Genomic DNA, 44293 nt, shown 5'->3' on the forward strand with positions numbered 1-44293 from the left:
TTTTTTTCTAGGATATGAAGGCTTATGAGATTGTAGTCGGTCTCTTGTGTTCGGAGTTGTGTATAAGATACAGGGGTGGGGTATTAATGACGAATCAGTAGGTTGAAGTGTGCTTTGGCATGAGTTTTGTCATTAAAACTCCCTCCCGTCCTCCCCCTTCGCAGGGGGAGGAGCAAACCCTCTCTGATGTAACCGCACGCACTGATTTAAATCACATCCCCTTTTGATCTACTATTCCTTAGTTCGCTCCGGACTCACTCACCTGCGTCTGGCTGAAATTCATAAAAATAAGAGTCTAAGGAAAGCATGGAAATCTTCTTTACCATTCTGATTTTGATTCTGGTGGTGTCGCTCTCCGGTGTCGTCACCAGAATGTTGCCGTTTCAGGTTCCTCTTCCATTAATGCAGATTGCCGTCGGTGCTTTGCTGGCGTGGCCCAATTTTGGCCTGCACGTGGACTTCGATCCGGAACTGTTTCTCGTCCTCTTTATCCCGCCGTTGCTGTTCGCCGATGGCTGGAAAACCCCGACCCGTGAATTCCTCCACCACGGGCGCGAAATTCTCGGGCTGGCGCTGGTGCTGGTGCTGCTCACCGTCGTCGGTATCGGTTATCTGATTTATATGATGGTGCCGGATATTCCGCTGGTGGCCGCGTTCGCGCTGGCTGCGGTGCTGTCGCCGACCGATGCCGTGGCACTGGGCGGCATTGTCGGTAAGGGCCGTATTCCTAAGTCGATCATGAGCGTGCTGGAAGGTGAAGCGCTGATGAATGACGCGTCCGGTCTGGTGTCACTGAAATTCGCTATCGCCGTGGCGATGGGCACGATGATCTTTACCGTCGGTGGTGCCAGTGTAGAGTTCCTGAAAGTCGCGATTGGCGGTCTGATGGCCGGTGTGGCGGTGACGTGGTTGTACAGTAAATCGCTGCGCATTATGAGCCGCTGGAGCGGTGATGATCCGGCGACACAAATCGTGTTCCTGCTGCTGTTGCCGTTCGCGTCTTATCTGATTGCCGAACATATCGGTGTGTCGGGCATTCTGGCCGCTGTGGCTGCAGGGATGACCATCAGCCAGTCCGGCATTATTCGTAATGCACCGCTGGCGATGCGTCTGCGTGCGAACAGCGTCTGGGCGATGCTTGAGTTCGTGTTCAACGGCATGGTGTTCATCATGCTGGGCCTGCAATTGCCGGGCATCCTTGAGAACTCAATTGATCAGGCGACACACGACCCGTCTATCGTGACGTGGCACCTGTTTGCCGATGTCGGGATTATCTACTTTGCGCTGCTGATCCTGCGTTTCGTCTGGCTGTGGGTGATGAAGAATTTCAGCAACCGTTTCCTGAAAAAGAAACCGCTGCTGTTTGGCAGCTACAGTACGCGTGAACTGTGGGTGGCGTCTTTTGCCGGTGTGCGCGGAGCCATTACGCTGGCCGGTGTGTTGTCGATTCCGTTATTCCTCGCCGATGGTGCGGCGTTTCCGTCGCGTTATCAGCTGGTGTTCCTGGCGACCGGCGTCATTCTGTTCTCGCTGATTGCCGGTGTGATTGCCTTGCCGTTCCTGCTCAAAGGCGTGGTAGTGGCGGATGGTACCGCTTATCGCGAAGAAGAGCGCATGGCGAAATCGGTCGCGGCGGAAGTGGCGATTGAAAGCCTGCATAAGATGGAAGAGCGTCTGGCGGCGGATACCGAAGAAAATATTGATGAACAGACGCTGAAGGAAATCAGTTCGCGGGTTATCGGGACGTTACGGCGACGCACGGCCAACCGCGATGATATGGAAACCGCGCTGAAGCTGGAAAATCTCGAGCGTCGCTTCCGTCTGACTGCGCTGCGCGCTGAACGTGGTGAGCTGTATCACCTGCGTGCCACGCAGAAAATCAGTAACGAGACGCTGCAAAAACTGCTGCATGACCTCGATTTACTTGAAGCGCTGCTTGTCGAAAAAGAAGTGTAGTTTCTGTCAGAAATGAAAAAACCGCGTGCGCTGCCAGGTTCACGCGGTTTTTTATTGGCTATTTCCAGTAGTCGCGGCACAACGTGATCCACGCCTGTGCACTGTGCGAGAGATAGCTGCCCTGATGCCAGATCAGCCCGAGCTGCCACGGCATCAGCGGATCCAGTGGCAGCCACATCAGCGCATTCTTATCCAGCCGCTGACAGACAGGTTCCGGCAAAATTGCCACACCCATACCGGTTTGTACCATCGCCGCCAGGAAATCCCACTGCCCGCTGCGCGCCGCAATTTTTGGCGTAAAGCCGTGTGAGGTAAAGGCATCCATCAGCTGGCGGTACAGGGCAAAATCTTCGTTATAAATCAGGATGCTTTCTTCAGCCAGATCACTGAACCCGATGCGCGTGCGGTTCAGCCAGTGCGGCGTGCGCGGCACCACAACGCACAGCGGATGACTGAACAGCAGCAGTGAGGCGATAGAAGGCACGGCGTCAGCGGGCAGGGCAGTCAGCGCCAGATCCAGCTCGCCGGAAATCACAGCCTGTTGCACGGTCAGCCCGCCAAACTCGGAAATAATCAGTTCAATGCCGGGATATTGCTGGCGGAAGCTGCCGATAAGTGGCGCGATTTGCGTCCCGACCATCGGCGGAATACCCAGCCGCAGATGACCGGATTTCAGCGAGTTAATGTCTTCCAGTTCCGCTTCAAGCTGGCGGAATTCCTCAAGGATATTCAGGCCACGCTGATACAACGCCTGACCGCTGTCGGTCAGGTGTAAACGCCGTCCTTCGCGGACAATCAGCGTGCATTCCAGTTCTTCTTCCAGATGACGCAGCATTTTGCTGATCGTTGGCTGGGTGACGAACAACTTTTCCGCCGCGCGGGTAAAGCTCTGCTGGCGAACCACTTCGACAAAATAGCGTAAGGTACGGACGTCCATGGGCTGATGTTTCCCCGGTCAGATCGGCGAGTTACAAAGTATTCCAAACTGGAATCATTTTTATGATTTTAATTCATTTCTTTACCGGTTTCCTGCCAGCGTATACTTCATTTTCACACTTTTCCCTCTTTCGAGGTCGTCCCCATGTTGTTGGCGTTGCGCACTAAAGCGCCGTCCCTGCTGATCCGTTGTCAGATCCCTGTTCAGGTGGTGTTGTACGCGGTGTTATTCGTTATCGCTGATCGTCTGGTCACTGCGTTACATCTGCCGTTACCCGCCAATATTGTCGGGATGCTGATGCTTTTACTGCTGATTATGTTGCGTATTTTGCCTGTGAAATGGGTGAAAGCCGGTTCCCGCTGGTTGCTGGCGGAAATGCTGCTGTTCTTCGTACCAGCCGTGGTGGCTGTGGTGAATTACGCCCAGTTGCTGATGATCGAAGGCTGGAAAATCTTTCTGGTGATTGGGATCAGCACGATGCTGACGCTCGGGGCGACCGCCGTGGTTGTCGATAAAGTGTATCGTCTGGAGCAGCGTCTGGCGGCAAGGAAGGCGAGCCGTGACTGATTTACTGATCAGCATGTTGTGTTTTGTGGTCACCCTCGGGTTGTATTACGGCAACAAAAAACTGTACCGCCAGAAGCGCACACTGCTGCTGATGCCACTGGTGTTCACGCCGATTGTACTGGTGATTTTGCTGGTGGTGACGCACACGTCGTATCAGGATTACCTCGGTGAGACGCACTGGTTGTTATGGCTGCTCGGGCCGTCAACCATCGCGTTTGCGGTGCCGGTTTACGAGAATATGGCGGTGATCCGCCGTCACTGGATGTCGCTGAGTGCGGGCGTGCTGACGGCGATAGTCGTTGCCGTCGGCAGTTCCGTCTGGCTGGCGCGCATGCTGACCCTGCCCGAAGAAATCCAGCGTAGTCTGGCGGTACGCTCTATCACTACGCCGTTTGCGCTGGCAGCCGCGAAACAAATGGGTGGCCAGCCTGATCTGGTCGCGTTGTTTGTGGTGATTACCGGCGTATTCGGCATGGCGGTCGGGGATATGCTGTTTCTGCGTCTGGCGGTAAAAAGCGGCCTCGCAAAAGGTGCCGGTTTCGGTGCGGCGTCGCACGGAGCGGGTACGGCGAGAGCTTATGAACTGGGTGCGGAAGAAGGCGTGGTATCGAGTCTGGTGATGATGCTGGCAGGGGTTGTCACTGTGGTGATTGCGCCGGTGATCGGGGTGCTGATGTGGTGATGATCTTTTGAAAAAGATCTGAAACATTAGGGTCAAGACCTTGGGTTGCCACCCAAACTGGCCTTAAGGGCGGCTTATCGCCGCCGCCCTTAAGAATCCCGGGCTCTTTTACTGCACGCTTCGCTCGCTGGCTATGTTTCAGGTGCCGCAGCGATAGCCGCAAAATTCCGCCGCTGCGCGGTGCCCTCCGTTCGGGTTACAACCCGCGCAAAAAGACGCGCGGTTTTCCACCTCTCCTCCGGCGGTATTTTAGAACCGGCCTCAACGTTAACTTCACAACCTCACCATCCTCTTTTGGGCGGTTTCGGCGCAGCGCGATAAGTGATCACCGCTAATGAGAAACCGAAATTTTCACCATTCCGTCAGATGCCGGTCAAGCTGCGGCCTCAGCTCAGTGAATCACCTGTGACAAGAACTCCCGCGTCCTCGCTGACTTCGGATTGGCAAAGAACTCCAGCGGCGGGGCCTGTTCCACGATCTCCCCGCGATCCATGAAGATCACCCGGTCGGCGACCGTTCTTGCAAAGCCCATTTCATGCGTTACACACAACATGGTCATGCCTTCTTCCGCCAGCGTGATCATGGTGTCCAGCACCTCTTTCACCATTTCCGGATCGAGCGCAGAAGTCGGTTCATCAAACAGCATAATTTTGGGCTTCATACACAGCGAACGGGCGATCGCCACACGCTGTTGCTGACCACCGGAAAGCTGGCCGGGGAATTTATGCGCATGCTCGGCGATACGGACACGTTTCAGGTAATGCATCGCCAGTTCTTCGGCTTCTTTCTTTGGCATCTTACGCACCCAGCAGGGTGCCAGGGTGCAGTTTTGCAACACGGTCAGATGCGGGAACAGGTTGAAATGCTGGAACACCATGCCGACTTCGGTGCGCACGCGTTCGATATTGCGCAAGTCGTCGTTCAGTTCGGTTCCGTCCACCACGATGCGCCCTTGCTGGTGCTCTTCCAGATGGTTAATGCAACGGATGGTCGTTGATTTCCCCGAGCCGGAAGGGCCGCACAACACGATACGTTCACGCGGTTTCACGCTCAGGTTGATGTCTTTCAATACGTGGAACTGTCCGTACCACTTATTCACGTTTTCCAGCGTGATCATCATATTTTGGTTTTCAGTGACTTGATGGTCGCTCATGGTTTACCTCAGTGTGCGGAACGTCCGGTGTGAAAGCGTCTTTCCAAATGCTGGCTATAACGCGACATGCTAAAACAGAAAATCCAGTAGACGGCGGCGGCGAAGACGTAGCCTTCGGTTGACATGCCCAGCCATTCAGGGTCGACGGTGGCTTGCTGGACGCTGCTGAACAAATCAAACAGGCCGATGATGATCACCAGACTGGTGTCCTTAAACAGCGCGATAATAGTGTTGACCAGACCCGGTATCACCATTTTCAGTGCCTGCGGCAGAATGACTAAGCCTTGCGTTTTCCAGTAGCCGAGCGCCAGTGATTCGGCGGCCTCCGTCTGGCCTTTCGGCAGCGCCTGTAACCCGCCGCGCACCACTTCCGCGACATACGCCGACTGGAACAGCACCACACCCACCAGCGCACGCACCAGTTTGTCGATACTCGTCCCTTCGGTCATAAACAGCGGCAGCATCACCGAGGACATGAACAGCACGGTGATAAGCGGCACGCCGCGCCAGAACTCGATGAAAATCACCGACAGAATACGCACGACAGGCAGGCTTGAACGCCGTGCCAGCGCCAGCATAATGCCCAGCGGTAACGCACCGGCAATGCCGACAGCGGCAATGATCAGCGTCAGTGTCAGGCCACCCCACTGACGGGTTTCGACGCGACTCAACCCCAGGAAACCGCCGTACAGCATGATCCAGGTGAAAATCGGGAAGAGCACCATCCAGCAGGCGATATAACGTCCGCGGCGTGGCATGGCTTTAAAGAAGATCGGTGCAAGGGTCAGCAGACCGACGATCAGTGTGACGTTGATGCGCCAGCGTTGATCGAACGGATACAGCCCGTACATGAACTGGCCGAAACGTGCGTGGATAAACACCCAGCACGCGCCAGCTTTGGTGCAGTCAGTGCGCGCCGTGCCAACCCAGTTGGCCTGGAAAATCACCCAGTTCAACAGCGGAGGGATCAGCAGCCACATCAGCCATAAACAGAACAGCGTCAGCAGGCTGTTAAACCAACTGGAGAACAAATTTTTACGCGCCCAGAGCACGGCCGTTCCGAGTGGCGTTCCGGGTTTCACGGCTCTGACTCCCGGAGGAAGTGTTGTCATTGTCATGGGATTCCCTTAACGCTCGACCAGCGCGATACGCCGGTTGTAAATGTTCATCAGGAAGGAAATTGCCAGGCTGATGATCAGGTACACCGACATCGTAATAGCAATGGTTTCAATTGCCTGACCGGTCTGATTGAGCACGGTACCGGCGAACAGCGACACCATATCCGGATAGCCAATTGCAGCCGCCAGAGAGGAGTTTTTCACGATATTGAGATACTGGCTGGTCAGCGGTGGAATGATCACCCGCATGGCCTGCGGCAAAATCACCTGACGCAACGTGACAGGATTCGGCAATCCTAACGAACGGGCGGCTTCATGCTGACCGTGTGAGACAGACTGAATGCCGGATCGGATCACTTCGGCGATAAACGTTGAGGTATAGACCGATAATGCCAGCGTTAACGCCGCCAGTTCCGGGATCAGCACCATGCCGCCACGGAAGTTGAACCCGCGTAGCGCAGGCACGTCCCAGTGCAGCGCAGGCCCGAAAATCAGGTGCGCCAGCGCCGGAAAGACAACCAGCATCACAATCGCCCACGGCCAGATATGCCAGATCCGGCCGGTGTGAATCTGGCGGAAATGGTTGTAGCGTTGCAGCGCGATGATGCCAAAAATCGCCAGCAGCACGGCGATAAAGCCCGCCAGACTACCCGGTGCCAGTTCCGGTGATGGCAGATACAGGCCACGGTTACTGACGAAAGCCAGGTCAAAAGCATTCAGACTCTGACGCGGTCCCGGCAGGTTACGCAGTACGGCGAAATACCAGAAGAAGATTTGCAGCAGCGGGGGAATGTTACGGAACGTCTCGATATATACCGTCGAGACTTTGCGAATCAGCCAGTTATCGGAAAGGCGTCCTAAGCCGATAATGAACCCGAGAATCGAGGCAAAAACGATACACAGCGCGGAAACCAGCAGCGTATTCAGCAGACCGATAACAAATACGCGGGCGTAGGTGTCACCTTCCTGGTAATCAATAAGATGCTGAACAATGCCGAAACCGGCACCTTTTTCAAGAAACGCAAATCCCGAGGTGATCCCTCGTGTAGTCAGATTGGTAATGGTGTTGTGGAGCAGGTAACCCAAACAGGCTACCAGCAACACCACCGCGAAAATTTGGTAAATCCAGGCTCGTACGGCTGGGTTGGTCAGCGATAACGAACCTTTTTCGGTTGGGCGTTGCGACATAGTGAATGGCCTTTAGCAATCTTTCACCGGGAAGTGATGCACCGGGGAACGACCGGTGCATCAACATCCTTAAACACTTTTCAACTTCATGAAGAAAGGATATTTAGCGAACTGGAGGCGCGTATTGGATCCCGCCTTTATTCCACAATGCGTTCTGGCCACGTTTGATTTTCAGCTCGCTGCCCTGACCGACATTGCGTTCAAAGCTTTCGCCGTAGTTGCCGACCTGTTTAACGATTTTTACTACCCAGTCATTAGGCACTTTCAGGTCAGCACCGTAAGTCCCGGTTTTGCCCAGCAGGTTGCTCATATCAGGTGTCGTCGGGTTAGCCGCCAGCTTATCCACGTTCTGAGAGGTTACGCCCATTTCTTCAGCGTTCAGCATCGCGAACAGTGACCAGCGGACGATCGCCAGCCAGTCTTCGTCACCACGACGAACTACCGGACCCAGAGGTTCTTTAGAAATCACTTCCGGCAGAACGATGAATTCGTCTGGTTTGCCGAGTTTGATACGCAGTGCGTACAACTGAGACTGGTCAGAGGCCAGGGTGTCACAACGACCTGAGTCCAGCGCTTTCGCACTTTCGTCCGAGCGGTCGAAGGTGACCGGGGTGTAAGTCATTTTGTTGGCTTTGAAGTAGTCAGCCACGTTCAGCTCGGTATCTGTACCGGCCTGCAGACAGACCGTTGCGCCATCGAGTTCTTTCGCGCTTTTCAGGCCCGCTTTCTGGTGAGTCAGGAAGCCGATACCGTCGTAGTAGTTTACGCCGGCGAAAATCATGCCCATGCCCGCATCGCGGGAAGAGGTCCAGGTCGTGTTACGTGACAGGATGTCCACTTCGCCAGACTGCAGCGCGGTGAAACGCTCTTTGGCAGTCAGCGGGGTATATTTCACTTTCTCAGCATCACCAAACACGGCAGCAGCCACCGCACGGCAGACGTCAACGTCGATACCGGTGAATTTGCCTTTGGAGTCAGCGTAAGAGAAGCCTGGCAGGCCGTCGCTGATACCGCATTGAACAAATCCTTTCTTTTTAACGGCATCCAGAGTGGTACCTGCATGAGCCTGACCAGCCAGTGTCACGAAGCTTGCTGCGGCAATCAGTGTTGAGAGCAATATTTTTTTCATAAAGCGTCCTGTGAGACAAAACTGAAATTATTATTGTGTAAGTGCCGGAGCACCCTGTCTGTTTATGGGGCAACGCCCTCTGCACCTGTCTTTGCAAAGGGAGTGCCAACATGAAAAACGCCCCATCAATCAAGTCATGTAGAGGAATTGCACAGTAACATTGACGAGGCGTATAAAATTTATTGCCCCGTTTCAGTGCGCGGTCAATGTGGCTGCGTTAAATGAGTGCGGAATATTTCAATATTGGAGTGCAGATCGCGCTGTTTGCAGCGAAGTGAAATGTGCATTCATATTTGGAAAAAAAATGAGGCAAAACGATGAGTAAATCTCTCAGACCAGGCGTTCTGAGAGATATGTTGGCATGACGGGATTTAAAACAGGGGACATTATCAGTGCAGCGGAGAAAATAGAGTGACTTATTTGGCCTGATCTTTACTGCCGTTGATCAGTTTACGCGCCGCCGCAATCTGGTCATTGTCCGGCGTTTTAGGTTTGGCTTGGTTGAGCGCAGAACTGAGGCCTGAGCGCCCCCAAAGGTCAAAGCTGTCATCATCTTTGAGATGGTCAAAGATAGAAGGTGTCGCGTCGGGTTTTTTAGCCATAAAGATTACAGATCTCTTATTGGATGCAATGAATGAAAAAAGCCCGACGCGGTGGCATCGGGCTACTGTTTTATGGCCTCTGGCGCTTATCGATAAAGCGAAGGCGCACCCGCCGGGCGGGTTTTAAAGCGGCGATGCAGCCAGAGATACTGATCCGGCGCACGCATAATTTCTTTTTCGATCACGCGATTCATGTAGGCTGCTGCCGCCATTTCATCGTCGATCGGGTAATCCTGCAACTGGGGCTGGATAACCAGTTCATAACCCGTACCGCCTGCTTTACGTACCAGCACAACGGTCACCAGCGCAGGTTTTGCCAGACGCGCCAGCATAAAGGTTCCGCTGGTAGTTGCGGCCTGATCGACAGCAAACAGTGGCGCAAATACGCTGCCACGCGGGCCGTAATCCTGATCCGGCGCAAACCAGACAGCTTCGCCTTTTTTAAGCGCGTGAACCATACCGCGTAAATCTTTGCGATCGAGCATCGCCTTGTTAGACCGCATACGACCCCAGGTCTGCACAAATTCCATCGCTTTATTATTGTGCGGGCGATACATCGCCATCATCGGCTGACATAAGCCCATCGCGCGGCCGCCTAATTCCAGCGACATAAAATGCACGCCAATCACCAGCACGCCCTGTTTGTTTTCCTGCGCCTTTTTCAGGTTGTGCAGGCCGCTGACGTCAAACCAGCGTTTAACACGGGCATCCGACCAGAACCAGGCCATGCCGGTTTCCAGCAGGCCCATGCCAAGGGATTCAAAGTTGCTGATGATGCGCGCTTCGACCTGATCAGCGGGGAGATCCGGGAAGCACAATTGCAGGTTACGGCGCGTTATCGACACACGACGTTTCAGGAAACGCATGGACGTCCGGCCCAGCCAGATGCCGAGACGGTTTAACACCGGATAAGGAAGCTGAACCAGCAGGAACAATACGCCAAGGCCAAACCAGGTCAGCCAGTAACGTGGATGTAAAAATGATGCGCGAAAGCGAGGAGAATTCATAAAAGCCCAATCATCTGCATAAAAAACCGGGGTAACGCGTCAGGGGTTAGCTCAGTCGCGATACGAATTGTCTGTTAAAGAGTGGGACAACATGCGGGTGTAAACGTTTCCGAAAGCACATATATTGACTCACTTTTACTTTATCAAGACACAATTAAAAGGCGGGATCGCGAAGCTGAAGGGCTGTCCGTAGGCGTTGAGCGGGGCGAATTCGACTCTTGCCGTGAGTATAACATGTCGTGTGATCTAACCGCAGAGGGTAATTGTCCGATAAACGCACTCTTTACTGTTTATTTACGTGTGGGTTTAGACAATAAAATGAAAACACTACGGAAAGAAGGCATTAGCATTCAGACGTCGCGATATCCACCACATGATATTTCAGCATGCTCCGCTGGCGAAACATGCTGAAAGGGAATATCAGCGATACAGCGGGTTGCTCATCACAGAGTACCGTCCACTGCCATACAGCGCGATCACGACGGCGGCCATGAAGTAATAGACGATATCTTCAATCGCCCAGGCACCGACCGGGGTGAGTGCAAAGGTGTGATGGATACCGACCATCATCCACGCAACAATCATTGTCGCTGCGGCAGACAGCGCGGCGAGTCGGGTGAAAATCCCCAGCATCATCATAATCGGGGCGATCACTTCGCCGATGATCACGCCGTAGGCGACAAATGCCGGAATACCATAGCCTGCCAGCATGCCCTGAATACCGCCCAGACCGTCATGCAGCTTATGCCAGCCGTGAAAAATCAGCAGTCCATAGGTGATCCGTAACAGCAAAATCGCCAGATCAGGTTTGTTCAGTGCTGCGGTAAAACGAAGATAAAGTTGCTTCATCAGAGTGACTCCCGGAGACGTTTTATTGTCCGTCTAAGGTAGTGCTTAATCGCTGAATGCAGGAGATAATTATTCTCATTTGGGTTGATCTGGGTTAGGTTTTGCGCAGATTTTGGGGTAAAGGTTTACGGGCAAAGCAGAAAACAAAAAGGCGCTCCCCTTGCGGAAAAGCGCCTTTTTAAGACATCGACTGATTAGTATCAGTTCATGCCGTATTTTTTCAATTTCTTACGCAGCGTACCGCGGTTGATACCCATCATCAGGGCCGCACGAGTCTGGTTGCCACGGGTATACTGCATCACCATGTCTAACAGTGGCTGTTCAACTTCAGCCAATACCAACTCATACAGGTCATTCACGTCCTGACCATTCAATTGAGCAAAATAGCCCTTAAGTGCTTGTTTTACCGAGTCACGCAGGGGTTTTTGGGTTACCTGATCCTGAGAATTAACGGTAGAAACGGTCAGTACGTCAGAATTCACGCGTTGTTCGAACATAGTTCTGTCAGCTCTTTTTTGTTACGCAAGATTTTCGAAATATGCTTCCAACGCCTCCAGCTGTTCGCTGGCATCCTCTATGGCGTTGAAGGAGCGCCGAAACTGGTCATTTGGGGCATGCTCCTGGAGATACCAGGAAACGTGCTTACGGGCGATACGGAATCCCTTGCCTTGACCGTAAAAGTCGTGCAATTCCCGTACGTGCCCTATTAACAAGCGCTGAACCTCACCCATAGGAGGTGGAGGTAACAGCTCCCCTGTGTCCAGATAATGCTGGATTTCCCGGAAGATCCAGGGTCTCCCCTGAGCGGCACGTCCTATCATCAGAGCATCAGCTCCGGTGTAGTCGAGCACCGCTCTGGCTTTATGCGGGTCAGTTATGTCGCCATTCGCGATAATCGGAATGGAAACACTCTGCTTAACTGTCCGAATACTGTCGTACTCTGCTTCTCCATTGAAGAGACAGGCACGGGTTCGGCCATGAATAGTCAGGGCCTGAATTCCACAGTCTTCAGCCAATTGGGCAATTTGTACACAGTTACGGTGTTCCGGTGCCCAACCAGTACGAATTTTCAACGTGACTGGCACATCTACCGCCTTAACAACGGCAGTCAGGATTTGTTTCACCAAATCCGGATACTGCAACAATGCAGAACCTGCCAGTTTGCGGTTCACTTTCTTGGCCGGGCAGCCCATATTGATATCAATGATTTGCGCACCGCTTTCCACGTTAATTCGTGCAGCAGCCGCCATATCTTCGGGGTCGCAACCGGCAATTTGCACGGCGCGGATCCCCGGTTCATCGTTATGTACCATGCGCAAACGTGACTTATCCGTCCGCCACACCTCCGGATTGGAGGAGAGCATTTCAGATACTGCCATTCCAGCCCCCATCGCATGACATAAGGCACGAAATGGTCGGTCAGTGATACCGGCCATCGGGGCCGCAATCAGGCAATTTGTAAGCTGGTGGTGTCCGATGCGCATGAACTAGGAATGACCATACTGATGTCCGCAAGGGCGCGTATATTACGCATTTTCGCTGCGATATGAAAGGCCAAACTTTGAGCAATTTGATAAGAAAATGTCTTGTCAGCGCTGAAGTTCATGACGATTTGTTTTTTTATCGTGGTTTTACATTGAGTTATGTGACTTCGGTCAAATTGTGCGCTTGGGCAAATTCCTAATAACTCTCTGAATCATCCGGTTATAACAGTTGATTCTAAGGGGAGATCTGACGTTTTAAGCAGCAACAACCACAAAATTCTGTGATGCAGATCGTCTTTTGGTTAAAAAGTGACTCATTTTCAGAAAGGTGAACAAACAAGACAAATAGATGCAGAAACAGATTCTGCACCTTAATCTGCAGTACGGAATTACTCTGCCACTACCACGCGGCCATGCAGTCCTTGTACCGGGCGATTGTTCGCATGATGCATCGCATGCTGGAATTTCTTCAACTGCGCCTCAGACAGCGTCTGAGGTTGTTTAACGACCAGCCAGCGAACGCCTTCTGTACAAGGTGGCGTAGTCAGCGATCCGCTGAAACGATAATGCGTCAGATCGGTGGGCAGCAGGCCATCAAGACTGACTTTCTCTTTCAGCGTGACAGATTCGCCCGCTTTTTCCGGCATCTGTTGCCAGATTTTTTCCAGCTCGGCATTAGCTTTGCCGGTTTCAAACATTACGGCAATCACCGCAATTTCACCGTCAGCATCCATATGAACAAAATGCGCCTCCATCGGGAAAGATTTACCGTTGAGGGTATTTTCGCTCGGAGAGTGGAAGTGGAATTGCTGGAGGACGAATTTATCCCCGTCCAGCGTGGCAAAATCACCCTGCTGAACATTCACCTGCACGCTGTGGCCGTTATTAATGACATTCACCGGCGGTAACTGATAGCTGAGTTTAAGCGGGCGAGGGTGCACCTCTAACGCCTCTTTGATATCGATAGGCGACTGTGCTTTGCCCTGCTCGCACAGATGGAAGTCAGGGCTGAGTTTTGACCAGTTTTGCGGGGCGGCGTCGCCATCATATGACCAATGTGGCGCTTCGTTTGCGAAGGCGGGTTGTGCAGAAACTGACAGCGTAAGTGCAGCCAGCGCGGCAGACAATATTGTTCCTTTCAAGAGTTATCCCTTTCATTTGCTGAGTAATAAACCTTGCGAAGTGTAAGGGGTTTAGGCGGCAGGAGAAATACGGGAAAAGGCCGGAAAAGGATTTTGGGGGGAAACCCGCTCTTTCTGCACAAACAAACAGAAAAAGCGGGAGGCTGACATCAGGCTTTTTTAACACCGGTTATACGGCACCATTCTTCTTTCTCGGCCACCGGATCCAGTTCGAATTTGTCTTTATAGGCATCCGCTACGCTTTGCGCCTGGCTGGCCAGTACGCCGGAAAGCCCCAGATGGCCACCTGCTACCGGCAGCACGCTGATCAGTGGCGCCAGTTCGCGCAGAGGGCCTGCGAGAATATTGGCGACCACCACGTCGGCTGACAGGTTATCAGGCTGGTCTTTCGGCAGATAAAGCGACAGACGCTCTGATACGCCGTTACGTTCGGCGTTATCGCGGCTGGCCTGAATCGCCTGCGGATCGATGTCGATCCCAACCACGTGTTTTGCACCCAGCTTCAGCGCGGCGATCGCCAGAATGCCGGAACCGCAACCGAAGTCGATCACGGTTTTATCGGTCAGATCCAGACTGTCGAGCCATTGCAGACACATCGCGGTGGTCGGGTGGGTGCCGGTACCAAACGCCAGTCCCGGATCCAGCATCACGTTCACGGCATTCGGATCCGGCACATCGCGCCAGCTCGGGCAAATCCACAGACGTTCGCCAAAACGCATCGGGTGGAAGTTATCCATCCATTCGCGTTCCCAGTCTTTGTCTTCCAGTTGTTCGATTTTGTGCACGAAACCTTTGCCCAGCAGAGGTTCGTTTTCCAGCATGGCGATCACTTCGTCCATGTCGGTTTCCGCATCGTACAGGCCGATGGCGTCGGTATCACCCCACAACAGGGTTTCGCCCGGCAGCGGTTCGAAGACCGGATTATCGTGGGTGTCCTGGAACGTTACGGACACGGCGCCACTTTCGATAAGCGCGTCGCTCAGCGTTTCCGCGTCGTTACCGGTGGTATTAATTTTCAGTTGGATCCAAGGCATAGCCATTCTCTTCTTAACAATCTGTAAAATCAGTGCCGCCCGATCAGGACGGCTTGAGTACGTTTTCGCGTGGCTGTTTACCAAACTTATTGCCGGTATAAAACGCCAGCAGGCTCAGCAACAGCGACGGCACAATCGGATGCAGACCGGCAATATGCAGGTCAATACTGGCGAGCAGGGTATAACAAACCGCGCCAACAATCATTGAGCTCAGTGCGCCCGTGGCGTTCGCCCGCTCCCAGTACAAACCGAGCACCAGCGGCCACAGGAACACCGCTTCCAGCCCGCCAAACGCCAGCAGGTTCAGCCAGATAATCATTTCCGGCGGACGCCATGCGGCCAGTAAGACCAGTAATCCCAGTATAAAGGTGGCCCAGCTTGAGAAGCGTTTTAACTTGCGCTCGTTAGCCAGTTGTTCCGGTTTAATACCGAGGTACAAGTCTTTAACGATAGTCGCAGATGATTGCAAAAGCTGCGCGTTGATGGTCGACATAATGGCGGCCATCGGTGCCGCGAGGAAAATCCCGGCGGCGTAGGGCGGCAGCACGGTGATCATCAGCGTCGGGATCACCTGATCGGGAATTTTCAGATCAGGTAAAATGGCACGCCCCAGCGCACCCGCCAGATGCATACCAAGCATCAAAATGGCGACCACGATAGTGCCGAGCACAATGCCACGGTGTACCGCTTTGCTGTCTTTGTAGGAAATACAGCGCACGGCGGTATGCGGCAGGCCAATCACGCCAAAGCACACCAAAACCCAGAAAGAAGCCATAAACGGCAGTGAAAGGACGTCATCCCCGCCATGCACGGATACCAGTTTCGGGTCGATTTGCTGGAGCTTATCCACCGCACTGTGCAGGCCACCCGCCGCGTGAATGACAGCGATCAGGAGTAAAATGGTGCCGAGCAGCATCACCAGTCCCTGCATGGCGTCATTGAGCACGCTGGCACGAAAGCCGCCAAACGCGGTATACAGCGCGATGCTGATGCCGAAAATCAGCAGTCCGGTGTCGTAAGGAATACCGGCTGCTGTTTCCAGCAGGCGTGCACCACCGATGAACTGAACGGTCATCGCGCCCAGAAATGCCACCAGCAGACTCAGGCTTGCCAGCCAGACCAGCAGACGGCTCTGGTAGCGGGCAAACAGCATGTCGTTCAGCGTGACCGCATTATAGCGGCGCGCCAGAATGGCGAATTTTTTACCCAGTACGCCGAGTGAAAGCCAGACGGCAGGCAACTGAATCATTGCCAGCAATACCCAGCCAAGGCCAAATTTGTAGGCGGCACCGGGGCCGCCGATAAAGGAACTGGCACTGATGTAGGTGGCGGTCAGGGTCATGGCCAGCACGAAGCCGCCCATGGAGCGGTTGCCGAGGAAATATTCAGTCAGGAAGTTGCCCTGCTCGCGGCGGGTATATGCATAAACAGACAACCCGAAAACCAGCAGCAAATAGGCAATCAGTGGCAATAAGACTTCAGTCTGCATGACTGTCCTCCAGCGGAATATCGCGGTAAATCACGCGAACCATCAGCCAGCTTAAAAGAACGAATATCAGCGGTACCAGCAGACAGGCCATTTCGAACCAGTGCGGCAGGCCGGTGATGCCCTGTTTATCGTCAGGAATATAGGCGGCAAAACTCCATGCCAGCAGATAAGCAATCGTCAGCCCAAAAGCCCATCGGGCTTCACGGTTGGCTTGTAAGAAACGTTTGTCCAACGCCATTTACTTGTCTCCCCTCAAAACGTAAAAAAGGCCGGAATATCCGGCCTTGATAAGAGAGTACGCAACGGTACGGTCTTTTTTATTTTTCCTGCAAACCGAGTTTTTTCTCAAGATAGTGGATGTTAGTGCCACCATGCTGGAAATTCTCGTCGTCCATAATGCGCATTTGCAGTTCAATGTTGGTTTTGATGCCGTCGATGATCAGTTCTGCCAGCGCATTTTTCATGCGGGCAATGGCCACTTCACGGGTTTCACCGTAAGTGATCAGTTTACCGATCATGGAATCGTAGTACGGAGGCACTGTGTAGCCTGCGTAAATGTGCGATTCCCAACGAACACCGAAGCCGCCAGGTGCGTGGAAACGGGTGATTTTGCCTGGGCTTGGCAGGAAGGTGTTAGGGTCTTCCGCGTTAATGCGGCATTCCACCGCATGGCCTTTGACTTTCACTTCGCTTTGTTTGATCGACAGTGGCTGGCCGGACGCAATGCGCAGCTGCTCTTTGATCAAATCCACACCGGTGATCATCTCGGTAACCGGATGCTCAACCTGGATACGGGTGTTCATTTCGATGAAGAAGAACTCGCCGTTTTCATACAGGAACTCGAAAGTACCTGCGCCACGGTAGCCAATATCCACACAGGCTTTGGCACAACGTTCGCCGATGAAACGACGAAGATCTTCCGTGATGCCCGGTGCTGGCGCTTCTTCAACGACTTTCTGGTGACGACGCTGCATGGAGCAGTCACGTTCAGCCAGATAAACGGCGTTGCCCTGACCATCAGCCAGTACCTGAATTTCCACGTGACGTGGATTTTCCAGGTATTTTTCCATGTAAACCATGTCGTTGTTGAAAGCTGCTTTAGCTTCCGCACGGGTCATGTTGATGGACTGTTCGAGGTCTTTGTCGCCGCGTACAACACGCATACCACGACCGCCGCCGCCGCCAGAAGCTTTGATGATGACCGGATAGCCGATACGTTTTGCGAAGGCACGGTTTTGATCCATGTCATCGCCCAGCGGGCCGTCAGAGCCAGGTACACAAGGTACGCCAGCCGCTTTCATCGCCTGGATCGCAGAAACTTTGTCACCCATCAGGCGGATAGTTTCAGCTTTCGGGCCGATGAAGATAAAACCAGAACGCTCAACCTGCTCTGCAAAATCAGCATTCTCGGACAGGAAACCGTAGCCCGGGTGGATAGCCACCGCGCCAGTGATTTCCGCCGCAGCGATGATGGCAGGGATGTTCAGATAGCTTTTTACTGAAGGTGCAGGACCGATACAGACGGTTTCGTCTGCCAGCAGCACGTGTTTCAGGTCACGGTCAGCGGTAGAGTGCACAGCAACGGTTTTGATGCCCATTTCTTTACAGGCACGCAAAATACGCAGAGCAATCTCGCCGCGGTTCGCGATAACAATTTTATCTACCATGGTACGCCTCGTTATTCGATGACGACCAGCGGCTCGTCGAATTCAACCGGTTGGCCGCTTTCTACCAGAATTGCTTTAACAACACCGGATTTGTCTGCTTCGATTTGGTTCATCATTTTCATCGCTTCAACGATACACAGGGTATCGCCGGCGTTCACTTTCTGACCCACTTCGATGAAGGCTTTAGCGTCCGGGCTTGGCGTACGGTAGAAGGTGCCTACCATCGGTGAGCGAACGATATGGCCACTGATTGCAGCCGGAGCTGCTTCTGCAGGCGCAGCTGCTGGCGCAACCGCAGCAGCCAGACCTGGCTGTTGTTGTACAGGCATAGCGTAAGCCTGTTGCATCATAGGATAAGCCTGCGCAGGTGCAGCACGGCTGATACGTACTGATTCTTCGCCTTCAGAAATTTCCAGTTCAGAAATGCCTGATTCTTCAACCAGTTCGATCAGTTTTTTAATTTTACGAATATCCATGGGTGTGATTCCGTACTCTTTTTGCGTAGAAATTAGTGGGTTTTTGACAAGCGGTTAACCGCTGCCTGTAATGCAAAGTGGTAGCCATCTGCGCCAAGTCCGCAAATAACGCCCACTGCGATGTCGGAAAGATAGGAATGGTGCCGGAACGCTTCGCGGGCATGTACATTCGACAGATGGATCTCGATAAACGGAATCGACACCCCCAGTAATGCATCGCGCAGCGCCACGCTGGTATGGGTAAAGGCCGCGGGATTGATCAGGATGAAATCGACATTTCCGCGTGCCTGATGAATACGTTCAATCAGGACATGTTCTGCATTGGATTGCAGATGGCTCAGTGCTACATCAGCAGCAGCAGCCTGCACTTCCAAACCCTTAACAATATCGTTGAGCGTGGTGTGTCCGTACGTTTCAGGCTCACGGGTGCCTAACAAATTCAGGTTAGGACCGTTCAGTAGCAAAATGTCAAACTTATGCGCCATTGTGAGCCTATCTCCGGCAATTAGACAAAGATTGTAGAAAATACCCTGATGTCACCGGTTTGTCACCTATTTCGCGGCAAATCGGCCCGTCTCTTCGGCATGAGGTCGGGCATTATAATGATATCGTGGCAATTCGCAGCTAAATACTGGTCTTATCAGCGAAGATAATCAACCCTCGGCCGGTCAACGTGGGTGCAATTGTCGAAATTATGAGGGGCAACCGGGCCAAAAGTTCCACGGCTTATCGCAGCCACTGGCGGAATTTTTTATAACGGAATGCCAGCAAGATGACGGCAAGTATTGCGTAAATCACCGGTTGTGGCGACAGCACTTTTACCGACCAAAGGTAGTGGATCGGCGCAAGTATGGCGATGAGATAAATGAAGTTGTGCAACTTTTGCCAGGTTGATCCCATTTTGCGTTGTGCCCACACGGTGGAGGTGCAGGCCAGTGCCAGCAGCAGGATCCAGCAGATGATACCGAGGGTGAGATACGGGCGCGATATCAGTTCACTTCCCAGCAGGCGGATATTGTTGATCCCAAGCTCCAGGAATGAATAGCTGAGAAGATGCAAGGTTCCCCACGCAAAACACCACAACCCCAGCAAACGGCGCGTGCGGATCAGTAATGGCTGTTTGCCATAGCGTGCGACGGGCGTGACCAGTAATGTCACCAGCAAAAATTTCAGAGTCATCCTACCGGTAAAATGCTGAATATCTTTGGCGGGATCGGCGCTGAACCCGCCCTGATTAATCGAAAGCACAATCCAGAAAAAAGGCAAAATGGCGCAAAGATAGATGATCACTTTCAACCCGGTAATATTGGCAGGGCTTAAACGACGCATAACTGAACCGCCTCTTCCTTAATAGAACTTACGTAAATCCATACCGTGATACATCGATGCTACCTGCCCGGCATAACCATTGAACAGCAATGTCGGCTGGCGTTGCACGTCGAGTAAGCCGCCGGAACCGATAAACCGTTCCGTTGCCTGCGACCAGCGCGGGTGATCCACATGCGGGTTCACGTTGGCGTAAAACCCGTATTCGTTGGAGGCAATCTGGTTCCAGGTTGTCGGCGGCTCATCTTGAGTAAATTTGATGTTCACGATGGATTTGATGCCTTTGAAACCGTACTTCCACGGAATGGTCAGGCGGATAGGCGCGCCGTTTTGTGGCGGAAGTGCTTTGCCATAAACGCCGACCGTCATCATCGCCAGCGGGTTCATCGCTTCATCTATACGCAATCCTTCAACGTACGGGTAATTCAGTCCACCGCCGATAAACCGGTCTTTCTGCCCCGGCATATGTTCCGGGTCATATAAGGTAGTAAACGCGACATAACGCGCTTTGCTGGTCGGTTCGGCAAGTTTGAGAATCGCACTCAGCTGAAAACCGATCCACGGCACCACCATCGACCAGGCTTCGACGCAACGCATCCGGTAAATACGTTGCTCAAGCGGGAAGCGCTTCATGATGTCATCCATATCCAGCGTCATCGGTTTAGCAACTTCGCCTTCTATTGTTAATTTCCACGGCGAGGTAACCAGTTGCCCGGCGTTGGCGGCCGGATCAGCTTTATCCAGCCCGAATTCATAGAAATTGTTGTAGCCGGAAACTTTGTCCTCGGGGGTCAGTGTCAGGTCATTTTGATAAGCAGCGGGTTTGGTGAAATCCAGCGGTTTACCGGCGGGCGCGGCAGGGCGGTCATGGCCTTTGAACCAGGAAAGGATATCTGCGCGTGCATTTTGGGGAACAGCGAGTGCCGCGGCACTGATCCCCAGTGCCTGTAAAACTTTGCGCCGGTCATAAAAAATACTTTCGGGTGTGACGTCTGCTTCGGTTAGTTTGCGGGGTTTGAACATAGCCTTCTCCGGCATTCTCATTTTCGTGATTCATTTTTATGGTTATAAACAAAGCATGGCGTGAAACCGGACGCTTTGCGAGATATCACGCTAAAAAAGCGCATTTTGCCGCAGGCATTGAGGAGGCGTTTACCATTTATATAAGAATTACGAATTGATTGGTTTTTGTATTGCTATGCTATGAATGTATGCGAATGACTCTTTCGAAAATTTCTCCTTTCATCGCATTTTTCTGTTTTATAGTAGCGGCGTTTTTTCGTGGCAAGCTCAGAGAAAGGGTTTGTTTCCCCCTCACCGTAGCGAGTAAGGCACAGGGATGCGATTTACTACCAGACTATCGGCACTGATGACGATGTTAGTTGCGCTGGCAATGTTACTGATGTTGCTTGGCGTCACTTTCAGCTTTATCTATCTGAACAAACAAGATACCGAACAACATCTTCAGGCACTTGCCACGACTTATGATCAGGCATTACTGACGCATCCCCCCGCAGATGCCCAACGCTGGATGCCTCAGGCTATGCGTATGCTTGATGTCACGGATATCGAAGTCAAACTTGATAACACCACCGTTTTTGAATACCACGAGCGTCCGGATGTACACCGCTCGTGGGACAGCGTGATGCCGGAATATGACACTGCCATTATCCCGCTGATGCACAACCACGCCATGTCGCTGCACATTTCCTATGTTGATCCTGTCAGCAGTTACATCCGCTCCCTGCGTTCTACGTTCACGATTGGGATCGCCATTCTGGTCATGCTCGCTATGCTGCTGCTCAGTTTTCGCTGGTTACGTCAGGAAACGGACGGTGTGGAAAAGCTGGAAGACCGCGCGGTCAGAATATTACGCGGTGAACGGGAAGGGCTGTCCGGTCATGTGGGCGAATGGCCGCATTCTGCCAGCAGTGCAATAGATCGTCTGCTGGGGGATCTGAATGAAGCACGTGAGCAGCGCAGCCGCGTGGATACCTTGATCCGTGCTTATGCTCAGCAGGACGCGCAAACCGGCCTCAGTAACCGCTTGTTCTTTGATAATCAGCTTGCGACGCAGCTGGAAGAAAAGGGTGCGCACGGTGTGCTGATGTTACTGCGCTTGCCGGATTTCGACACCATGCGCGAAACGCACGGTCAGGCAGTGGTCGAAGAACTGCGTTCGGCGATGGTGAATTTGTTATCGACGTTCGTGATGCGCCATGTTGATGCGCTGCTGGCACGTTATTTCCACAGTGATTTTGCCGTGCTGTTGCCACACCGCACCTTAAAGGAAGCGGAAGTGATGGCCTCACAATTAGTCAATGCGCTCGGCGTCCTGCCGACCTCGTCGCTAATTGACCGCGATGCGCTGATGTACATCGGTATCAGCGCCTACCGTTTCGGTCAGACGCCGGATCAGGTGATGGACATGGCCGAGCAGGCGACGCGACATGCGGCGTTTCAGGGCAGTAACAGCTGGTTTATCTATGATAAAAATGTGCCGGAAAAAGGTCGCGGCAGCGTGCGCTGGCGGACCCTGCTGGAAAATACGCTGGCGCGCGGCGGCCCGCGTCTTTATCAGAAGCCCGCTTTCACCCGGGACAACAAACCGGATCACCGTGAGGTGCAGCGGCGTGTCTTCGACGGCGAGCAGGAACTGCTGGCTGCGGAGTTTATCCCGCTGGTGGTTCAGTTCGGGTTGTCGCAAAGCTTTGACCGGGTCATGTTAAGTCAGATTATTCCGTTACTTAACCGTTGGCCGGATGAAACGTTAGCATTTCACCTGACGGTTGATTCATTATTGCAGCGCTCATTTGTTCGCTGGCTGCGCGATACCTTGCTGCAGTGCGAAAGAACACAACGAAATCGAATTTTGATTGAACTTGCTGAGGCGGATCTCTGTCAACATACCGACCGCCTGCGTCCTGCGATCAGATTGTTACAGGGTTTGGGCTGTCGTCTGGCCGTTTCGCAAGCCGGACTGACGGTGGTCAGCACCTCCTATCTGAAAACTTTCCCGGTGGAGAGAGTTAAGCTTCACCCGGGGTTAGTGCGTGATATTGATAAAAGGGTTGAAAATCAGCTCTTTGTACAAAGCTTACTCAGTGCATGCGAAGGGACTCAGGCGCTGGTATTTGCCTCTGGCGTGCGCACAAAAGAGGAGTGGGCTGTCCTGCTGAAAAGCGGGATCCACGGCGGGCAGGGCGATTTTTTTGCCGGTCCGGAGCCTGTTGAACCGGTCGGTAAAAAATATTCACACAACCGCGATGTTTAAGTGACCGTTAATGCATTATTTAACGTAGAATGAGCCAGCTTTTGACCTACGCCCTTGTCTGGTTTCCGGTGTTTGTACTCAGACCGCAGATGGATGGAAGATGTTGGTAAAAGTGTAAGAATTTATGTGTGGTGTTGCTACTTCGCCTGGGTGCCTGCCCGAGGTAAACCGAGCCTGCGAGACAGAATTATTTCGCAGTGCCATCAGCCTCAAAAAGTCACCGCAAGTGAATGGCGACATCACGGACAATTTTCACGGAAGCAGGACGTTTTTGCGCCTTGTCGCTGCTTCGCGTGGTTGGTAAAGTAGGCGGATTTTATTTTTCGCCCCCAGCTAGCAGGATTATCCCTTCGTTATGTTTAAGAAATTTCGTGGCATGTTTTCCAACGACTTGTCCATCGACCTGGGTACCGCCAATACCCTCATTTATGTAAAAGGACAAGGCATCGTGCTGAATGAGCCATCAGTTGTGGCTATTCGTCAGGATCGTGCTGGTTCACCTAAAAGCGTTGCTGCTGTTGGTCACGACGCGAAACAGATGCTGGGTCGTACTCCTGGCAATATTGCCGCTATTCGTCCAATGAAAGACGGCGTTATCGCTGACTTTTTCGTGACTGAGAAAATGCTGCAACACTTCATCAAGCAAGTTCACAGCAACAGCTTCATGCGCCCAAGCCCGCGTGTACTGGTGTGTGTGCCAGTCGGCGCAACTCAGGTTGAACGCCGTGCTATCCGTGAATCTGCACAAGGTGCAGGCGCGCGTGAAGTGTTCCTGATTGAAGAACCGATGGCTGCGGCAATCGGTGCAGGCCTGCCGGTATCCGAAGCGACCGGTTCAATGGTGGTGGATATCGGTGGTGGTACCACAGAAGTTGCCGTGATCTCCCTGAACGGCGTGGTGTATTCCTCTTCTGTACGTATCGGTGGCGATCGTTTCGACGAAGCTATCATTAATTACGTACGCCGTAATTATGGTTCACTGATCGGTGAAGCAACGGCTGAGCGTATCAAGCACAGCATCGGTTCTGCCTATCCGGGTGATGAAGTGCACGAAATCGAAGTGCGCGGTCGTAACCTGGCTGAAGGTGTTCCACGTGGTTTCACGCTGAACTCCAACGAAATTCTCGAAGCATTGCAAGAGCCGCTAACCGGTATCGTCAGCGCGGTGATGGTTGCACTGGAACAGTGTCCGCCAGAACTGGCTTCCGACATCTCCGAGCGCGGCATGGTGCTGACCGGCGGTGGCGCATTACTGCGTAACCTTGATCGCCTGCTGATGGAAGAAACGGGTATTCCTGTTGTTGTCGCAGAAGATCCACTGACCTGCGTCGCCCGTGGCGGTGGTAAAGCATTAGAAATGATCGACATGCACGGCGGCGACTTATTCAGCGAAGAGTAATCTCTGCGAAGACTTGCTGATTCAAACAAGTCTTGTTGCAAGCAAGAATAGTCTGCCCGGGAAGGTGGTTGTCCGTCAGGTAAAACCTGCAACGCGAAGTGTGCAGTGTTCAATGTGGATCCGTGCAAACACTGGCTGAGCGATAAAGCTCTGCCAGTGTTTTGGCTATCCCATGAGATTGCCGCCGTTTCTGTCAGGTGAGGTCTTTACTTCGACTGGCTGAAACTTTCTGTTGCCGAGGAACTCGCATATTTTATGAAGCCAATTTTTAGCAGGGGACCTTCCCTGCAACTGCGACTTTTTTTGGCTATTCTCACGGCCATTGTCCTGATTGTTGCCGACAGTAAAATAGGTACGTTTGTTAAAATCCGCACCTATATGGATACTGCCGTCAGTCCCTTCTATTTTTTGTCCAATGCCCCGCGTGAATTCTTAGATCAGGTCTCTTCTACGTTTGCCACCCGTGGCCAGCTGGAACTTGAAAACCGCGCTTTGCGTCAGGAATTGTTGCTGAAAAACAGCGACCTGATGCTGCTTGGCCAATACAAACAAGAAAATGCTCGCTTGCGCGAGCTGCTGGGATCACCGTTGCGTCAGGACGAGCACAAAATGGTGACGCAGGTTCTCTCCACCAGCAATGATCCTTACAGCGATCAGATCGTCATCGACAAAGGCAGCAACAACGGTGTGTATATCGGGCAACCCGTCATCAGCGATAAAGGCGTTGTTGGCCAGGTCATCGCTGTTGCCGCGCTGACCAGCCGTGTGCTGCTGATTTGTGATGCTTCACATGCGTTGCCGATTCAGGTGCTGCGTAATGACATCCGCGTTATCGCTGCCGGTAGCGGCTGTGCTGATGACTTACAACTTGAACACTTACCAAGCAACACCGATATTCGTGTCGGTGATGTGCTGGTCACCTCAGGTCTGGGTGGACGTTTCCCTGAAGGGTATCCGGTCGGCGTTGTATCTTCGGTTAAAGTTGATAATCAGCGTGCGTATACCGTCATTCAGGCGCGTCCGACCGCCGGTCTGCAACGTCTGCGTTACCTGCTGTTACTATGGGGCTCTGACCGTAATGGCGAGCATCCTTTACCGCCGGATGAAGTTCATCGCGTGGCCAATGAACGCCTGATGCAAATGATGCCGCAAGTGTTGCCACCTCCGGGAGATATGGGGCCGCCAGCTCCTGTTCCTCCACCGGCAACGGGTACGGTAACGACACCGGTTAGCACGCCTGCTGTGCAGGGAGCGACGCAATGAACAGCTACCGGAGCCACGGACGCTGGATTATTTGGCTATCCTTCTTAATAGCCATGTTATTGCAGGTGATGCCGTGGCCTGAACAGATTTATATGTTCAGGCCGTCATGGCTGATGCTGATCCTGATTTACTGGGTGATGGCATTACCGCATCGCGTCAACGTGGGTACCGGTTTTGTTGTCGGGTTTATTATGGATCTGATCCTGGGATCGACCCTGGGTATTCGCGCGCTGGCTTTTGCCATTACCGCCTACCTGGTCGCGTTCAAATTCCAGTTATTCCGTAACCTGGCTCTGTGGCAACAAGCGCTGATTGTTATGGTGCTTTCGCTGGCTGTGGACGTCATGGTGTTCTGGGGAGAATTCCTGGTAGTCAATGTGTCGTTCCGGCCTGAAGTTTTCTGGAGCAGTGTGGTCGACGGTGTGCTGTGGCCATGGCTGTTCCTGCTGATGCGTAAAATTCGTCGTCAGTTTGCTGTGCAATGAGGATGTTATGACCGCACTTTATCTGGCTTCCGGGTCACCACGTCGCCGTGAATTACTGGCCTTGCTGGAACTGCCTTTTGAGCGTCTGGTGACTGAGGTTGCAGAAGAGCGTCAGCCTGACGAAGCCCCGCAAGATTATGTTTTACGGCTGGCGAAAGATAAAGCACAGGCCGGTGTGACGGTCGCGGCAGAGGATTTGCCGGTGCTTGGCGCAGATACGATTGTAGTCCTCGACGGTAAAGTGTTGGAAAAGCCACGTGACGAAGCGCAAGCCGCTGTTATGCTTAAGGCATTGTCTGGCAGACAGCATCAGGTGATGACCGCCATTGCGTTTGCCGACAGGCAGGAATGCCTCAATACGTTGGTTGTGACCGATGTCACTTTCCGTTCACTATCCTCCGACGATATTGCACATTATATTCTGAGCGGTGAGCCCATGGATAAAGCGGGCGCTTATGGTATTCAGGGAAAGGGCGGTTGTTTCGTCCGTGAAATTCGCGGCAGTTACTATGCAGTTGTGGGCCTTCCTCTGGTGGAAACTCAGGAACTGCTCAATGAATTTTCTGCCTTACGCGAGCTTAGGAGAAAACATGACAGCTGAATTACTGGTCAATGTCACCCCGTCTGAAACCCGCGTGGCTTACATTGACGGTGGCATTCTGCAGGAGATCCATATTGAGCGCGAGACCAAGCGCGGGATTGCCGGCAATATTTATAAAGGGCGTATCAGCCGTGTTCTGCCGGGTATGCAGGCAGCATTTGTCGATATCGGCCTTGAAAAAGCCGCATTTTTACATGCTTCAGACATCATGCCGCACACCGAATGTGTGGCGCGTGACGAGCAGAAAAATTTCCACGTGCGTGACATCGCAGAACTGGTGCATCAGGGCCAGGATCTGATGGTGCAGGTGGTGAAAGATCCGCTGGGCACCAAAGGTGCGCGTCTGACGACCGACATTACCTTGCCTTCCCGCTATCTGGTGTTCATGCCTGGTGCGTCACACGTTGGCGTGTCGCAGCGTATTGAAAGCGAAGCCGAGCGTGATCGCCTCAAACGTATCGTCTCAGAATATTGTGATGAGCACGGCGGCTATATTATTCGCACCGCAGCCGAAGGGGTGGGTGAAGAAGAACTCAAACAAGATGCGGCCTACCTGAAACGCTTGTGGACCAAGGTGATGGAGCGCAAGCGTCGCAACAAAACCAAATGCAAGCTGTATGGTGAGCTGGCACTGGCGCACCGTGTGCTGCGTGATTTTGCCGGTGAAGCACTGGACCGCATCCGCGTTGACTCCCGCCTGACGTATGAATTGCTGGTCGAATTCACCAGCGAATACATGCCTGAAATGACCAGCAAGCTGGAGCATTACAGCGGCAAGCAGCCTATTTTCGATCTATTCGATGTGGAGAACGAAATCCAGCGTGCGCTCGAGCGCAAGGTGGAACTCAAGTCCGGCGGCTATCTGATTATCGATCAGACCGAAGCCATGACCACCGTGGATATTAATACCGGTGCGTTTGTCGGCCATCGTAATCTGGAAGACACGATATTTAACACTAACACCGAAGCGACGCAGGCCATTGCCCGTCAGCTACGGCTGCGCAATCTCGGCGGCATTATCATTATCGACTTCATTGATATGTCGAATGAAGATCACCGCCGTCGCGTGCTGCACAGCCTCGAGCAGGCGCTGTCGAAAGACCGCGTGAAAACCGGTATTCACGGTTTCTCCGCCCTTGGTTTGGTGGAGATGACCCGCAAACGTACCCGCGAAAGCGTCGAACATGTGCTGTGCAGCGATTGTCCGACCTGTCATGCACGCGGCACGGTGAAAACCGTTGAAACCGTCTGCTATGAAATTCTGCGTGAAATTGTGCGTGTGCATCATGCCTACGATTCTGACCGTTTCCTGGTTTACGCATCTGCCGCAGTAGGGGAAGCGCTCAAGGGAGAAGAATCCCATGCACTGGCCGAAGTAGAAATCTTCGTCGGCAAGCAGGTGAAAGTGCAGATCGAGCCGCTCTACAGTCAGGAACAGTTTGACGTCGTCATGATGTGATCCGATGGCTATTCGTCTGAAGCATCAAGAAGTTAAAGGTTTCCATTGCCGTCTGTGCGGGTGAAAACCAGCATGGAATGGAAAACAAGGAGAGAAGTTTGAGGCGACTGCCCGGTATTTTATTAACCACCAGCGCAACCCTTGTCGTGATAGTGGCTTTGGTGATCAGTGGCTTGCGTCTGGCATTGCCTCAGTTGACCCGCTTCCAGGATCAACTGGTCGGGAAAGTCGAGGCGGTCACGGGCGTACCGATCGAGTTATCGCAAGTCAGCGCCAGCTGGAAAACCTTTGGCCCGATCATGGAGATCCGAGGCCTTCAGGTGACATTACCGGACTCAAAGTGGCAGGTTCAGCGCATTACCCTGGCGCTGGACGTCTGGCAATCCTTGCTGCATTTCCGCTGGCAGTTCCGCGACCTTACTTTTTACAATTTGCAGCTGGATTTAAACAGCACGCTGGGTGGCGAAAGCAATAAAGGCAACGGCATCCAGCCAAACCGCGTCAGTGATATTTTCCTCAGACAGGTCGACCATTTCGATCTGCGCAACAGCCGCATTTCCTTCCTGACGCCTTCCGGTCCACGGGCGGAATTCGACATTCCTCAGATGACCTGGCTGAACAGCCACAACCGCCATCGCGCCGAAGGGCAGCTTAGCCTGTCGAGTTTTAACGGGCAGCACGGCATTGTGCAGTTGCGTATGGATCTGAACGACACCAATGGTTTGCTCAATAACGGGAAAATTTATCTTCAGGCCGATGATATCGACATGAAACCGTGGTTCAGCCGGTGGTTGCGCAATAATACCGGTCTGGAAAGTGCTAACTTCAGCCTCGCGGCGTGGCTGACGGTGCGTAGTGGCGATATTTATGCCGCTGACGCATTGCTGAAAAATGGCTCTGCCACCTGGAAAAATGGCACTGAGGAACACCAGCTCGATGTCGATAATCTGACATTACACGGTAACCGTCAGGGTAATGGCTGGCAGGTTGGCACGAAGCAGCTGAATCTGAAAACCGATGGTGTGGCGTGGCCGAAAGGCCGCCTTGAAGTACTTTATCTGCCGGAAAATAACCAGTTCCTCGGGCCCTCGCAGGGTGAAGAGCTGCGCATCCGTGGCACCAATCTGCAACTGGAACGTTTAGGCCCGGTGATCCCGACTTTCTCATTCCTGACTCCGGCTTTACTGGAGCGCTGGCAGGATTTAAAACCCGCCGGTAACGTTGATCGGCTCGCGCTGGATATCCCGCTAAAGCAGCCTGATCAGACCCGTTTTGATGTGAACTGGCGCGATGTCAGCTGGCAGCGCTGGAAACTGCTGCCGGGTGTCAATCATTTCAGTGGTGGCCTGAAAGGTAGCGTGGCGGGCGGGCAGATGACGGTGAAATTACAAGACAGCCTGCTGCCGTACGGCGAAATGTTCCGCGCACCTCTGGATATCAGTGCGGCGACCGGTACCTTTAACTGGAAGAACGGCAAAGATGGCTGGTCATTGTCGGGTAAAGACGTAGATGTCAAAGCCAACGCGCTGTGGGCGAAGGGCGATTTCCGCTACAACCAGCCTGTCAAAGGTGACCCGTGGCTGAATATCCTGGCCGGTATTCGCCTGTATGACGCCGGTCAGGCCTGGCGCTATTTCCCTGAACCGCTGATGGGCAAACATCTGGTAAATTATCTCAGTGGTGCCATAAAGGCCGGTCAGGTGGATAACGCCACCCTGACCTTCAACGGCAATCCACATCATTTCCCGTTCAAAAAGAACGAAGGGCAGTTTGAAGTGTGGGTTCCGCTACGCCACTCGACCTTTGAGTTCCAGCCAGGTTGGCCAGCGCTGACTGATCTGGATATCGATCTCGATTTCCTTAATGACGGCCTGTTTATGAAAGCCGCGCACACCAAACTGGGCAATGTGGACGGCAACAACGTCGTTGCCAATATTCCTGACTACCTGAAAGAAAAACTGTTTATTGATGCGGACCTGCGCGGGCAGGGGAAAGATATCGGCGATTATTTCATGGATACGCCGTTGCATGACTCGCTGGGCTCGGCGCTACAGGAATTGCAGATTGGCGGCGAAGTGAATGGTCGCTTACATCTGGATATTCCGCTTGATGGCGAACTTGTGCGTGCATCCGGTGGCGTCACGCTCAATAACAACAGTCTGTTTATTAAACCGCTGAACAGCAAAATCAGTCAGCTCAGTGGCCAGTTCAGTTATGACAATGGCAACCTGCAAAGTAACCGGCTTACCGGTAACTGGTTCGGGCAACCGGTCAACGTGATGTTCAGCACGCAGGAACTGCCGGATGATTTCAAGGTTCAGGTCGGGCTGGATGCCAACTGGCAACTGTCTAAAATCCCCGGCTTGCCAGCGGCAGCAGCCAGTAAAATTTCGGGTGGTACACCGTGGAAAGGCGACGTCAATATTACGCTGCCGCACAAAGGTACCCCGACCTATACCGTCGATGTAAACGCCGATCTGAAAGATGTGAGCAGTCACTTACCCGATCCGTTGAGCAAGAAAGCCGGTCATCCGCTGCCGCTGGTGGTGAATGTCAAAGGCGACCTGCACAGTTTTAATCTGCAAGGTGTGCTGGCGGGCAAAGATCATTTCAACAGCCGCTGGCTGCTGGGTAAACAACTGAAACTCGATCGCGCATCGTGGCAGGCAAACAGCAAAAAAACGCCTCCATTGCCGGATGACAGCAGTCTGACGCTCCATCTGCCCGCACTTGATGGTGAAAGCTGGCTGGGTTTGCTGTCACCGGATAAAGCGACGCAGGACACTACTACTAAACTGGCCGGTTTCAGCTTCCCGCACCAGATTATCCTGACAACGCCTGCGCTGACACTGGGCGGACAGGTCTGGAATGACCTGACCCTCACCTCGGTACAAGGGCATCAGGGCATGGAGGTCACTGCCAAAGGTAAGGAAATCGATGGCAGGCTGAACATGAATGACAACGGTCCGTGGCTGGCTAATCTGAAATACGTCTATTTCAATCCGCAATGGACGGTCGCGGATGTGGCCAGCAGCGGTCAGCCGGGCGGTAATCCGTTTGCTACTGAAAAAATTTCGTTTGCCAGCTGGCCGGCATTGCAACTGCGTTGTGAAGCCTGCTGGTTCCTCGGCCAGAACTTCCGCAAAGTGAATGCCGACCTGACACCGCAAGGCGATCAGCTGATGCTGCGTAACGGTCTGATAGATACCGGCGTGGCACGTCTCGACGTGCAGGGCGACTGGAGGCAGAACGGGCAGGGCGAAAACACCGGCCTGAAAGGCAAGCTGACCGGTAAGAATATTGAGCAGGCCATGTCATTCTTTGGCGTGACTACACCACTGAAAGGCGCGCCGTTTGACGTTAACTTTGATTTGCACTGGAAATCCGTGCCGTGGAAGCCAGATATCAGCACACTGAACGGCACCCTGAAAAACACGCTGGGCAAAGGCGAAATTGCGGATGTCGGCACGGGCCGCGCCGGACAATTGCTGCGACTGGTCAGCTTCGATGCGCTGCTGCGCAAACTGCGTCTTGATTTCAGCGATACCTTTGGCCAGGGCTTCTATTTTGACTCCATCAAATCCACGGCCTGGATTAAAGACGGCGTACTTCATACCGACGATCTGCTGGTTGACGGACTGGAAGCAGATATCGCCATCACCGGGAAGGTCAATTTCGTGAATCAGCAATTGGATCTCGAAGCGGTCATTGCGCCGGAAATTTCCGCCACAGTAGGTGTGGCGACGGCGTTCGTCATCAACCCGGTAGTCGGCGTTGCAGTCTTCGCTGCCAGTAAAGTGCTGGCGCCGCTGTGGAATAAAATCTCGCTTATCCGCTATCAGATTGACGGCACTATCGCAGAACCCCGTATCAACGAAATTCTGCGTAAACCGGTTGAACATCCAAAAGCCGCCGCCGCACAGTAACGCCACCGTGAAGGTGGCAGGAAACCTCGTTCATGCTGTGTTAGGCTGTTAATAACCTTGTAACAATGGATTGTTTGGCGTGCAGACTGTGTAGACCACAGTCTGCACGCCGGATTGTCGTCTAAAAGAGAGTGAACATCTATGAGTCTGGCCTTAGTCAGTGAGCAGTTACTAACTGCTAATAATCTGAGTCATCAGGATCTGTTTTCCATTTTGGGCCAGTTGTCTGAACGTCGTCTTGATTATGCCGATCTCTTTTTCCAGTCCAGTTTCCATGAAAGCTGGGTGATCGAAGACAGCATCATCAAAGACGGTTCTTACAATATCGATCAGGGCGTCGGTGTTCGTGCGGTAAGCGGTGAAAAAACCGGTTTTGCTTATGCTGACCAAATCACGCTGAATGCCCTGAACCTGAGTGCAACAGCTGCCCGCAGCATTGTCCGCGACCAGGGCAATGGCAAAGCGCATACGCTGGGCGAAATTGCCTATAAATCTCTTTATTCTCCGCTGGATCCGCTGCAAAGCCTGTCACGCGAAGCAAAAATCGAACTGCTACACCGCGTCGACAAAATTGCCCGTGCGGCCGATAAGCGCGTGCAGGAAGTCAGTGCCAGCATCACCGGCGTGTATGAAAACATCCTGGTGGCAGCCACCGACGGCACGCTGGCGGCAGACATTCGCCCGCTGGTGCGTCTGTCCGTGAGCGTTCTGGTTGAACAGGATGGACGTCGTGAGCGTGGCTCAAGTGGCGGCGGCGGTCGTGTTGGTTATGACTACTTCCTCGAAACCGTTAACGGTGAAGTGCGTGCGGAAGCTTTTGCCCGTGATGCCGTGCGTATGGCGTTGCTGAATCTGACGGCAGTCGCCGCCCCGGCAGGTGGCATGCCGGTGGTGCTGGGCGCAGGCTGGCCGGGTGTGCTGTTACATGAGGCGGTAGGCCACGGTCTGGAAGGTGACTTCAACCGTCGCGGAACCTCTGTATTTAGCGGTCAGATGGGCAAACGGGTGGCTTCTGAACTGTGTACCGTAGTGGACGACGGCACCCTGCCGGGTCTGCGCGGTTCACTGGCGATTGACGACGAAGGTGTGCCGGGGCAGTACAACGTGCTGATCGAAAACGGCGTGCTGAAAGGCTACATGCAAGACAAACTGAATGCGCGCCTGATGGGCGTTGCGCCGACCGGTAACGGCCGCCGCGAATCTTACGCACATCTGCCGATGCCGCGTATGACCAACACCTATATGCTGGCCGGGAAATCAACGCCGGAAGACATTATCAGTAGCGTAGAATTTGGCCTGTATGCGCCAAACTTCGGCGGCGGTCAGGTGGATATTACTTCGGGTAAATTCGTGTTCTCTACCTCCGAAGCTTATCTGATCGAAAAAGGCCGCATCACCAAACCGGTGAAAGGCGCGACGCTGATCGGCTCGGGCATTGAAGCGATGCAACAGATTTCCATGGTCGGCAACGATCTGGCGCTCGATAAAGGCGTCGGTGTGTGTGGTAAAGAAGGCCAGAGCCTGCCGGTCGGGGTCGGTCAGCCTACCCTGAAACTGGATAATCTCACCGTTGGCGGCACTGCGTAGCAGAAGATTATTTCGGTGTTATCCCTCCCCTTTCACAAGGGGAGGTCAGGTGGGTTTTTGGTTTGATACGAACTCAATTCCACTGAGTCACTTTCTTGCCCTGCCGGTATCCCTGATACACCTTGCTTACCCGTTTGAAATAATCCGTCAGATAATCAATACAGACCTGCACTTTCAGCGGCAGTTTGTCCTTTTCAGTATACAGCGCGTAAACCGGGCGCGGATCGGACTGATAGCGCCTGAACAGAATCTCCACCTCACCGGCATTAATCTCCTCAATCACCCACATCAGCGGAACATACGCGATACCGACACCGGCTTTCAGCCAGCGGATCATGGTCTGCGAGTCGTTAGTCACGAAGCGGCCTTGCGGTGTAATACGGGTTGAAACACCTTCGGGGGCGATCAGTTCAAATTCACTGTCCGGGCGGACGCTGTATTCCAGCCAGGAGAAATTCACCATATCGGTGGGTTTCTCCGGCGTGCCGTGTTGTGCCAGATAACTGCGCGCCGCACACACCACCATCGGCATTGAGCCTAAGCGGGTGCAGAACAGGCTGGAATCCTGCAACGCGCCGACGCGGATCACCACGTCCAGTCCGTCAGCGATCAGGTCTGGTGCCGGAATGCCAGTCACCAGATTCACCGTCAGACCGGGGTATTCGGTGAGCATTTCCGCAGTCATCGCGGCAAGAACATTTTGTGCCATCGTTGATGAACTGCCGATGCGTAATGTTCCGGTCGGGGTGTTGTTGAAGGCATACAATTGTTCATGTACTTCACGTACGTCGTGCAACATTTTCCGGCAACCCTGATAATAAAGTTTACCGGCTTCTGTCAGGCCGATGCTGCGGGTGCTACGGTTTAGTAATTTGATTTGTAAGTCATTTTCCAGCTTTGAAATCGTCTGGCTGATGGCGGAAACGCTCATGTCGAGGCGTCGTGCGGCCGCCGTGAAGGAGCCGCTTTCCACGACCTGAGCAAAGATCGACATGCGTTTTAATCGGTCCATTGTTAACTTTGGCTTAAAAGTGATTTAGATCACAGAACGTTGATCTGTTGATAATAAGCACGCTAATATACCCTTCCGGGCGATAAAGCTCAGGTTTCAGTTTTCCTGACATCATGCTTACCTCCGCACACTTCCCTGGCAACTCTGCAGCTTCATTGCTCTGCTCCCGTTGAATTATTTTCTCCGGGGTCGCGTGCCGTTGCCTAAAATAACGAATAATGCGTGCGCGGGACGATATGTGTTTGTCCGTCGTAATAATGTAAGGAATTTTTGATGAGTTTGCTTCCGGTAATGGTGATTTTCGGATTGTCGTTTCCTCCGGTGTTTTTTGAAATATTGTTGGCGCTGGTGGTGTTTTTCCTGCTGCGGCGCATATTGCAACCCACCGGAATTTATGATTTTGTCTGGCACCCGGCATTGTTCAACACAGCGTTGTACTGCTGTCTTTTCTACCTGATCTCCTGCATGTTCGTCTGAGGGCGTTGTGAAAAATTTCTCCATAAAAATAATACGTTACACAATAACGTTGATTCTTGTCGTGCTGGCTGTCATCGCAATCTTCAAAGCCTGGGCGTTCTATACAGAATCTCCATGGACCCGTGATGCCAAGTTTACCGCTGACGTTGTGTCCATCGCGCCCGATGTCACCGGTCTGATTACCGATGTGCCGGTGACGGATAACCAACTGGTGAAAAAAGGCCAGGTACTGTTCAAAATTGACCAGCCGCGTTACCAGCAGGCGCTGGACGAAGCGAGTGCTGACGTCGCGTATTACCAGGCGCTGGCTTCTGAGAAAAAGCGCGAGGCCGGACGTCGTGTGAAACTGGGCGTACAGGCCATGTCGCAGGAAGAAATCGATCAGGCCAATAACGTGCTGCAAACCGCTGAACATCAGCTGGCGAAAGCGCAGGCTGCACGGGATCTGGCGGTGCTGGATCTGGAACGTACCGTGGTTGTCGCACCTGCTGATGGCTGGGTGACTAACCTGACCGTTCATCCGGGCAACTACATTAACCGGGGTTCGACTGCCGTGGCGCTGGTGAAGAAAAATTCCTTCTACATTCTGGCGTATCTGGAAGAAACCAAACTGCCGGGGCTGAAAAAAGGGGATCGTGCGGAAATCACGCCGCTCGGCAGCAACCGTATTATGCACGGTACGGTCGACAGCGTAGCGGCGGCGGTGACGAACAGCTCCTCTTCTGCGGCGACCAACGGTCTGGCGACCATCGACAGCAACCTTGAATGGGTGCGTCTGGCACAGCGTGTGCCAGTGAAAATCCTGCTTGATGACAAAGACCAGCAACATCCTTATCCGGCAGGTACCACGGCGACGGTCGTGATTACCGGCAGCCATGACCGTAAACAAGATGAAGGATCCCCGTTCCTTCGCCTCCTGCACCGTCTGAGAGAGTTTGGTTAAGGCCGGAAAGATGAATAGCGTACTTATCCCGCGCGTACGTTTTGCCTGCAAGCTGACGTTCGCGATCCTCGGCGCACTGGTTCTCGGGTTCTATCTGCAACTCGAAACCCCGCGCTGGTCGGCCATGACTGCCGCGATCGTAACGTCGGGACCTGCGCTGGCGGCGGGTGGCGAACCCTTTGCCGGTGCTATTCGTCATCGTGGTTTTCTGCGGGTTATCGGCACCTTTATCGGCTGTATCGCGGCGCTGGTGATCGTGATTGCTACCGCCCGCGCACCGGTCGTTATGCTGCTGTTATGCTGCATCTGGGCGGGCGTGTGCACCTGGTGGTCGTCGCTGGTTCGTATCGAGAACTCGTATGCGCTGGGTCTGGCTGGTTATACCGCGCTGATTATCGTAGTGACTTCCGCCAGCTCGCCTTTGCAAACTCCGCAGTTTGCGGTTGAGCGTTGCAGTGAAATCGTTATCGGGATTTGCTGCGCTATCGTCGCTGACCTGTTGTTCTCTCCCCGTTCCATCAAAAAAGATATTGACCGTGCCGTCAGTCAGCTGATGTTGGATCAGTTTGCGCTGATGCGGATTTGCGTGAATAGCGGGACGAAGGAAGACATCGATAAGTCCTGGAACAACCTGGTGAAAAGCACGACCGCGCTGAACGGGATGCGCGGCAGTCTGATGATGGAGTCGTCGCGCTGGCAGCGGTGTAATCGGCGCCTGAAAGCGCTGCACAGCACCTCGCTGAGCATGATCACCCAGGCGTGCGAAACCTATCTGATTATGCAAAGCTCTCCGGAACGGGTCTCGCCTGAACTGAAAGCATTGTTTGCTGAACCCGCTGAAAACGTGGCGGATGTGCATCGCAGACTGAAACAATTACGCCAGATGATTACCGGCATGCACAGCGACAACGTACTGATGACGGTCAGCGCCTGGACCGGCGCCGGAACCCGTGCGCTGTTGCTGATGAAAGGCATCCAGACCAACAGCAGTATCAGCACCATTGAAAGCGGGGTGCTCGATGGCGAAGTGGTGGTGCGGCCTGTTTCAGCAGAACGTCACCATGCGCTGGTCAACGGCCTGAGAACCTTCACGGCGACAACCATCGGCTGCCTGATGTGGCTGTGGACCGGCTGGACGTCAGCCAGCGGCTGCGTGATTATCATCGCAGTGGTGACTTCGCTGGCGATGCGTACGCCGAACCCGAAAGGCATGGCGATGGATTTCATTATCGGCATGTTGCTGGCGATTCCGGTCGGCTCGATGATGTTTATGCTGATCATGCCCGCAACGCAGCAGAGCCTGTTCCTGCTGTGTCTGATGCTGGGGATCTTCACCTTCTTTATCGGTATCGAAGTGACCAAGCGTCGTCTCGGTATGCTCGGGTTGCTGGCGGGCACCATTAATATTCTGGTGCTCAGCAATCCGATGGTTTTTAACGTCACGTCGTTTCTGGATAACGCGATGGGGCAGGCGATCGGTACGGTGATCGCGATGGCGGTGTTGCTGATTGTGCGCGACAAGTCTCGCGAGAAAACCGGGCGTACGCTGCTTAACCGCTTTATGAGCAGCGCGGTATCGGCGCTGACCACCAAAGCGTACCGGCGTCGTGAAAACCATCTTCCGGCGCTTTATCATCAGCTGAACCAGTTGCTGGTGATGTTCCCGAACGATATTGGTAAATACCGTCTGGCGCTGATGCTGATTATCGCGCACCAGCGCATGAAACTGGCAGAAGTGCCGGTGAATGATGAGCTGTCGGCATTCCACAAGAAAATCCGTAATACGGCCGATCACGTGGTCTCTGCTTCAGGTGAAGGCAAGCGCACCTATTATTATCAGCGGTTACTGAAAGAGCTGGGTGAGTATCAGGAGAAACTGGTCGAGTACGACGCACCACTGAAAGTGACCGAGCCGGTAAGGCGCCTCACTGACATGCTGCAACGTTATCAGCACGCGTTCCTGGCCTGACCGGCGGCTATTTCAGGAAAGCCTCACGGTCGCTGGCGGTGATCGGACGTAATACGCGGCAGGGTACACCTGCCGCGACCACATCCGGGGGAATGGATTTGGTCACCACACTGCCAGCCCCAATCACGCTGTTACGTCCAATCGTCACACCCGGATTGACTATCACGCCGGTGCCCAGCCAGACATTATCTTCAATGACAATCGGCAGCGAGAATTGCTGTCCGGTGATGCGGATGTCAGGATCGATGGGATGTCCGGCGGTGGCGAGCGTGACGTTCGGTGCGATCATCACGTTATTGCCAATGGTCACGGTGGCGTCATCCACCACCGTGAGATTGAAGTTAGCGTAAAAGTGGTTGCCGATATGAATATGGGTGCCATACGCGACGCGCAGCGGCGGCTCAATCCAGCAGGACTCCCCCAGACTGCCCATAATACTTCTGAGCAATTGCAGGCGCTTTGCCTCTTCAGAAGGGCGCGTGAGATTGAAATCATACACCCGCTCTTTTCCGGCACCGCGTTCCTCCGGCAATCCTTCGTCCATGTCTGTATAAAGTTCACCGATATTCATTTTTTCGCGCGTCGACATGCCTTCTTCCTTTGTAAAAATGGGGTGGGGTTCACCGCAGTTTACTGAGGGATGCGGAAACTGTGAACGTATGACAATTCACTTTGCGATCTGTGTCTCTCAGTGCTGTCTGACAGACGCTTCTGCTCAAGCCGCTATACTTACCTGATAGATCGCTTAAAACGGCATAAATCAGGAGGATCCTCATGTCAGCCCAACCTCATAAACTCTCCACGCATCCATTATTTAAGACCGGCTATTTTGCCGGTGGTAAATGGCTTAAAGCCAAAGAAACCTTTGATGTGCTGGATCCGGCAACCGGCGATGTGGTCGCCAAAGTCGCCAAAGCCGGTAAAGCAGAAACAGAAGCCGCGGTGAAGGCAGCCAGTGACGCATTCCCCGAATGGCGCAAAACCACTGCGAAAGCGCGTTCTGAAATCTTGCATCGCTGGTATGAACTGATGCTGGAAAATAAACAGTTTCTGGGCGAGCTGATGGTTGCCGAGCAGGGCAAACCGCTGAAAGAGGCACTGGGTGAAGTCGATTACGCCGCCAGCTACCTGCAATGGTTCAGCGAAGAAGCCAAACGCGCTAACGGAGAAATCATTCCTCCGGCCAACTCCGGCTCACGCATTCTGGCGACCCGCGAACCGGTCGGCGTGGTGGCGGCCATCACGCCGTGGAATTTCCCGCTGGCGATGCTCACCCGTAAACTGGGTCCGGCGCTGGCGGCAGGCTGTACCGGTCTCATCAAACCGGCCAGTAACACGCCGCTGTCGGCGTTCGCCTTGTTGCAACTGGCGCAGGATGCCGGGGTTCCGGACGGTGTGATCAATGGCGTGGCCGGTGACACCGGTGCCATCAGCGACGTGATTATGACCAGCAATGCGGTACGTAAAGTCTCCTTTACCGGCTCGACGGAAATCGGCAAAACGCTGGTGCGTAACAGCGCCGACACCATGAAAAAGGTGTCGATGGAACTGGGTGGCAATGCGCCGTATATCGTGTTTGACGATGCCGACATTGAGGCGGCGGTGAAGGGCGCGATCACTTGTAAATTCCGCAATACCGGCCAGGTCTGCGTGTGCATCAATCGTATTTATGTGCAGGAGGGCGTGTACGAGGCGTTTACCTCGCGGCTGGTGGAAGAAGTACGCAAGCTGAAAGTCGGCAACGGCATGGATGAAGGCGTCATTGTCGGGCCGCTGATTGATATCAAAGGACTGGAGAAAGTTGAAGAGCACGTCAAGGACGCGCTGGAGAAAGGTGGACGCCTGATGGAGGGCGGACAGCGCCACAAACTCGGTGGCAACTTCTTCCAGCCGACGGTCATTATTGATGCCACTGATGACATGAAAGTGGCGCATGAAGAAACCTTCGGTCCGCTGGCGGCCTGTTTCCGTTTCAAAACGGAAGAGGAAGTGATTAAACGCGCCAACGACACACCTTTCGGGCTGGCAGCGTATTTCTATAGCCAGAATCTTCAACGTATTTTCCGGGTCGCGGATGCTATTGAGAGCGGGATGATTGGTATTAATGAATGTGCGATTTCCAACGAAGCCGCGCCATTTGGCGGCGTAAAAGAATCCGGCCTTGGACGTGAAGGTTCGGTGCTGGGGCTGGAAGAATATTTGCAGGTGAAAACGCTGCATTTAGGGAATCTTTAAGTCAGCTTTCCAGAAGTTACTTTTTAAGAAACAATAAACAGAAACAGTTTCATTCCGGCTCAACACAAAGGACGTCAATGAAGGCATTTAACGGGCGGTGTGTGCGCAATCTGGTGATGGCCGCCGTGTTTTTCGGGCTGTGCGGTGTCGCGGGGCAGGTTGTCGCGAAAACGACATATAATCAGGGCACAATAGTTCCGGGCACCGATGAACAAACGGTGATCGGCTATTTACGCCAGAACCATAAATTGCCTGAAAATTACATCACCAAGAAAAAGGCGCGGGAAGCCGGCTGGGATGCCCGTTCCGGGAATTTATGTGATGTATTGCCGGGCAAAGCCATCGGTGGTGACCGCTTCTCAAACCGGGAAGGACGTTTACCTTCGGCGTACAAAAGGGTGTGGCGCGAAGCGGATATTAACTATCGCTGCGGGCGTCGCGGTGCTGACCGCGTGTTGTTTGCCAGCGACGGGCTGATTTATGTCAGTAAAGACCATTATCAGAACTTCGTTCGGGTGGAGTGATGTCGATGAATAAAGTGAGCTTCGATTTTAATCACATCCCGGATTTACCCGCATTCTACCGCGAGTTTGTCCGTCAGTTTGCACTGACTGACAGCTTCGGCGCGAATCTGGACGCACTCTGGGATGAGGTAACGGGCGGGATTGCACTGCCGGTTGAGATAGATTTCATTAATCTGAATGCCAGCCGTAAACGCCGTTTCGGCGCACTGATTCTGTTGTTTGAAGAAGCGGAGGAAGAACTGGAAGGCGAGTTGCGGCTGAATCTGCTGGAGAAACCCGCAGTAAAGGCTAAAGGCTGAAAAGAAAAAACCCGCCATTTTCTGTTAAGTAAAAAGGCGGGTTTTTGTTTTTTTATTCCTGACCTTCAGCCAGTTCGCGCAGATACTGAAAAATCTGGCGGTAAGATTTCGGCGGCTTGTTAGTGGCTTTCTCTTTCTGTGCGTTACGGATCAGTGCGCGCAGTTGCTGGCGATCGGCTTCAGGATACAATTCCAGTACCGGCGGGATCGCATCATCACCTTCTTCAACCAGACGGTCACGCAGCATTTCCAGTTTATGGAACAGCGAAATCTGCTGGTTATGGCGGTTTTTCAGCTTATCCAGCGCGGTCTGGATCGGTTCAACATCGCGGGAACGCAGCATTTTACCGATCAGCTGTAACTGGCGGCGGCGGCCTTCTTTCTTGATCTTCTGCGCTAAGTCGATCGCTGCGCGCAGATCGTCGTCCAGCGGCAGTTTGTCCAGCGAGTTTTTACCCAGTTCAACCATTTCTGCACCGAGATCTTTCAGCGCCTCGGCGTCACGTTTAATTTCACTTTTACTGACCCAGATGATTTCTTCATCATCTTCGTTCTCGTTGGTTTCGGGAACGTCGTCGTGCCAGTCGTCAATTTTCTTTGTCATGGGCGCTTCCTCTTAACGAGGTAATCCTGTCAGTTTGATTGTGCTTTATTGCTTTGGCGGCATTATGCAGGGTTATGCCGCATACATCCATGTTCTGTTGCAACTTTGGGCATAACAACGCCGGAGTGAATGCGAAATTGTGGCGAGTCTCTGTTAGACTCAAAGATAAGAGTTTCTGTATATCAGTGTAGAACAATCCCTTTTATCTCATAAGCGATGGCATGCCGATGAACGTAGTGAATCAAGTAGCGCAGCAGCGTAAGACTCTGGAACAGGCCGTATCTCAGGCACTGGAACTGGCGAAAGCCGGTTCAGATGCTGCAGAAGTGGCGGTCAGCAAAACCACCGGTATCGGCGTCAGCACCCGTTTTGGCGAAGTCGAGAATGTGGAATTCAACAGCGACGGCGCACTGGGCATCACCGTTTATTATCAGAACCGTAAAGGCAGTGCGTCTTCCACCGATTTAAGCCCGGACGCTATTTCCCGCACCGTGCAGGCGGCGCTGGATATTGCCCGTTACACGTCGCCGGATCCGTTCGCGGGCGTGGCCGATAAAGAGATGCTGGCGTTCGATGCACCGGACCTGGATTTATTCCACCCGGAAGAGCTGGATCCGGATCGCAGCATCGAACTGGCCGCACGTGCTGAACAGGCGGCGTTGCAGGCTGACAAGCGTATCACCAACACCGAAGGTGGCAGTTTCAACAGCCATTACGGTATCCGCGTTTTCGGTAACAGCTACGGCATGTTGCAAAGCTATTGCTCGACGCGTCATTCGATTTCCGCCTCAGTGATTGCCGAACACGAAGGCGACATGGAGCGCGATTACGCCTACTCCATCGCCCGTAAAATGAGCGATCTGAAAGACCCCGAATGGGTCGGCGCAGAGTGCGCCCGCCGCACCTTATCCCGTCTGGCGCCGCGCAAATTACCGACCATGCAGGCTCCGGTATTGTTCGCTTCTGAAGTGGCGACCGGCCTGTTCGGGCATCTGGTGGGGGCGATCAGTGGTGGCAGCATTTACCGTAAATCGTCTTTCCTGCTCGACAGCCTCGGCAAGCAAATTTTGCCGGAGTGGCTGACCATTGAAGAACATCCGCACCTGTTGCAGGGGCTGGCTTCCACGCCATTCGACAGCGAAGGTGTGCGCACCGAGCGTCGTGATATCGTCAAAGACGGCGTGCTGCAAAACTGGCTGATGACCTGCTATTCCGCGCGTAAGCTCGGTCTGCAAACCACTGGTCACGCGGGCGGCATTCATAACTGGCGCATCGCCGGTCAGGGCGATGATTTCGCCGGAATGCTGCGTAAGCTCGATAAAGGCCTGGTCGTCACCGAACTGATGGGGCAGGGCGTCAGCGGTGTTACCGGCGATTACTCCCGTGGCGCGGCAGGTTTCTGGGTCGAGAATGGCGAAATCCAGTATCCGGTCAGTGAAATCACCATCGCCGGAAACCTGAAAGACATGTGGCGCAACATGGTCGCCATCGGCAGCGATATCGAAACCCGCAGTAATATCCAGTGCGGTTCCGTGCTGTTACCGGCAATGAAAATCGCCGGCGAGTAATTTTCCTGCAAAGCAGCGGTCGCCTGATCGCTGCTTCTCACCTGCCAACCTTCTTTACAAAAAATTCATCCCGTTTTCCTCTCTCTCAGCCTATTTTTATAAAGCCTTACAAGCAATGTCGTTTTATCTAACAAATAAATAACAATAGAGAGAAAGATCATGCGTAAACAACTGATGGCGTTAGCGGTAGTCGCAATGCTGGGAAGCAGCACGGTGGCACTGGCAGCAGATTTAGAAACGGACATGGACACCATTTCTGATAATTACAGCAAGGTGCTGAAAACCAACGATCAGGCCGAACTGACCACCGGTCTGGCGAACATGAAAGCCGCAGCGGAAGACGCGAAAAAAGCCACGCCACCGAAACTGGAAGGCAAAGCCCCTGACAGCCCGGAAATGCAGGATTACCACAAAGGGCTGGATACGCTGATTGGCCAGATTGACAAGGCCTCCGCTTTAGCCAAAGCGGGCAAGGTCGATGAAGCGAAGAAAGAAGCTGAAGGGTTCAAGGCGACAAGGAATGAGAACCACAAGAAGTTTAAGTAAGCAGATGGCGGGTGTCTTGCTCCTCCCCTGCGAAGGGTAGGGAGTAAAACCCACATTATTTCATGGTGAGAAATAGCCGGAATTGACCGCTGTCTTGCTCCTCCCCCTGCGAAGGGGGAGGCGGGGAGGGGGTTTTAATGACAAAACCAATGTCAGTGCAAACTTTAACTTATTGATTCGCCATTAATACCCCACCCCAACCCTCCCCTTCGCAGGGGAGGGAGTAAAACCCACATTACTTCATGGTGAGAAATAGCCGGAATTGACCGCTGTCTTGCTCCTCCCCCTGCGAAGGGGGAGGCGGGGAGGGGGTTTT

At 53.3% G+C, this 44293-nt stretch carries 41 protein-coding genes; 19 read left to right on the forward strand and 22 right to left on the reverse strand.

The annotated features are described in order from the left end of the window. The first annotated feature begins 306 nt into the window (after positions 1–306). Positions 307–1956 (forward strand): Na+/H+ antiporter, encoded by a 1650-nt coding sequence (locus tag HGO41_RS22355; protein ID WP_250981477.1) that lies wholly within the window; start codon positions 307–309, stop codon positions 1954–1956. Between the two features lie 58 nt (positions 1957–2014). Here HGO41_RS22355 and HGO41_RS22360 read toward each other — a convergent pair whose 3' ends face one another. Further along, positions 2015–2893 (reverse strand): LysR family transcriptional regulator, encoded by an 879-nt coding sequence (locus HGO41_RS22360; protein ID WP_166860906.1) that lies wholly within the window; start codon positions 2891–2893, stop codon positions 2015–2017. Positions 2894–3037: 144 nt separating this feature from the next. Between HGO41_RS22360 and HGO41_RS22365 the strand changes: the two genes are divergently transcribed. Continuing rightward, the gene (locus HGO41_RS22365) at positions 3038–3460 is read left to right on the forward strand and encodes a CidA/LrgA family protein (protein ID WP_112151063.1); all 423 of its coding nucleotides are present in this window, start codon (positions 3038–3040) and stop codon (positions 3458–3460) included. Next, positions 3453–4142 carry an LrgB family protein gene (locus HGO41_RS22370; protein ID WP_166860902.1) on the forward strand — a complete coding sequence of 230 codons (690 nt, stop codon included), beginning with the start codon at positions 3453–3455 and terminating at the stop codon, positions 4140–4142. The genes HGO41_RS22365 and HGO41_RS22370 overlap by 8 nt, the downstream gene beginning before the upstream one ends. 391 nt (positions 4143–4533) lie before the next feature. On the opposite strand, the gene HGO41_RS22375 is transcribed toward HGO41_RS22370, so the two are convergent. The 18 genes from HGO41_RS22375 to msrP form a co-directional block, all read right to left on the reverse strand. Continuing rightward, positions 4534–5295: an amino acid ABC transporter ATP-binding protein gene (locus HGO41_RS22375; protein ID WP_013577309.1), complete on the reverse strand. Its 762-nt coding sequence runs from the start codon at positions 5293–5295 to the stop codon at positions 4534–4536. 8 nt (positions 5296–5303) lie between these two features. Then, entirely contained in the window at positions 5304–6413 is a 1110-nt protein-coding gene (locus tag HGO41_RS22380) for an amino acid ABC transporter permease (protein ID WP_041673173.1), read from the reverse strand. A gap of 9 nt (positions 6414–6422) precedes the next feature. Next, positions 6423–7601, reverse strand: a complete 1179-nt coding sequence (locus tag HGO41_RS22385) for an amino acid ABC transporter permease (protein WP_013577307.1) — start codon at positions 7599–7601, stop codon at positions 6423–6425. Between the two features lie 103 nt (positions 7602–7704). Continuing rightward, positions 7705–8730, reverse strand: coding sequence for an amino acid ABC transporter substrate-binding protein (locus HGO41_RS22390; protein ID WP_013577306.1), 1026 nt, complete (start codon positions 8728–8730; stop codon positions 7705–7707). A 416-nt stretch (positions 8731–9146) separates the two neighbouring features. Then, complete coding sequence (locus HGO41_RS22395; RefSeq protein ID WP_153376113.1) at positions 9147–9332, reverse strand: hypothetical protein; 186 nt, start codon at positions 9330–9332, stop codon at positions 9147–9149. 86 nt (positions 9333–9418) lie between these two features. After that, positions 9419–10339: a kdo(2)-lipid IV(A) palmitoleoyltransferase gene (gene lpxP, locus HGO41_RS22400; protein ID WP_013577304.1), complete on the reverse strand. Its 921-nt coding sequence runs from the start codon at positions 10337–10339 to the stop codon at positions 9419–9421. Between the two features lie 420 nt (positions 10340–10759). Continuing rightward, positions 10760–11191, reverse strand: coding sequence for a DoxX family protein (locus tag HGO41_RS22405; RefSeq protein WP_370447499.1), 432 nt, complete (start codon positions 11189–11191; stop codon positions 10760–10762). Positions 11192–11388: 197 nt separating this feature from the next. Then, positions 11389–11685 (reverse strand): DNA-binding transcriptional regulator Fis, encoded by a 297-nt coding sequence (gene fis, locus HGO41_RS22410; RefSeq protein ID WP_004097144.1) that lies wholly within the window; start codon positions 11683–11685, stop codon positions 11389–11391. Positions 11686–11706: 21 nt separating this feature from the next. Next, the gene (dusB, locus tag HGO41_RS22415; RefSeq protein ID WP_013577302.1) at positions 11707–12672 is read right to left on the reverse strand and encodes a tRNA dihydrouridine synthase DusB; all 966 of its coding nucleotides are present in this window, start codon (positions 12670–12672) and stop codon (positions 11707–11709) included. A 389-nt stretch (positions 12673–13061) separates the two neighbouring features. After that, the gene (locus tag HGO41_RS22420) at positions 13062–13814 is read right to left on the reverse strand and encodes a carbonic anhydrase (RefSeq protein ID WP_225444940.1); all 753 of its coding nucleotides are present in this window, start codon (positions 13812–13814) and stop codon (positions 13062–13064) included. Between the two features lie 149 nt (positions 13815–13963). Next, a complete protein-coding gene (gene prmA / locus HGO41_RS22425; protein WP_250981478.1) occupies positions 13964–14848 on the reverse strand; it encodes a 50S ribosomal protein L11 methyltransferase in 885 nt (294 codons plus the stop codon). 43 nt (positions 14849–14891) lie between these two features. Continuing rightward, positions 14892–16337: a sodium/pantothenate symporter gene (gene panF, locus HGO41_RS22430; RefSeq protein WP_015690530.1), complete on the reverse strand. Its 1446-nt coding sequence runs from the start codon at positions 16335–16337 to the stop codon at positions 14892–14894. Next, positions 16327–16569, reverse strand: a complete 243-nt coding sequence (locus HGO41_RS22435) for a YhdT family protein (RefSeq protein WP_015690529.1) — start codon at positions 16567–16569, stop codon at positions 16327–16329. Before HGO41_RS22435 ends, panF begins: the two co-directional genes overlap by 11 nt. Before the next feature lie 85 nt (positions 16570–16654). Continuing rightward, positions 16655–18004 (reverse strand): acetyl-CoA carboxylase biotin carboxylase subunit, encoded by a 1350-nt coding sequence (gene accC / locus HGO41_RS22440; protein ID WP_013577297.1) that lies wholly within the window; start codon positions 18002–18004, stop codon positions 16655–16657. Between the two features lie 11 nt (positions 18005–18015). Beyond that, positions 18016–18480 (reverse strand): acetyl-CoA carboxylase biotin carboxyl carrier protein, encoded by a 465-nt coding sequence (gene accB / locus HGO41_RS22445; RefSeq protein ID WP_013577296.1) that lies wholly within the window; start codon positions 18478–18480, stop codon positions 18016–18018. Positions 18481–18512: 32 nt separating this feature from the next. Further along, positions 18513–18965 carry a type II 3-dehydroquinate dehydratase gene (aroQ, locus tag HGO41_RS22450; RefSeq protein ID WP_013577295.1) on the reverse strand — a complete coding sequence of 151 codons (453 nt, stop codon included), beginning with the start codon at positions 18963–18965 and terminating at the stop codon, positions 18513–18515. A gap of 241 nt (positions 18966–19206) precedes the next feature. Next, positions 19207–19809: a protein-methionine-sulfoxide reductase heme-binding subunit MsrQ gene (msrQ, locus tag HGO41_RS22455; RefSeq protein ID WP_013577294.1), complete on the reverse strand. Its 603-nt coding sequence runs from the start codon at positions 19807–19809 to the stop codon at positions 19207–19209. A gap of 18 nt (positions 19810–19827) precedes the next feature. Further along, a complete protein-coding gene (msrP, locus tag HGO41_RS22460; RefSeq protein ID WP_121019659.1) occupies positions 19828–20829 on the reverse strand; it encodes a protein-methionine-sulfoxide reductase catalytic subunit MsrP in 1002 nt (333 codons plus the stop codon). Between the two features lie 316 nt (positions 20830–21145). Between msrP and csrD the strand changes: the two genes are divergently transcribed. The 8 genes from csrD (at position 21146) to tldD (ending at position 33800) form a co-directional block, all read left to right on the forward strand. Further along, positions 21146–23080: an RNase E specificity factor CsrD gene (gene csrD, locus HGO41_RS22465; RefSeq protein ID WP_112151056.1), complete on the forward strand. Its 1935-nt coding sequence runs from the start codon at positions 21146–21148 to the stop codon at positions 23078–23080. 355 nt (positions 23081–23435) lie between these two features. Continuing rightward, on the forward strand, positions 23436–24479 hold the full coding sequence (gene mreB, locus HGO41_RS22470; protein ID WP_013577291.1) for a rod shape-determining protein MreB: 1044 nt from the start codon (positions 23436–23438) through the stop codon (positions 24477–24479). 255 nt (positions 24480–24734) lie between these two features. Beyond that, positions 24735–25742 carry a rod shape-determining protein MreC gene (gene mreC, locus HGO41_RS22475; protein WP_013577290.1) on the forward strand — a complete coding sequence of 336 codons (1008 nt, stop codon included), beginning with the start codon at positions 24735–24737 and terminating at the stop codon, positions 25740–25742. Beyond that, on the forward strand, positions 25739–26227 hold the full coding sequence (mreD, locus tag HGO41_RS22480) for a rod shape-determining protein MreD (protein ID WP_013577289.1): 489 nt from the start codon (positions 25739–25741) through the stop codon (positions 26225–26227). Before mreC ends, mreD begins: the two co-directional genes overlap by 4 nt. A gap of 7 nt (positions 26228–26234) precedes the next feature. Next, on the forward strand, positions 26235–26828 hold the full coding sequence (locus HGO41_RS22485; RefSeq protein WP_013577288.1) for a Maf family protein: 594 nt from the start codon (positions 26235–26237) through the stop codon (positions 26826–26828). Beyond that, positions 26818–28287, forward strand: coding sequence for a ribonuclease G (gene rng / locus HGO41_RS22490; protein WP_013577287.1), 1470 nt, complete (start codon positions 26818–26820; stop codon positions 28285–28287). The genes HGO41_RS22485 and rng overlap by 11 nt, the downstream gene beginning before the upstream one ends. A gap of 98 nt (positions 28288–28385) precedes the next feature. Beyond that, a complete protein-coding gene (gene yhdP, locus HGO41_RS22495) occupies positions 28386–32213 on the forward strand; it encodes an AsmA2 domain-containing protein YhdP (protein WP_013577286.1) in 3828 nt (1275 codons plus the stop codon). A 141-nt stretch (positions 32214–32354) separates the two neighbouring features. Continuing rightward, entirely contained in the window at positions 32355–33800 is a 1446-nt protein-coding gene (gene tldD / locus HGO41_RS22500; RefSeq protein ID WP_013577285.1) for a metalloprotease TldD, read from the forward strand. A gap of 73 nt (positions 33801–33873) precedes the next feature. On the opposite strand, the gene aaeR is transcribed toward tldD, so the two are convergent. Further along, complete coding sequence (gene aaeR, locus HGO41_RS22505; protein ID WP_250981479.1) at positions 33874–34812, reverse strand: HTH-type transcriptional activator AaeR; 939 nt, start codon at positions 34810–34812, stop codon at positions 33874–33876. Between the two features lie 273 nt (positions 34813–35085). Here aaeR and aaeX point away from each other — a divergent pair, with 273 nt between their 5' ends. Genes aaeX through aaeB form a run of 3 tightly spaced genes read left to right on the forward strand, consistent with a single transcriptional unit; the run spans position 35086 to position 38201 of the window. Further along, a complete protein-coding gene (gene aaeX, locus HGO41_RS22510) occupies positions 35086–35289 on the forward strand; it encodes a p-hydroxybenzoic acid efflux pump operon protein AaeX (RefSeq protein ID WP_013577283.1) in 204 nt (67 codons plus the stop codon). 7 nt (positions 35290–35296) lie between these two features. Continuing rightward, positions 35297–36232 carry a p-hydroxybenzoic acid efflux pump subunit AaeA gene (gene aaeA, locus HGO41_RS22515; protein ID WP_013577282.1) on the forward strand — a complete coding sequence of 312 codons (936 nt, stop codon included), beginning with the start codon at positions 35297–35299 and terminating at the stop codon, positions 36230–36232. A 10-nt stretch (positions 36233–36242) separates the two neighbouring features. After that, positions 36243–38201 carry a p-hydroxybenzoic acid efflux pump subunit AaeB gene (aaeB, locus tag HGO41_RS22520; protein WP_121019661.1) on the forward strand — a complete coding sequence of 653 codons (1959 nt, stop codon included), beginning with the start codon at positions 36243–36245 and terminating at the stop codon, positions 38199–38201. Positions 38202–38208: 7 nt separating this feature from the next. On the opposite strand, the gene HGO41_RS22525 is transcribed toward aaeB, so the two are convergent. Then, a complete protein-coding gene (locus HGO41_RS22525; RefSeq protein ID WP_013577280.1) occupies positions 38209–38790 on the reverse strand; it encodes a maltose acetyltransferase domain-containing protein in 582 nt (193 codons plus the stop codon). Positions 38791–38975: 185 nt separating this feature from the next. Here HGO41_RS22525 and HGO41_RS22530 point away from each other — a divergent pair, with 185 nt between their 5' ends. The 3 genes from HGO41_RS22530 to HGO41_RS22540 all read left to right on the forward strand — a co-directional run bounded on the left by HGO41_RS22530 (position 38976) and on the right by HGO41_RS22540 (position 41259). After that, positions 38976–40436, forward strand: a complete 1461-nt coding sequence (locus HGO41_RS22530) for an NAD-dependent succinate-semialdehyde dehydrogenase (RefSeq protein ID WP_250981480.1) — start codon at positions 38976–38978, stop codon at positions 40434–40436. 77 nt (positions 40437–40513) lie between these two features. Beyond that, positions 40514–40960, forward strand: a complete 447-nt coding sequence (locus tag HGO41_RS22535) for a ribonuclease domain-containing protein (RefSeq protein ID WP_131638593.1) — start codon at positions 40514–40516, stop codon at positions 40958–40960. Positions 40961–40965: 5 nt separating this feature from the next. Further along, positions 40966–41259, forward strand: a complete 294-nt coding sequence (locus HGO41_RS22540) for a barstar family protein (protein ID WP_013577277.1) — start codon at positions 40966–40968, stop codon at positions 41257–41259. A 52-nt stretch (positions 41260–41311) separates the two neighbouring features. Here HGO41_RS22540 and yjgA read toward each other — a convergent pair whose 3' ends face one another. Beyond that, positions 41312–41863: a ribosome biogenesis factor YjgA gene (yjgA, locus tag HGO41_RS22545; RefSeq protein ID WP_013577276.1), complete on the reverse strand. Its 552-nt coding sequence runs from the start codon at positions 41861–41863 to the stop codon at positions 41312–41314. A 227-nt stretch (positions 41864–42090) separates the two neighbouring features. Between yjgA and pmbA the strand changes: the two genes are divergently transcribed. After that, complete coding sequence (gene pmbA / locus HGO41_RS22550; protein ID WP_121019664.1) at positions 42091–43431, forward strand: metalloprotease PmbA; 1341 nt, start codon at positions 42091–42093, stop codon at positions 43429–43431. A gap of 159 nt (positions 43432–43590) precedes the next feature. Beyond that, entirely contained in the window at positions 43591–43977 is a 387-nt protein-coding gene (gene cybC / locus HGO41_RS22555; RefSeq protein WP_119823070.1) for a cytochrome b562, read from the forward strand. Positions 43978–44293: the final 316 nt, after the last annotated feature.

The sequence above is a fragment of the Rahnella sp. CG8 genome, from assembly GCF_023701875.1.
Classification (GTDB): Bacteria; Pseudomonadota; Gammaproteobacteria; order Enterobacterales; family Enterobacteriaceae; genus Rahnella; species Rahnella aceris.

What these genes read in the sequence shown, in the direction of transcription:
- HGO41_RS22355 (WP_250981477.1), top strand. Translation starts at nt 307, where the DNA reads ATGGAAATCTTCTTTACCATTCTGATTTTGATTCTGGTGGTGTCGCTC.
- HGO41_RS22360 (WP_166860906.1), bottom strand. Translation starts at nt 2,893, where the DNA reads ATGGACGTCCGTACCTTACGCTATTTTGTCGAAGTGGTTCGCCAGCAG.
- HGO41_RS22365 (WP_112151063.1), top strand. Translation starts at nt 3,038, where the DNA reads ATGTTGTTGGCGTTGCGCACTAAAGCGCCGTCCCTGCTGATCCGTTGT.
- HGO41_RS22375 (WP_013577309.1), bottom strand. Translation starts at nt 5,295, where the DNA reads ATGAGCGACCATCAAGTCACTGAAAACCAAAATATGATGATCACGCTG.
- HGO41_RS22380 (WP_041673173.1), bottom strand. Translation starts at nt 6,413, where the DNA reads ATGACAATGACAACACTTCCTCCGGGAGTCAGAGCCGTGAAACCCGGA.
- HGO41_RS22385 (WP_013577307.1), bottom strand. Translation starts at nt 7,601, where the DNA reads ATGTCGCAACGCCCAACCGAAAAAGGTTCGTTATCGCTGACCAACCCA.
- HGO41_RS22390 (WP_013577306.1), bottom strand. Translation starts at nt 8,730, where the DNA reads ATGAAAAAAATATTGCTCTCAACACTGATTGCCGCAGCAAGCTTCGTG.
- HGO41_RS22395 (WP_153376113.1), bottom strand. Translation starts at nt 9,332, where the DNA reads ATGGCTAAAAAACCCGACGCGACACCTTCTATCTTTGACCATCTCAAA.
- lpxP (WP_013577304.1), bottom strand. Translation starts at nt 10,339, where the DNA reads ATGAATTCTCCTCGCTTTCGCGCATCATTTTTACATCCACGTTACTGG.
- fis (WP_004097144.1), bottom strand. Translation starts at nt 11,685, where the DNA reads ATGTTCGAACAACGCGTGAATTCTGACGTACTGACCGTTTCTACCGTT.
- dusB (WP_013577302.1), bottom strand. Translation starts at nt 12,672, where the DNA reads ATGCGCATCGGACACCACCAGCTTACAAATTGCCTGATTGCGGCCCCG.
- prmA (WP_250981478.1), bottom strand. Translation starts at nt 14,848, where the DNA reads ATGCCTTGGATCCAACTGAAAATTAATACCACCGGTAACGACGCGGAA.
- panF (WP_015690530.1), bottom strand. Translation starts at nt 16,337, where the DNA reads ATGCAGACTGAAGTCTTATTGCCACTGATTGCCTATTTGCTGCTGGTT.
- accC (WP_013577297.1), bottom strand. Translation starts at nt 18,004, where the DNA reads ATGGTAGATAAAATTGTTATCGCGAACCGCGGCGAGATTGCTCTGCGT.
- accB (WP_013577296.1), bottom strand. Translation starts at nt 18,480, where the DNA reads ATGGATATTCGTAAAATTAAAAAACTGATCGAACTGGTTGAAGAATCA.
- aroQ (WP_013577295.1), bottom strand. Translation starts at nt 18,965, where the DNA reads ATGGCGCATAAGTTTGACATTTTGCTACTGAACGGTCCTAACCTGAAT.
- msrQ (WP_013577294.1), bottom strand. Translation starts at nt 19,809, where the DNA reads ATGCGTCGTTTAAGCCCTGCCAATATTACCGGGTTGAAAGTGATCATC.
- msrP (WP_121019659.1), bottom strand. Translation starts at nt 20,829, where the DNA reads ATGTTCAAACCCCGCAAACTAACCGAAGCAGACGTCACACCCGAAAGT.
- csrD (WP_112151056.1), top strand. Translation starts at nt 21,146, where the DNA reads ATGCGATTTACTACCAGACTATCGGCACTGATGACGATGTTAGTTGCG.
- mreB (WP_013577291.1), top strand. Translation starts at nt 23,436, where the DNA reads ATGTTTAAGAAATTTCGTGGCATGTTTTCCAACGACTTGTCCATCGAC.
- mreC (WP_013577290.1), top strand. Translation starts at nt 24,735, where the DNA reads ATGAAGCCAATTTTTAGCAGGGGACCTTCCCTGCAACTGCGACTTTTT.
- mreD (WP_013577289.1), top strand. Translation starts at nt 25,739, where the DNA reads ATGAACAGCTACCGGAGCCACGGACGCTGGATTATTTGGCTATCCTTC.
- HGO41_RS22485 (WP_013577288.1), top strand. Translation starts at nt 26,235, where the DNA reads ATGACCGCACTTTATCTGGCTTCCGGGTCACCACGTCGCCGTGAATTA.
- rng (WP_013577287.1), top strand. Translation starts at nt 26,818, where the DNA reads ATGACAGCTGAATTACTGGTCAATGTCACCCCGTCTGAAACCCGCGTG.
- tldD (WP_013577285.1), top strand. Translation starts at nt 32,355, where the DNA reads ATGAGTCTGGCCTTAGTCAGTGAGCAGTTACTAACTGCTAATAATCTG.
- aaeR (WP_250981479.1), bottom strand. Translation starts at nt 34,812, where the DNA reads ATGGACCGATTAAAACGCATGTCGATCTTTGCTCAGGTCGTGGAAAGC.
- aaeX (WP_013577283.1), top strand. Translation starts at nt 35,086, where the DNA reads ATGAGTTTGCTTCCGGTAATGGTGATTTTCGGATTGTCGTTTCCTCCG.
- aaeB (WP_121019661.1), top strand. Translation starts at nt 36,243, where the DNA reads ATGAATAGCGTACTTATCCCGCGCGTACGTTTTGCCTGCAAGCTGACG.
- HGO41_RS22525 (WP_013577280.1), bottom strand. Translation starts at nt 38,790, where the DNA reads ATGTCGACGCGCGAAAAAATGAATATCGGTGAACTTTATACAGACATG.
- HGO41_RS22530 (WP_250981480.1), top strand. Translation starts at nt 38,976, where the DNA reads ATGTCAGCCCAACCTCATAAACTCTCCACGCATCCATTATTTAAGACC.
- HGO41_RS22535 (WP_131638593.1), top strand. Translation starts at nt 40,514, where the DNA reads ATGAAGGCATTTAACGGGCGGTGTGTGCGCAATCTGGTGATGGCCGCC.
- HGO41_RS22540 (WP_013577277.1), top strand. Translation starts at nt 40,966, where the DNA reads ATGAATAAAGTGAGCTTCGATTTTAATCACATCCCGGATTTACCCGCA.
- yjgA (WP_013577276.1), bottom strand. Translation starts at nt 41,863, where the DNA reads ATGACAAAGAAAATTGACGACTGGCACGACGACGTTCCCGAAACCAAC.
- pmbA (WP_121019664.1), top strand. Translation starts at nt 42,091, where the DNA reads ATGAACGTAGTGAATCAAGTAGCGCAGCAGCGTAAGACTCTGGAACAG.
- cybC (WP_119823070.1), top strand. Translation starts at nt 43,591, where the DNA reads ATGCGTAAACAACTGATGGCGTTAGCGGTAGTCGCAATGCTGGGAAGC.